This window comes from Methylobacterium sp. 391_Methyba4 (assembly GCF_029691625.1).
In the GTDB taxonomy this organism is placed as follows: Bacteria; Pseudomonadota; Alphaproteobacteria; order Rhizobiales; family Beijerinckiaceae; genus Methylobacterium; species Methylobacterium fujisawaense.
In genome coordinates this window covers 787,632-843,382 of record NZ_CP121475.1, presented here as the reverse complement: position 1 = coordinate 843,382, position 55,751 = coordinate 787,632, and the positions used below count along the sequence as shown (strand labels likewise).

The window sequence follows — 55,751 nt, the reverse complement described above, 5'->3', positions numbered from 1 at the left end:
TTGGCGTCGTCGGCCGCCTCCCAGTGGATGAACACGCCGACCAGGATGTACAGGTCGTCGGCCTCGTCCGCCGGGATGATGCCCTCGGCCACCGCGTCCTGCACGGCCTTGGCAACGCCGTGCTGGGCCGGGCCGAACATCTGGACGGCCTGACGGGCGTCGTTGATGGTGACCTTGTTGAACATCAGGGTGTTCGGCTTGCACGGCAGGTTCGGCGCGATGACCGCGAGCAGGCTGGTGAAGCCGTGCTTGTTGTTCACGAGGCCGTTGCAGAAAGCCGTCTCGGCGGGCGAGCCGCGCGGTCCGATGATGAGATCGATGTGGGCGACCTCGTTGCCCTCGCCGACGAGCGCTTCGCCGACCTGAACCTTGGTGATCTTCGCCATTCGGTGTCTCTCCCTGGATTCCGAAATAGAGCCGCGCGCCGGGCGGTGCCGCGGCCGGGAAGCCATCCTTGTTATCGGCGCCCGACCATGCCGGCCGAGCCGGATGAGCCGAGCCGGTTGGGCCGGACAGCGCGGCGGACCCTACAGCGGGGCCCAGCGGCTCACAACCCGCGCAAGGCTCTGACACGAAGGAATTTCCAACTGTCCGGTGCCGCGATCCCCGGATCGTGCGCCCCGGTCAGACCAGCCGTGCGCCGGCGGCCGCAAGGGCGTCCCAGAACAGCGTCGCGACCGTAAAATCGGCGCTCGTGCCAGGATTGATGGCCCGCGCCTTCAACGACGCGTCGAAGGCCAGCAGCGCGTCGACCGGCCGTGCGGCGAGGTCGATCCCGGCGCGAAGGGCCTCGGCCTCCCGGCGGATGCGTTCGGCCGCCGCGGCGCCGTGCTTGCGGGCGACATGGCTGTCGGGGACCGCCTGGAGAAAGGCGAGATGAATCGCGGTCGTACACCATGTGGGGTCGAGCCCCCCAGCGCGGGCCTCGGCCAGGGCCGCGAGCCCGATCGCCGGCACGTCCGCGAAGTCCGTCACGTAGGCGCGGGCGATCCGGTCCCGGTTGGCGGCCTCCGCCATTGCATCGTGCAGGGCGGCGGGCGCCGCGTGGGCGACGTCGTGGTGCTCGGCTTGGCCGAGGCCGCCCGGATTGGCGAGGCGGATGGCCGCGAAGACGGCGTCCGCATCCGTGGTGTTCAGCGTCTTGAGCGCCGTCGCGACGGTCAGGCCCCGCTCGGCCGCGACGGCCAGGGGGGCGCAGAGGAGCAGGATGCCGAGATTGGTGTTCTGGCCCACCGCCGCCATCGTGGCGGCGACGCCGTCGCGGATCCGCATGCCCACGCCGGCGCCCGCCCGGGCCAGGGCCGGCGCCGAGACATCGGCGCTGATGACGAAATCCGCCAGCACCATGCGATGGCCGGGCGCGTAGGCGTGGACATTGCCGGGCTTGAGGGCGTCGAGCTCCGCGAGGCAGGCGGCCCGGTAGAGCGTGCCGATCAGCGCCGCGTCGAGGCCGCTCATCCCGGTTCCGCTCGTGCCGGGTCCGCTCATGCCACCACGAGCCGGGGACGGCTGGCGCCGCGGGCCGCGGCGAGGAAGCCGCGCACCACCGCGGCGGCGATATCGGTCTCGCACACGGTCTGGAGGCCCGACCAGGCCGGCATGGAATTGACCTCCAGGACCGAGAACCCGCCCTCCCCGTCTTCGACGAGGTCGACGCCGGAATAATCGACGCCGACCGCGGCGGCGGCCGCCTCGGCCAACTCGGCGGCGGCGCGCGGCATCGCCCAGGGGAGCGGCCGGCCGCCCCGGTGGACGTTGGTGATCCAGCCGTCGCCCTCGCGGATCATGCCGGCGATGGCCCGTCCGTCGCAGACGAACACCCGGTAATCGCGCCACAATCCGTCCCGGCGGGGAACGTAGCGCTGGAGATAGTAGACCCGCGCCACTGCCTCCTCGTCGGGAAGGTCTTCCGGGCGCTCGATGAGGGCAAGTCCCTCGCCTTGTGACCCGAACAGCGGCTTCAGCACCAGGGGCGCACCCGGCCGTGCCTCGGCGGCGACCAGGGACGCCGCCGCCTCGCGCTTCGAGAAGACCCAGGTCTCCGGCGTCGGGAGCCCGGCCCGGTCGATGAGCAGCGACGTGGCGGCCTTGTCCACCGAGCGCTCGATCGCGGTCGGGGCGTTCCAGACGGTGACACCAGACGCGACAAGGGCGTGCAGCACCCCGAGCCGCATCGTCGTCGCCTCGAAGGTGCCGCCCGCAATGGTCCGCATCAGCACGCCGTCCGGCAGCGCGTCCGGGAAGCCCGGCACGCGCAGGGGCTCGCTGCCGCCCGTGACCACGGCGACGTCCGCCAGGGAGAACAGGACCGGCTCCACGCCGCTCGCGCGCAGGGCCGCCAGCAGGCGGTTCTTGTGCCAGGTGCCGTTATCGGCCGCGAGCCCGATGCGCATGGGGGTCCTGATCGTCACGCTGCCACCCGCCTGCGGGGGGGCCAGGAAGATGTCGCCGTCCGGATCCGGTTGGGGCTCCCTCTCCCGCAGGGGAGAGGGAGCCCGGCGTGCTTCACGCGAAGGACGCGTCGACCAGCGTCGGCTCCAGACGGCCGCCGCGGTAGGTGACGCCGGTGCGCACCGACGTGACGATCGCCTCGGCCGGCGAGAACAGGGCGCCGTCGATCTTGTAGAAGTCGCCGTTCACCCGGCCGAAGATGTCGGCGAAAGGCGCGCCATGGTCGCTCGACGTCGTCGAGGGCAGCTGTTCGGCGAGCTGCCTGGCATCGGCATCGTCGGCATCCACGAAGAGCTGCACGCGTCCGCCGTAAATGATCGCGTCGTTGGTGCGGCCCATCGCCTTGATGAAGTCCGGGTGCGGGGGCGACAGCGGCGCCGAGCCGATCCCGTCCACGATGGCGTGCAGGTCGAAGCCGACCGTGTGGGCCTTGTGGAGGGCCACCTCGAGGACGCGGGCCACGACCTGGGTGGAGCCGGCGAGGCTCTGGGTCGGCGCGAAGATGAAGGTCAGGTCCTCGGGCTTCAGGCCGGAGGCCTCGGCGACCTTGGCGACGACGCTCTCGGGCGGCCCGCCCGCCGCTTCCAGCACGAGGGCGGTCTTCGTGGCGGAGTCGCGGAAGCCGAGTTCCTGGTACAGGTCCTCGACGGCCGCCACCGCCCGGCCGGGCCCCGAGCCGAGGGCGAAGAAGCCGGAATCACCGGTCTCGTCCGCGAGGCTCCAGCCCGCATACTGGCTCCCCAGACAGGCGAGGACCGGGTCGGCGGCGTGGACCGTCACCGAATAGGGCCAGGAGGCGATCGGTCCGGTCGGCGCGATCGTGACGGTGCCGAGGCCGCCGAGGCAGATCTCGGCGATGCGCCGCCCGGCTTCGATCGACCCCCTCGCCTGCGCGCCGGCATCGACCATCCGGGCGCCGCCGGCCGCCTGCGTCACGGAGAGCCGCAGCGTCGCGGCATCCGCCACGAGCCGCTCGACGAGGGGCGCCGCGAGCGCGTTGATGCTGGGATAGGATTGGCTGGCACTCATGACAGGGCTTCCTCGGGGTGAGTTTTCTTCGCCGCGCAGACGGCCCGCAGGCGCGCCGTGTGCGTTTCCAACAGGGCGAGCACCTCCGCCCGGTCCGCGCCTTCGGCCAGCACCGTGCAGAGCGGCGCGTCGCGGCGGACCACCGAGCCGGGGCACGGACGGTCGCGCACGCAGTCCGGCCACTCGAGGTCCGGAACAGGCGCAAGCTCCCGGTCCGCGTAACAGATCTGCGCGGCCGCCGCATCCGCCGGATGCGGCCCGGGGTCCGGCATCGTGCCGAGGCTGGCCGCGATATGGGCGGGAAGCAGCGGAATCCCGCGCCGGTCGAGGATGTCCAGCGTCGCGCCGGGCCGGGGATTGATCTCGGTGAGCCACCACGCCGAACCCTCGACCAGCAGGTCGGCGCTGGCGAGCCCCCGCAAGCCGGTCGCGGCGACGATCCGCTCGGTGCCGGCGGCGATGGCGTCCACGAGCGAAACGGGGAGCGCCGGGGCTTCACCGGCACCGCGGGCCAGGGCCCCGGCATAGCGGAAGGGACGGATCGGCGACGGCGCGCACCATTGCTCGGTGACGGCGAGGATGCGGATCGTCCGGCCGTCGGCGAGGAAGTTCAGGGCGTGCGGCTGGCCCGGTACGCGTTGCTGGAAGTAGTGGCCCTGCGGTGCCGGCGACCGGGTCGCAGCCCGGATGTGGTTGCCGCCGCTGCCGCCCGCGCGCTTGAGCAGCCACGCCCGCGGATCCGGCGGCGGGTCGGTTGCCACCGCGGGATGCGGCACGCCGAGGCGTGTGCAGAGGGCCGCGAAGGCCAGGGGCGCCTTGAGGGTCGCGACGGTCTCGGCCGACGCGCCGATCAGCCGGTGCCGCGCGGCGAGGCGCCCGATCAAGTCCGGCGCGTCCTCGAAGCCACTGCCCAGAATGAGCCCGATCGGCCGGCCGGCGGCTCCGGCCAGATGATCGAGCGCGGCCACCGTCGCGTCCGCGGCCGGCGCGGTTCCGAAGCGGCCGGGCAGCGGCCGGTAGGCCTCGGCGGCGGCGAGCGTATCCGCGTCCCCGAACAGATCGGCTACGTAAGGACGAAGCCCGGCACGCCGCGCCGCCTCGGCCAGGGCGCGCCCGGCCTGGGCGGCGATCAGGACCGCATCCGCCATCCGGGGCCGGCTCGTATCGGACTAGCCGGCGATCTCCACCGCGAGCGCGTAGGCGTCGCGGAAATCGAGGCAGAGCGGCGTGTCGGAGGCGAGCATCCGGTCGAACAGGCGCCGCTGCGTCTGGTACTTCACGTTGCCGACTGCCAGCGCGCCGATGCCGACGCCCTTGCCGGTGGGCAGGGCGACGTCGACCGCGTTCACGTCGATCCCCGCGATGCCGGCAGGCGGCACGGCGTTGACGTCCGAGGCGACGAGCAGCTTCGGCGCCGACTTCAGGTCCTCCGCGGTGAGGATCGGGATGCCCGCCGGCCCGGCGGAGAGGATGACGTCGGCGTCGCGGATGGCGGCGCGGCGATCCTCGGGGGTCGTGCCGTCGACAGCGCCGACCTCGATGCCGAAGCGCCACTTCATCGTGAAGGCGATCTTCGAGACCCGCTCCTCGCCGTCGTGCCCGACCAGAACGGTGGTGGCGCCCTGCAGGGCGCCGATCACCGCGGCCACGTAGGCGACGACGCCGGCGCCGCCGAAGATCACGATGCGCTTACCCGTGAGGTCAGTGTTGAACTTCTGCCGCAGGGCGCGGGAGACCTGGGCCACCATGGCCGCGCCGGTGGTGAACGAGCCGGCCGGATCTGCGAAGACGTGGTTCACGAAGGGCGGCACGAAGGCCTTCTTGGCGCGGTCGACCATGTCGAGGGCGTCCTCGGCGTTCTTGCCGCCGATGAAGATGCCCGTTCGCGTCCCGTCGGCCGGCGACCGCGAGAAGATCGAATCCTGGGTCAGCGAGACCACGTCGGCGAGGCTGACCTCGGTGTAGGTCACCACCGTCTCGAACCCGGCATCCACGGCCATGTTCACGTCGAACGGGCTCATGTGCCGGAGCGGCGTCAGCATGTGGAGGATCGAGCGGGCCATGGAATCCTCATGCGGCGCGCGACAGATGCGCCTGTCCACCGTCCAAACCCGGAGCGGTGCCCCGGGTCAAGCCCGGGGTGGGCGGCTCACGCCGGACCGGTTACCGAAGCGCCACTGTTGCGGCCCCGGGCGATGACGAACCGGAGTGGACCGCCGCGGTCGAGGCCGGCCACCAGGGCGCGGGCCTCGGCCTCGGACGCCATCAGGGCGAAGCCCGTTGGCCCCCAGGAGGACTGCCCGTAGCCCGACACGCCCTGCGCGGCGATGCTCGCCAGCGCCTCCGCCACCGCGGCGCTGGCGTAGCGGCCCCCCTGATGGGGCGCGAAATGGTCGCCGATCAGCGTCTGGATTCGGGTGATCCCGGCACCGAAGCCCTGGGGCTCGGCCAGGGCGACCGCGGGCAGGACCTGCATCAGCGCGATCCGGCAGATCTCCGCCGCCTGGGCCTCGGGAAAGCGCGGCAGATCGCGGAACGCCTCGACCTCGCGCGTCCCGTGCACGCCCGCCATGCCCGGATCGAGGATCAGGACGATCCGCCAGGCCTCGGGATAGGGCAGACGCGCGATGACCGGAGGCGGGCCCCCGTCCGCACCGCGGCCGCCATCGACGATCAGGCCGCCTTCCGTGAAGGCGCGCAGGCCGACGCCGGACCGGTTGCCCCGGTCCAGGGTTGCCGCGAAGGCATCCGGCGCGAAGGGCTCGCCGCTGAGCCGTGCCATGGCTGCCGCCACCGCGAGGGCGAGCTGCGTGCCCGAGCCGAAACCGGCATGGGCCGGGATGACCCGCTCAACCGTCACCGCCACGTCCTCGCCGCGCCCGAGATGGGCGGCGGCGGCACGGACATAGCCGCGCACGCGGTCGGCTTCGGGTCCCTCCACGGAAGGCCGCGCTGCCCGACGGGCGCTCAGGGCGAGGGACGGCGCATCGATGGCGAGCCCGATGCTGCCGAACCGGCGGCCGAGACCGCCGTGCAGGTCCAGGAATCCGAAATGCAGCCGTGCCGGGGCCTCGACCCGCACGGCACCATCCGCTGCCACCTCGTTCCTTTCAGGGACCTCGCCCAACACACGTCCCTCGAATCCCGCAGGCCCGGCGCATGCGCGGCGCGCTTTTCACACGGGGCCCGGGGCCAGGCAACTTGGACAGGCCTGGATCGCACCGCCGTCACGGCAATTCCGGCGCTCGGTTCCGGTTCAGGTTCCGCGGTCGCTCGGCCTGTCCGCACAAGGTGTCCGCAGGATCGCGGGGCGGCACCGGCCCATCCGCGCAATCCACCTCGCGAACCACCTGGCGATGCGGATCGCCGCCGGACCCCCCTTGCCGCGGTGCGCGGATGAATGCAAACCTAGGGGTTGCGACGGCGCGCCGAGTTTGCCGCTGCCCGGACATGCCGGGCGGATGCGCCATTCCGATTCGGTGGGGAACCCTCATGCTGAGGTGCACCTGCTTCGTCCGGTCTTACGGCCGTCGCCCGCTCCGAAACCAAGCAAGAACGTTGCGAGAGGGAGCATGGCAGCCTGGGTGAAGGGTGGCGCGACGGACGCGGGCACCGCCGTCGAGGCGGCCGCATCCCTGCTCGCCAAGGCGCGCGCGCCGGTGATCGCCGGCCTCAGCGCCGACGTGGCTGCGATCCGCGCAGCCTATGATCTCGCGGGGCGCATCGGCGCCTCGGTCGATACCGCCGGCGCGGCCGGGACCTATGCCGAGCTCGGAGCGCTGAGCCGGGTCGGTGCCCTCACGACGACGCCTGCCGAGGCCGTCGGACGCGCCGACACGGTTCTCGTCGTCGGTGCCGCCCCCTGGCAGGCGCCGCTCATGAAACGCCTGATCGACGCCAAGCCGACCCGTGGGCGCGCCGCCGGATCCGACAGGGCCCTCCTGGCGGTGGGTGCGAACGCCGGTGCGGCGCTGGCCTGGCCCGCCGATGGCGGGCTGCCGGAGGCCGTGGCCGAGCTGCGGGCCTATGCCCGCGGGCATCTCGCCGGTGACGCCTTGCCGGGGCAGATCGCGTCCCGGCTCGCGGCCGCGCAGTACGGCGTGCTGCTCTACGATCCGGCCGAACTCGGCGAGTTCGGTGTCGAGATGCTCCAGGGCCTCGCCATGGAGCTGAGCGATACCACACGCTGCTTCACCCTGGCGGTCGGTGCGGCCGGGCAGGACCGGGCCGTCGTGCCGGTCTCGGCCTGGACGACCGGTCAGGCGCCGCGCAGCGGCTTCGGGCGCCGCGTCCCCGAGCATGATCCCTGGCGCTTCGACGCCGCCCGGCAGGTCGCTGCCGGCGAGGCCGACGCCGTTCTCTGGCTCGGTGCCGTCCCGGTGGAGCGCCCGGACTGGCTGTCCGCGGTGCCGTCCGTGGCTCTGGTCGCGGAAGGCGAGGCGCAGGCTGCCGAGGTGGTGATCTCTGTCGGCCAGCCTGGCCGCGACCACGGCGGCGTCCTGTGGAACGAGCAGCGCGCCGCCCTGACCTTCTGGCCGGCCACTGCGCCGTCGGATCTGCCGTCGGCCGCGTCGGTGCTGGCCGCCCTCAAGGAGCGTCTGGCCACGGTGCAGGCCGCGTCGAGGAGTGATTCCGCATGCTGAGCGTGATCCGGGGCGGGCGCGTCGTCGATCCGACCGCGTCCCGCGATTCTGTCGGTGACGTCTGGATCGAGGATGGCCGCATCATCGATCCGCCGGGCCGCGAGCCCGACGCCGTGATCGATGCGGCGGGCTGCGTGGTGATGGCCGGCGGCGTCGAGGTGCATTCGCACATCGCCGGCGGCAACGTGATCACCTCGCGGCTGCTCCTGCCCGACCTCTACGTCAGCGAGGCGGCCCCCGACGGCCATCCCTTCGCCCATGCGGGCGGGGCCGCGGCCTGGATCGGCTCGACCTACGCGCGGATGGGCTACACCACGGCCGTCGAGCCGGCGATGCCGCCGACCCACGCCCTGGGCACGCAGCTCGAGCTCGCCGACATCCCGCTGCTCGACCGCGGCGCCCTCACGGTGATGGGCAACGACGACCAGCTTCTGGAGATGCTGCGCGAGCGCCAGGGCGGCAACGCCGTGCGCGACCTCGTCGCCCTGTCAGTCGCCCAGTCCCGCGGCCTCGGGGTGAAGTGCATCAACGCGGGCGGCGCCTCCGCCTTCAAGGACGGGGCGCTGCGCCTGTCGCTGGACGACGAGATCCCCTGCTACGGGCTCTCGACCCGGCAGATCATGGGCTCGCTCCTCGACGCGGTCGAGGAGATCGGCGTCCCGCACCCGCTGCACGTCCACTGCAACAACCTGGGCCTGCCCGGAGCGGACGACAGCTTCATGGCGACCCTGGATGCAGCGGAGGGCCGGCGCATCCACTTCGCCCACGCGCAGTTCTACGCCTACGGCGCGGTCGATCCGGCCAATCCCGGCACCGGCGGTTTCCGCTCGGCCGCCGAGCGCATCGCGCAGGCGATCGCCGACAATCCGAACGCCACCCTCGACATCGGGCAGGTGGTGTTCGGCCAGACGGTGACGGTGTCCCTCGACATCCTCCGTCAGTTCGCAGGCCGGAAGGGCGCGAAGCCGAAGAAGTGGGTGCTGAACGCGGGCGACGCCGAAGGCGGCGGCGTGGTGCCGTTCCTGTACCGGCCCCGGGGCCCAACCAGCTCGCTGCAATGGGCGATCGGCCTGGAGATCATGCTGCTCTCCACCGACCCGGAGCGGACGATCCTGACGACCGACCACCCGAACGGTGGCCCGTTCACCCAGTACCCGCGCATCATCCACCTGCTGATGGACAAGTCGGAGCGTGACCGCGAGATCGCGACGCTGCCCAAGATCGTGGGCGAGCGCTCCGGCCTTCCGGGCCTGGAGCGCGAGTACACGCTCTCGGAAATCGCGCAGCTGACCCGGTCGGGTCCGGCCAAGCTGCTGGGGCTGGACGACCGCGGCCATCTGCGGGCCGGTGCCCGGGCGGACGTGGCGGTCTACCGGGACGACACCGACCGAACCGCGATGTTCACCGCCGCCAAGCTCGTCCTGAAGGACGGCGTGCCGATCGTCGAGGACGGCGAAGTGGTGGAATGGCGGGCCGGCCGGACGCTGTCGCTGACGGTCGAGTCCGACAAGGCCATGGCGAAGCGCGCCGACACCTACCTGACGGAGCGGTTCGGCGAAGGCCTCGACAGCTTCGCCGTGCCCGACGCGGCCTTCGGCGACGGTCCGGACAATTTCGAGGCGGTGCCATGCCGGGTGTGATCAGAGGGGCGAGCCGCGGGAAGAACGATGTCTGACCTCTCCCTCAACGGCATCCCGGTCATCGACACCTTCGCGGAGGCGTTCGATGTGGCCGGCACCGCCATCATCGTCACGAACGACACCGCCAAGTGGGCGATGATCGCCGCCACCACGATGACGGGCTTCGCCACCTCGGTGATCGGCTGCGGCGCCGAGGCGGGCATCGACGCCGAGCTGTCGCCGGAGGAGACTCCCGACGGGCGGCCGGGCGTGCGCATCCTGCTGTTCGGCTTCGAGCCGAACGGCCTTAAGGACCAGCTGATCAAGCGGGTCGGCCAGTGCATCCTCACCTGCCCGGGCACCGCCTGCTACGCCGGCGTCGACGGGCCGACCAAGATCAAGCTCGGCGGCGCGATCCGCTATTTCGGTGACGGCTTCGCGGTGGCCAAGCGCCTGCCCGACGCCACCGGCAAGGCCCGGCGCTACTGGCGCATCCCGGTGATGGACGGCGAGTTCCTCTGCGAGGACACGGTCCGGGCCGTGGACGGCGCGGTCGGTGGCGGCAACCTGCTGTTCCTCGGCCGCAACCACGCCGAGACGCTGAAGGTCGCCGAGATCGCCGTGGAGGCCGCCAAGGCGGTACCGGGCGCGATCCTGCCGTTCCCCGGCGGCATCGTCCGTTCCGGCTCCAAGGTCGGCGGCCGGACCAAGGGCATGATGGCCTCGACCAACGACGCCTACTGCCCAACCCTCAAGGGGCGCGCCGGCTCGGCGCTCCCGGCCGAGTGCGGCGTGGTGCTGGAAATCGTGATCGACGCCCTGACCTCGCAGGGCGTGTCCGACTCGATGCGCGCCGGCCTGCACGCGGCCACCGAGATCGGCGGCAAGCACGGGCTGATCGCGGTCACGGCCGGAAATTACGGCGGCAATCTCGGCCGCCACCACTACCATCTGCGCGACCTGATCGCGCGCGACGACGCCAAGACGGAGGGCTGAGCCGTGAGCACCCTCACCCTGCGTGCGGCTCCGCCGGAGCGCCTGGACTTCCTCAACATCAACCCCGCGGCTCTGAGCCGCCTGTCGCAGGGCGAAGCCGAGCGCCTGGAAGTCGGGACCACCCGGACCGGCGTGCGCCTCGGCGACTGCTTCGCCGTCTCGTTGGACGGCTCCGACACCCTGACCCTCGAGGGCGGCCACGAGCGTCTCGACCGGGTCGGCGCCTCCCTGTCGGCGGGCACGATCCGGGTCACCGGCGATGTCGGCCAGCGCCTCGGCGCCGGCATGGCGGGCGGCCGCGTCACCGTCACCGGCCATGCCGGGCCCTATGCGGCCTCCGGCGCCACCGGCGGCACGATCACCATCGAGGGCGATGCCGGAGATTACGCCGGCGGTGCGGTCTATGCCGCCAAGGCCGGGCTCGACGGTGCGACCCTGATCATTCGCGGCACGGCGGGTGCCCATCTCGGCGACCGGATGCGGCGCGGGACGATCGTGGCCGGACGCGCGGGGGCCTTCGCGGGATCGCGCATGATCGCCGGAACCCTGGCGGCCCTCGCGGTGGGCGATCACCCCGGTCTCGGCATGCGCCGCGGAACGCTTCTCCTGGGTGCGCACGGCCGGATGGCTTCGACCTTCGTGGAGACGGGGACGCACGATCTCGTGTTCCTCCGGCTCCTGGCGGAGGCGCTGCGCGGCCTCAGCGCCGAGCATGCCGACCTGCTCGCCAAGCCGCTGCGTCGCTACTCTGGCGACCTCGCCACCATCGCCAAGGGCGAGATCTGGGTCGCGGCCTGACGCCGCCTGGGCAAGGGGCGTGGACGCGTCCTATGCTCTCCGCCAAGCCGGCCCGATCGAGGCCGGCAACCCGGGGACACGCCCATGTTGCTGCTGCTGTCGATCTGCCTCGTCGCCCAACCCTCGACCTGCCGCGAGGACCGGATCGAGATGTCGTTCGAGAAAGCGAGCCCGTTCGTCTGCCTGCGCAACTCGCAGAGTGCGCTGGCGACCTGGCAGGCCGCGCATCCCGAATGGCACGTGGAACGCTGGCGCTGCGCCGCCAAGGGCAGCCTGCCGAAGGAGCTGTGACGGCACCTTGGCTCAGCGGCCGGACGGTGACATGCTCGGTCCCGCATTGACGGCGCGACGACCACGATGCGCTCGCTGAAGGTCCGCTTCGCTCTGTTGCTCGGGGGCACCGCCATCGTCGTGATGCTGGCGGCCGCGGCCGCGCTGGCGGCGATCGGGGCGGCGGAACGGACCGTCGACCGCACCCTCGAGGCCCAGCGTCGCCTGGAACTTCTGGCCGAGCTGTCGGGCCGCCTCACCCAGTTCGGCATGGCGGCCGTGGAGACCGTCGGCAATCCCGACGGCCAGCCCGAGGCGATGGCGATCGCCCGAGACAATGCCGACCGCGCCCTAACCACCGTGGATGAGGCGCTCGCCAAGAGCTTCCCGCCGAGCGACGACCCGGCCGACCGGATGCAGTACGCCGCCCGTACGCGCCCCATGGCCCAGCTGCGCGCGGCCCGCGCCGTCCTGGACCGGCAGGTGTCGCTGATCAGCCGCCAGACCGATCCGGAGCGGCGCCAGGACGCCATCAAGGGGGCGCTCAACGGCTTCGGGGCCATGACCGGCCAGCCCCTGTCCTTCCTGATCGAGGCCGAACGGCGCAGCATGGCCCTCGGCTCCGAGCAGGCCCGGGCGCTGTCAGAGCGCCTGCGTCTGGCCGCCGCTGCCGCGGTGGCGGCGGCTCTCGTGCTGCTGGCGATCCTCTACCGCGGCGTCACCCGGCCGACCCTGGCGCGGATCGAGGAGGTCCGCCGGGCCGCGAGCGCCATCGGCCACGGCGCCCTCGACACCCGGCTCTCCGTCGCCACGCGCGACGAACTCGGCCTGCTGATGACCAACGTCAACCGCATGGCCGCCCGTCTCGCCCGGCGGGAATCGCGGGTTGCGGCCGACCGGGCGGCGCTGGAGGATACCGTGGCGGCACGCACGGCCGATCTGCGGGCCGCCAACGCCCGCCTCGAAGCCGTCGACCAGTCCCGGCGCCGCTTCTTCGCCGATGTCAGCCACGAGCTGCGCACCCCCCTCACGGTCATCCTGGGCGAGTGCGACCTCGCCCTGCGCGGCGCATCCCGGGGCGCCGACCCGAATCCGGTTTTCGCGACGATCAAGAAGCGGGCGCAGCGTCTCAAGCTGCGGGTCGAGGACCTGCTGCGGGTTGCGCGCTCGGAATCCGGCGAGATCGAGTTCGACAAGCGCCGTCTGGGACTCGCTCAGCTCCTCGCGGAGGCGGTGGACAACATGAGCTCCGAAGCGGCCCGCCGTCGCGTCGGCCTCGGCCTCGATCCCGGCACCCGGGACGTCGAGTGCCTCGCCGACCGCGAATGGATCCGCCAGACCGTCGAGAGCCTCGTGGACAACGCCCTGCGTCATGCCGCCGGCCTCACCCGCGTCGAGGTTGCCCTGGCGGCGGGCCCGGGACCCGTCGGGCGGATCACCGTCACGGACGACGGTCCGGGCTTCAATGCATCCGAAGCCGACCTGTTCGAACGCTTCAGGCGTGGATCGGGGGCCGGTCCCGACGAGACCGGGTTCGGCATTGGCCTCGCCCTGGCGCGCTGGATCGTCGAGCAGCATGGCGGCACGATTCGGCTCGGTGCCGGGCCCGACGGGCGCGGCGCCCGCGTGACCCTGGACATCCCGGCCCTCGATCCGGCATGGGATGCGGGGCCGGTCGACGGCGCGACCGGCGGGCAGGTGAAGGAGTCGGCCGCATGACGCGGATCCTGATCGTCGAGGACGACATCGACATCCGCGGCCTTCTGGCTCGGGGCCTGGAAGCCGAGGGATTCGAAGTCGGGACGGCAGCCTGCGTGGACGAGGCGCTCAAGGCCGCCCACGATCCGGCCCCCGGCGCCGTGCTCCTCGACATCAACCTCCCGGACGGGTCGGGGCACGACGTCTGCCGCTCCCTGCGGGAGGGCGGCTTTCCCGGGGCGATCCTGTTCCTCTCCGCCCGGGACGAGATTCGTGACCGGGCCGAAGGGCTGGCGCTCGGCGCCGACGACTACATCATCAAACCCTTCGAGTTCGACGAGCTGGTCGCCCGCCTGCGGACCCATCTGATGCGGCGCGAGCAGGCGGAGGCACCGCGGTCGCGCATCACCGTCGGCAAGCTGATGCTGGACCTCGAGACCCGGCAGGCCAGCTGCGGCGAGGCCAGCGCCCGCCTCACCCCCCGCGAGGCCGACCTGCTCGGCATGTTGATGGAGAACATCGGCAAGCCGGTCTCCCGAGCCGATATCTTCGACCGGCTCTGGGCCAGCCAGGGTGGCCTCTCGCTCAACGTGGTCGACGTCTATATCGGCTATCTGCGCTCGAAGATGGCTGATTTCGTCCGCTACGGCGGTCCCGGCCTGGTCACGGTGCGTGGCAAGGGATTCATGCTCGAACTGCGCGGTCCCGACTTTCGACAGTGAGCCACTGTACTTTAGTCGCAGGGCGGCGCGTTTCGTGATGGTTTCCGGGCGTTTAGGAAGTCTCTCACGAAAAATTTGGGAGGATCCGGCAACTTAGTGCTTGAAGCCCGCGCCTGAATCGTCGATACCTCTCCCGCGCCAGAAATGAGAGCGCCATCAGTGTCTTAGGGTCCTCTTAGGATCCGCGTGACGCTCGGTGAAGATATCGCCTGAGGAGAAACACCATGAAGTGGGCTGCCCCGATCGTGTCCGAGATCTGCGTCGGCATGGAAGTGACGAGCTACGAGTCGGCTGAGATCGACACCTTCAACTGAGTTTTACGGACCGGGGATCTCGGGAGCCGCACATGCGCGTCGTGATCCTCGGTTCTGCGGCTGGCGGCGGCCTTCCTCAGTGGAATTGCCGCTGCCCCATCTGTTCGCTGGCACGGTCCGAACCGGACCGGGTACGCCCCCGGACCCAGTCGAGTATCGTGGTCTCCGCCGACGGGTCTGATTGGCTGCTCATCAATGCCTCGCCGGACATCCGGCAACAGCTCTTCGACAATGCGCAGATGCACCCGCGCGAGGGCCTACGCCATTCGCCGATCAAGGCGGTGCTGCTGACGAACGGGGATGTCGACCACGTTGCGGGTCTCCTGACCCTCCGCGAAGGCCAGCCCTACACGCTCTACGGCACCCGCGGCATCCTCGAATCGGTGAATGCCAACCGCGTGTTCGACGTGATGGCCGACGGCGTGGTCGCCCGCCAGCCGATCGGGATGGATCAGCGTTTCGAGCCCCTGCCCGGCCTGTCGGTCACCCTCTTCCCCGTTCCCGGCAAGGTGCCGCTCTGGCTCGAGGACGAGACCTTGGAGATCGGCGCCGAGACCGAGACCACGGTCGGCGCATTGATCGAGGCTGGTGGCCGGCGCCTCGCCTACATCCCCGGCTGTGCCCGGGTGACGGACGGGCTGCGCGCCCGCATCGCCGGCGTGGACGCGCTGCTGTTCGACGGCACCGTCCTGCACGACGACGACATGATCCGGGCGGGCGTCGGCACCAAGACCGGCTGGCGCATGGGCCATGTGCCGATGCGCGGTGAGAACGGCTCGATCGACGCCCTGGGTTCCGTCGAGATCGGGCGCCGCATCTTCGTGCACATCAACAACACCAATCCGGTCCTGGTCGAAGGCTCTCCGGAACGGGCGGATGTCGAGGCCGCCGGCTGGACCGTAGCCCATGACGGCCTGAGCCTGTCGCTTTGAGGCTGTGACGACAGTGGAGCGCACGTAGAATCCGGTCGACCCCTTCCGCATCCTCATCCTGAGGCGTCCGAGGAGGACTCCGTCGCGGCATCGCCGCGCCCCAGGCTGAGGTCGGGCCTTGAGTCTCCGTCGCATCGGGTGAGGTGCCTCGGCGACCGAGAGACCGGACGGGTTTCGTACGCGCCCTGTGTCGCAGGCGCTGGCCGCGCGAATGGGGCACGCGTCCGGGTCATCCGGTTGGGCCTGGAAGCCGCCGGCACTATATTGTCGTTGAAGCACGGCATTCGCCCCGTTGCCGAGGGCGGAACGACCGCACAGGAAACGCGACCCGAGGACGGACGCCGGAAACGCCATGAACGCAGTCTTCCCGACCCCCGACACCGCCGACAGCCAGCGTCTCCTGAGCCCCGCGGAGCTGGAAGCCGCCCTGCGCGACATCGGCGCGCGCCGCTACCACAACCTGCATCCGTTCCACCGCCTGCTCCATGACGGCAAGTTGTCGAAGGATCAGGTCCGGGCCTGGGCCTTGAACCGCTACTACTACCAGGCGATGATTCCGGTGAAGGATGCCGCCGTGCTGGCGCGCATGACCGACGCGTCGCTGCGGCGGATCTGGCGCCAGCGCATCGTCGACCATGACGGCGACCACGAGGGTGACGGCGGTATCGAGCGGTGGCTCAAGCTCGCCGAGGGCGTCGGCTTCGACCGCGACTACGTCCTGTCGACCCGCGGCATTCTCTCGGCCACGAAGTTCTCGGTCGAGGCCTATGTGCACTTCGTCACCGAGAAGACGCTCCTGGAGGCGATCGCCTCGTCGCTGACCGAGATGTTCTCGCCGACGATCATCTCGGAGCGTGTCGCCGGGATGCTGAAGAACTACGACTTCATCACCAAGGAGACCCTGGCGTATTTCGACAAGCGTCTCACCCAGGCGCCGCGGGATGCCGATTTCGCCCTGGACTACGTCAAGCAGCACGCGACCACGCCGGAGCTGCAGCGGAAGGCCATGGCGGCGCTGACGTTCAAGTGCAACGTCCTCTGGACGCAGCTCGACGCCCTGTACTTCGCCTACGTTTCCCCCGGGATGGTCCCCCCGGACGCGTGGCAACCGGGCGAGGGCCTCGTGAACGAGGCGTCTCCGGCCCGGGTGGGCGGGAACCGGAAGATGGCGGCCGGCGACCGTCCGCGGCTGCCGCGCGGCGTCCGGCTGCGCAACGACGAAACCCGCGGCAAGTGGGTTCTGCTCGCCCCCGAGCGCACCTTCGATCTCGACGACAACGCCGTCGCAGTGCTCAAGCTCGTGGACGGCGCGCGCAGCGTCGCCGACATCGCGGACGAGCTCGGAAAGACGTACGCGGCCGAGCCGCGGGCCATTGAGGCCGACATCCTGGTGATGCTCGACGGCCTCGCGGAGAAACGGGTTCTTGAGCGATGAATGCGCTGACGCCGAACCGGCCCGATGCGCCGGCCCCGGTGGGTCTGCTCGCTGAGCTGACCCATCGCTGCCCGCTGCGCTGCCCCTATTGCTCGAATCCGCTGGAACTCGACCGCCGGTCGGGCGAGCTCGACACGCAGACGTGGCAGCGCGTGCTCGGGGAGGCCGCGGCCCTCGGTGTCCTGCACGTGCACCTGTCCGGCGGCGAGCCGACGGCACGCAACGACATCGTCGAGATCACCAAGACCTGCGCCGATCTCGGCCTCTACTCGAACCTGATCACCTCCGGCGTCGGCGGGGCGCTCGCGAAGCTCCAGGCGCTCTACGATGTCGGGCTCGACCACGTGCAGCTCTCGGTGCAGGGCGTCGACGCGCAGAATGCCGAGAAGATCGGCGGCCTTAAGAACGCCCAGCCGCAGAAGTTCGAGTTCGCCGCCAAGGTTGTCGAACTCGGCCTGCCCCTGACGCTGAATTCGGTCATTCACCGCGGCAACATCCACGAGGTGGCGGGCTTCATCGACCTCGCGGTGAAGATGGGCGCCAAGCGGCTCGAGGTGGCGCACACGCAGTATTACGGATGGGCCTACGTCAACCGCGCGGCGCTGATGCCCGACAAGGCGCAGGTGGACGAGTCGATCCGGATCGTCGAGGCAGCCCGGGAGCGCCTGAAGGGCCAACTCGTCATCGACCTCGTCGTGCCGGACTATTATGCGAAATATCCCAAGGCCTGCGCGGGCGGCTGGGGCCGCAAGCTGATGAACGTGACGCCCCAGGGCAAGGTCCTCCCCTGCCACGCGGCGGAGACGATCCCGGGGCTGGAATTCTGGAACGTCAACGATCACTCGCTGGGCGAGATCTGGCGCGACTCGCCCGCCTTCACCGCCTATCGCGGCACCGATTGGATGAAGGAGCCTTGTCGCTCCTGCGACCGGCGCGAGAAGGACTGGGGCGGTTGCCGCTGTCAGGCCCTGGCCCTCGCCGGGGACGCGGCCGCCACCGATCCTGCCTGCTCGCTCTCCCCGCTCCACGCCAAGGTGCGGGCCCTTGCCGCGGAGGAAGCTGCGGAAAACCCGCCGGATTACATTTATCGGACGATCGGCAGCAACGTTCGGTCGCCGCTCAAGGAGGAAGTCCACTCGTGAGAGGTCTTGTCGTAAAGGGTCTTGCTACGACGTCCGTCGCGCTCGGGCTGGCCGTGCTGCCGGCCCTCGCCGAGGATGCGTCGAAGCCCGCCATCGTGACCCAGGCCAATGCGGTCGCTGCGCCGTCCGCCGCGGATCTGCTGTTCGACCAGCCGCATATGAAGAATGCGGCGCCAGGATCGACGCTGACCTATGATTATCTGCGCCGTTCGGGCATCGCGAAGGGGCCGTTCGGGGCGCCGCTGGAAGACACGGTCCAGCTGAAGGTCGAGCCCGGAAAGAGCGCGGAAGGCCGAGATATCAGCGTCGTGATGTTTTCCGGGCTGAACCGTGTGCCGGCCGGCCCGTTCGAGGACATGGCGGGCAACCCGATCGTCTCCCTGTTCCTGGAGAACCACCTGCGCGGCTTGGCCAAGGTGCTGGAGGCCAATCCGCGCTACCTCAAGCTCGCCATCCGCAAGGGTCTGCGTGAGAAGGCGACCGTGACGCCGACGAAGGTGACGGTCGGCGGCCGCGAAGTCGACGGCTGGCGCGTGGTAACGAAGCCCTTTCAGGGCGACTCCATGGCGCAGCGCATGCGCGGCCTGGACGACATGACCTATACCTTCGTCACTGCCCCGTCCGTCCCGGGTGAGATCGTCTCGATCGAGGCGTCGTCGAAGAGCACGGATGGCGGTGAGCTGCTTGAGGAGAAGCTGAACTATGATCAGAAGGCTGGCTGAACGGGGCGCCCTGGCTGCCCTCGCCCTGACGCTGTCGGGTCTGGCCGGCTGGGCCGCCGAGGAGAACGATTACCCGACCGACGCGCGGGTCGATTACGTGTTCGGCTGCATGGCCGCCAACGGCCAGACTCGCGAGAGCCTGCAGAAATGCTCCTGCTCGCTCGACCAGCTCGCCGCGATCCTGCCGTACGACAAGTACGTCCAGGCGAGCACCATCCTGTCGATGCGGCAGGGCATCGGCAACCGGGCGAACGAGTTCAAGTCGACCAAAATCTTCGACGACAAGGTGGCGGACCTGCGCCGCGCCCAAGCCGAAGCCGAGATTCGCTGCTATCACGGCTGAGTTGCGAGGCGAGGCCGGCGTTGCGCCGGCCTCGCGATTCGCGCACACCGGCTCCCGAACCGCGCTCGTGAACGGGACCCGCACCGTGACACCCTCCTCCAGCCTGTCCGCTCTGCTGCCTCCTTTGGGCGGCCGCACGCTGGTCATGGGCATCCTCAACGTCACGCCCGATTCCTTCTCGGACGGTGGGTTGTTCGCCGGGGAGGCCGAAGCCGTGGCCCAGGCCGAGCGCCTCGTCGCAGAGGGCGCGGCGATACTCGACATCGGTGGGGAATCCACCCGGCCCGGTCACGTCCCGGTTCCGGCCGACGAGGAGCAGGCGCGCGTCCTGCCGGTGATCCGGGCAATCGCGCCCCGTCTGCCGGTGCCGATCTCCATCGACACCTACAAGGCGTCCACGGCCCGCCTCGCGCTGGAGGCCGGTGCCCGGATCGTGAATGACGTCTGGGGGCTCCAGCGTGAGCCCGACATCGCTTCCGTGGCGGCGGCGCACGGCGCGCCCGTGATCATCATGCACAACCGGGAGACGATCGACCCGGATCTCGACATCGTGGCCGACATGCTCGCTTTCTTCGAGCGGTCCCTCACCATCGCCCATCGCGCCGGTCTCGCCGATTCCGAGATCGTGCTCGACCCGGGTGTCGGCTTCGGCAAGAGCTGGAACCAGCATCTCGAGGCGCTGCGGCGGCTGCCCGAGATCCGCGCCCTCGGGTTTCCGGTCCTGGTCGGTGTTTCCCGCAAGTCGCTTCTCGGACGCCTGCATGATCGCGAGACCCGGCCGGCGGACCGTCTCACCGGCTCCCTCGCGGCCCACGCCGTCGCCGCGACGCTCGGTGCCGACATCGTGCGCGTGCATGACGTTGCGGCCCATGTCGACGCGATGCGCGTCGTCGATGCCGTGATGCGGCCGGAGGCGCGCTGAGCATGGCCGGCGACCTGATCCGCGTCACTCGCATCGCGGTGTTCGGCCGACACGGCGTGCTGGCCGAAGAGGCCGTGCTGGGCCAGCGCTTCTACATTTCCCTCGAAGCGCAGCTCGACCTCGGCGCGGCGGGCCGCTCGGATGATGTGGCCGGCACGGTGAGCTACGCCGATCTCACCGCGGTGGCAGTCGCGATCGCCACCGAGCATCGATTCAACCTGATCGAAGCCCTGGCCGAAGCCATCGCCGCGGAGATCCTGGCGCGTTTCACGCTCATCGACGCCGTCACGGTCCGCGTCGACAAGCCGAGCGCTCCCGTTCCCGCCATTCTGGACAGTGTCAGCATCGAGATCATGCGTCGTCGCGGAGCCGGCCGATGAGGGCCTATCTGGGTATCGGCAGCAATGTCGGCGACATGGCCGCGATGCTCGACCGCGCGGTCGCGGGCCTCGCGGCGGATCCGGGCATCACCCTCGTCGCGCGGTCCTCCGACTACCGCACGCCGCCCTGGGGCAAGACCGATCAGCCTTGGTTCCTCAACGGGGCCGTGGCGGTGGAGACGAGTCTCGATCCGCATGGCCTGCTCGACGCCTGCCTCCGCGTGGAGCACGATCTCGGCCGGGTCCGCGAGGAGCGCTGGGGGCCGCGGGTGATCGACATCGACGTCCTGGCCTACGAGGGCGCCGCCGTCGACGACGCGCGTCTCGTCCTGCCGCACCGCTATGTCCGTGAACGGGCCTTCGTGCTGGTGCCGCTGGCCGAGATCGCACCCGACCTCGTGATCGGCGGCGAGCGCGTGGTGGATGCCTTGGCGAAGCTCGACCGGACCGGTATCGCGCGCGTCTGAGCCGACCCGGCCGGGTCGCCGTCGAGCGGCGACCCGCAACGGTGCGTCAGCGCTCGGCCGGCTCCGCGAGCTTGTTGTCATCCTCTTCGAGGAGCGGCACGTCGTAGGCGCGCAGGACCGCGTCGATATCGGCCTTACGCTTGCGCAGGACGGTGTTCAGCGAGCGCTTCCAATCGTTCTCGCCGATCCGCACGCCCATGGCGATCCGGTAGGCCATCGGCGGCCGCTCCGGCTCCTTGAGCAGGGGCACGACATTCATCGCGATGCCCGATTGCTTGGCGAGCCAGCCCGCCGCAGGCCCCCACAGCACGGCCGCGTCGATCTCCTTGGCGGCCAGCGCCGCGATGATCTCGGCGGCAACCGTCTGATGCTTGCGGGCCGGGTCGAGCTGATAGGGGGCGTAGGCCTTCATGGTCGAGACGAGGCCGAGATCTCCCATGCGGTTGACCGGCGGCGTCCCGGCGATCACGCCGATGCTCTTGCCTTTCAGGCGCGGATCGTCGAGGGCGGTCACGCCCTCGTACTCACCCTTGCGCGTGACCAGCGTATAGGCAGACCGATAATAGGGATTGGTGGTCTGGACGAGGTCGCTGCCGAAGGCCTGACCCATGATCAGATCGCAGAGGCCGGTCCCGAGCGTGTTGCGCACGAAGCCGGGACCCTGGGTCAGCCAGTAGTAGCGGACCTTGATCTTCAATTCGTCGGCGATGATCGCCGCGATCTTGTTCTCGAAGCCGTCCTCCTTGCGTTCGGAGAACGGCATGTTGCCCGGATCCCCGCAGACGCGCAGCACGTCCGTGGTGACCGTATCCGGCAGATGCTGGGCGAGAGCCCCCTGCGCCCCGGTGAATGTCAGGGCGCAGAGGACGGCGATCCGGGCAAGAGACGACATCAGCCGCCCATGCATTCCTTCTCGGCCTTCTTGGCCGTGTCGGGCTTGTCCTCATGATCCGACGGACGGATACGTCCGATCGCCCCGGCGGCGCGCGCCTTGAGGTAGACGTACAGGTCGTCCGAGTAGCACATGACGTTCTTGTTGTCGCCGAAGGCCGGCATCACCTTCTGCTCGGCGGAGTTCACCTCCTGCTTGCCGCCCGCCAGGATGCCGATGAACTCCTCGTAGGAGAGGTGCTTCAGCGAATCCTTCAGCGCCGGCGCGTAGGTCGAACCCATGCCGTCCGGACCGTGGCAGACGTGGCACTCGGCGTGATAGCGGCGGTAGCCCGAGTAGGTGTACCAGTCGAGCATCTTGCCGTCCTGGGTCACGTGGAACGTCGGGTGGCCGTCGGCATCGAAATACTTGCCGTCCTCGACCTTCGTCGCAGCATCCTGCTTCAGCAGCTTGGGATCCTGCTCGGCGGTCTTGTCGTTCGCGTTCAAGGAATTGGCGAGCTTGGGGTCGGCGGGCTTGGCATCCTCAGCATGTACGGCAACCGTCGAGACGGTCGCTAGGGCGAGGGCGGCGATAACCGGCCGCGTTACGATCTTGCTGAGGTTGAGCAACGCATGTGTCTCCCTGGATCGAGGCTCTTCGTCTCCCTCGAGCCGCAGCCTCTTGCGAGAAAGTCTAATCACAAGGATGCCGGCGCGGGAACCCGCGCCGGCATCGTTTTTCACGTCTAACCCTGCGGCCGATTAGTTCGGCAGGGCGAAGACCGTCAGCTGGCCGCCGAGGTTGGTGTACTGCGACAGAGCCGCGTAGCCACCCACCGCGCCGAGGCCGGCGTTCGGGTCGGTCAGGCCGGCCGCGAGGCCGATGCCAGCCCAGCCGCCGACGCCCGACAGGACGCCCACGTACTGCTTGCCCTTGTGCTGGTAGGTCATCACGTTACCGATGATGCCCGACGGGGTCTTGAACTTGAACAGCTCCTTGCCGGTCTTGTCGTCGACCGCCTTCAGGTAGCCCTCAAGCGTGCCGTAGAACACGACGTCGCCAGCGGTGGCCAGAGCACCGGACCACACCGAGAACTGCTCGGGGTTGGACCACTTGATCTTGCCGTTGACGCCATCCCACGCGATGAAGTTGCCCATGCCGCCGTGCGAGTTCGGGGCCGGGTACATCGAGAGGGTCGCACCGACGTAGGGCTGGCCCGGGGTGTAGGTCACCCGGAACGGCTCGTAGTCCATGCAGACGTGGTTGGTGGGCACGTAGAACAGGTTGGTCTTCGGCGAGAAGGCCGCAGGCTGCTGATCCTTGGTGCCCAGCGCCGCCGGGCAGATGCCCTTGGAGTTGGTGTCCTCACCGTTCTGCTCGGTCGAGTACTTCGACACGACCAGCGGACGGCCGTAGTTCTTCGAGCCCTTGTCCATGTCGACCTTGGACGCCCAGTTGACGGCCGGGTCGAACTTCTCGGCGACGAGCAGGGCGCCGGTCTCGCGGTTCAGCGTGTAGCCGAAGCCGTTACGGTCGAAGTGGGTCAGGAGCGGCTGGTCCTTGCCGTCAACCTTCTGATCCGTGAGGATCATCTCGTTGATGCCGTCGTAGTCCCACTCGTCGTGCGGGGTCATCTGGTAGACCCACTTGGCCATGCCGGTATCCGGGTTACGCGCCCAGATGGTCATGGACCACTTGTTGTCGCCCGGACGCTGCTTGGGGTTCCAGGTCGAGGGGTTGCCCGAGCCGTAGTACATCAGGTCGAGCTTCGGGTCGTACGAGAACCAGCCCCAGGTGCAGCCGCCGCCGGTCTTCCACTGATCGCCTTCCCAGGTCTTCAGCGAGGAGTCCTTGCCGATCGGCTTGCCGAGCGACGTGGTCTTCTCCGGGTCCACGATCATCTGATCGTCCGGGCCCTCGGAGTAGCCGCGCCACACCTTCTTGCCGGTCTTCAGGTCGTAGGCGGTGACGTGGCACTGCACGCCGAACTCGCCGCCGGAGATGCCGACGATGACCTTGTCCTTCACGGGCAGAACCGTGGCGGTGTTGGTCTCGCCCTTCTTCGGATCGCCGTTCACGACCGACCAGTTAACCTTGCCGGTCTTGGCGTCGAGCGACACGAGGGTGGTGTCGGCCTGGTGCAGGAGGATGGCGCCGTCGGCATAGGCCAGACCACGGTTGACCGTGTCACAGCACATGACCGGGATCACGGACGGATCCTGCTTCGGCTCGTACTTCCAGATGATCTTCGCCTCGTGGTCGAGGTCGAGGGCGTACACGATGTTCGGGAACGGCGTGTGCACGTACATGATGTTGCCGACGACGAGCGGCGAGCCCTCGTGGCCGCGCAGAACGCCGGTCGAGAACGTCCAGGCGACCTGGAGATCCTTGACGTTCTTGGCGTTGATCTGGTCGAGCTTCGAATAACGCGTATTCGCGTAATCAACCGTCTGAAGAACCTGTTCCGCCGGGTTGGCGATGCCCTTCATGACGCTTTCATTGGCCAGCGCCGGCGCGGCGACGGCCGCGACACCTGCGCCGAGCGCAAGGAGATGTACCGCTCTCATGGGTTCCTCCGACAAGTCTTGAGAGTATTTGCGACGCGCGGAGATAACGGCGTCACGCGGACTCCGACCTGACTGTTTGCGACAGGGATGGACGCCTCGGTAGCGGGCATAGTGGACTTCGAGGAGATCTACTGATCCCCTAGCCAGGAACCGCCATCCCTGAGGCGGCTCCCTCGAAACCGAGGCTTGAACGGACCTTAAGAGATTTTTGAGCGCCGTCAACTCGCCGTTCGAGGGCTGTGGTCACACGGTGAAAGCTTCTCTTCGCATGACAAAGGCATGGTCGATGTCATGCGTTTGCGAAAAGAAATGCTGCGATGCACAAGGAGCTTGCCGTTCTTTGAGGCAGAACTGACGGAGACGTCGGCGCCTCCCATGCGGATCTTGCAAACGAACAAGCTTTGCTGGGTGTCTGCATGCGCCGCCCGCTTGGTCTGGCCGCATGGCGGGTCGAAGCGAACGCGCGGGACGTCGGCGAGTCAACTGCACTGCAGAATGGTCCGACGCCCGTTCATTGCCGAATTTTCCCGGTTTGCCCGTCTGCGCCCAGTCGCCGCATCCGAATTTTTCGCGGATCCCGTCCGTCGCAGTCTGCGTCAGGCGCGACAAATTGCCGAATCGTCCCGGGTCCGGAACGATCGGTTTTCGGCCAGCCCGAGGCCGCCGGGCGCCTAACTCTCAGAAGTGCTGTGCTGGGCGGGGCGTCAGAGCGCGCCGACCGGTCCCGTGCTCTCGAACTCGGCGACGTCGCCGACCAGATCCGTCACGGAGATGTTGAGCCGGCGGCCGTTGGAGAGCCTGAGCTGGGCATCCGGCTCGAGCCATATCGGCCGGAGGCCTGCTGAACTGCCGTAGAGGTTGCCGTACGCGACGATGCCGCCTTCGCGCCGCTCGACCACGAGCCGGTAGCGGACGCGGGCCGGTTCACAGCCCTCCGCCGATACGAGACCGCGCCCCGTCAGCGTCTTCAGGATCTCGTTGGATTCGAACATACGCGGGGCGCAAGGGCGGGACTAAGCGGCAATCCGATTGCCATTTAATCCCGGCCCTTCTGCGAGTCACGCCCGAGCGCGTCATTTGTCCCGTTGCCGGCTCGGCGCTGTCATCCGGCCCGCTCGACGCCGTCCGGCGCGGTGTCACCCTGGGGCGGGCGCACCACGATGCGGCCGGCCTCGACGGAGAGCGCCAGACGTCCCTGCTTCAGAGCCAGGGCTTTGTCCCCGAACAGGGTCCGCCGCCAGCCCTGGAGGGCCGGAACCTCGGCGGTATCGTCATCGGCGATCGCCTCCAGGTCGTCGACCGTCGCGATGATCTTGGGCGCGACGCCCTCCGTCTCGCAGACCGCTTTGAGCAGCACCTTCAGCAACTCGACGATGGCCCCGTTGCCCCCGCTCCGCCGCACCCGCTCGGGCATCCGGACGGCGCTGGTGTCGCGAGCGAGGCCACGCTCCACGGCAGCGACGATGTCGGCCCCGGTCCGGGAACGCTCGAATCCCGCCGGGATCGTCCGAAGCCGGCCGAGCGCCTCGGCGTTCCGAGGCGCCGCGGATGCGATATCGATGACCGCTTCGTCCTTCAGGATCCGCCCGCGCGGAACGTTGCGCGCCTGCGCCTCGCTCTCGCGCCACGCGGCCACTTCCATCAGCACGGCGATTTCCCGCGGCTTGCGCATCCGCCCGGAGAGCCGCCGCCACGCCTGGGCGGGATCGGCACGGTACGTCTCGGGCGAGGTCAGCACCGCCATTTCCTCGTCGAGCCACGCGCCCCGGTCGGTGCGCAGCAGCTCGGCCACGAGGACCTCGTAGATCTTCACGAGGTGGGTGACGTCCGACAGCGCGTAGCTCAACTGCGCCTCGGAGAGCGGTCGCCGCGACCAGTCGGTGAACCGCGAAGACTTGTCGATCTTGGCCTTGGCGACGTCGTTGACGAGCTGCTCGTACGAGACGGAATCGCCGTAGCCGCAGACCATGGCGGCGACCTGCGTATCGAAGAACGGATGCGGCAGGATCCCGCCGATCAGCCAGATGATCTCCAGATCCTGACGGGCGGAGTGGAACACCTTGACCGTACGCTCGTCGGCCATGAGCGCGATGAAGGGTTCGAGGTCGATCCCCGGCGCCAGCGGATCGACCAGGACGCCTGTGCCGTCCGGGGCCGCCATCTGGATCAGGCAGAGTTTCGGATAGTACGTCGTCTCGCGCATGAACTCCGTGTCGACGGTCACGAAGGGTTGCTCGGCGAGACGTGTGCAGATCTGGCGCAGCGCGTCAGTGGTGGTGATCAGGTCCATGCATCGGCTATACGCAACCGCAGCCGACATGGGGAGACGCACCCGCTCGGGTCCCCATCTTTCGCGCGCGTTCCGTTACCGCCGCGCGACGTTCGTCACGCCGGAGACCCCACAGCCGCCTTTCGGTGCAGCCGCGTCTGCCGGCGGATCCGCAGGGCGTCGGCCCGTCGCTGCGCCTCCGCGCGCCCGAGCAGACGGTCGAGGATCCCGGTCTCGATACGCTCACCGGTCGCCCCATCGACGAGCCGGCGGATCCGGTCGACCCGGAACCCGCGATAGCCACCGGGTCGCGCGTCGATGCCGCCGAGCAGTGTCCGGCCCGGGCCGAGCCTGAGCTCGCGCGCGTCGAGGGAGCGGTTGCTCCAGGCGCCGGCCGCGTCCTCGTAGACGAGGTCGAAATGGCCTGCGAGGGGTAGGGTCCGCCATCCGGTGGGAGCGCTTCCAGGCGCGGGCGTCACGGATAGCTCCGGCGCGGAAAAAACGTTGTCGTTCATGGACATCATATGGGGATTCGAGGGTCCGCCCGGTAGGCCGCACGGCGATTGCGGCGCGGCTTTCGGAGCGGTCCTGCTTGCCGCGCGCTTGACTTGGGAGGCCTTGCGTGAATGGTGCCGGCCTTCCCTCAGAAGAAGCCCATCATGCACCGTTACCGTTCCCACACCTGCGGGGCGCTCCGCCCGTCCGACGTCGGGCAGAGTGTCCGCCTCTCCGGCTGGTGCCACCGCATCCGCGACCACGGGGGCGTGCTGTTCGTGGATCTGCGGGACCATTACGGCCTGACGCAGTGCGTGATCGATTCCGATTCCCCGGCCTTCAAGGCCGCCGAGGCGGTGCGCTCGGAATGGGTCGTGCGGATCGACGGCCGCGTCCGCACGCGCCCGGCCGGCACCGAGAATGCCGAGCTGCCGACCGGCGCGGTCGAGGTCTACATCGACGACCTCGAGGTGCTCGGCCCGGCGGGCGAGCTGCCCCTGCCGGTCTTCGGAGACCTCGAATACCCCGAGGAGACGCGGCTGCGGTACCGCTTCCTCGACCTGCGTCGGGAGAAGCTCCACGCCAACATCATGAAGCGTGGCGCGATCATCGATTCGCTCCGCCGCCGGATGCGCGACGGCGGCTTCTTCGAGTTCCAGACCCCGATCCTGACCGCCTCCTCGCCCGAGGGCGCCCGCGACTACCTCGTGCCGTCGCGGGTCCATCCCGGCAAGTTCTACGCCCTCCCGCAGGCGCCGCAGCAGTTCAAGCAGCTGACGATGATCGCGGGCTTCGACCGCTATTTCCAGATCGCGCCCTGCTTCCGCGACGAGGACGCCCGCGCCGACCGCTCGCCGGGCGAGTTCTACCAGCTCGACATCGAGATGAGCTTCGTCACCCAGGAGGACGTGTTCCAGGCGGTGGAGCCGGTCCTGCGCGGGGTGTTCGAGGAGTTCGCCGACGGCAAGCGCGTCACGAAGGAATTCCCGCGCATCACCTACGCGGATTCGATGCTGAAATACGGCGTCGACAAGCCGGACCTGCGCAACCCGCTGATCATCGCCGACGTCACCGACCTGTTCGCCCGCGATGACGTGGCGTTCAAGGCGTTCAAGGGCGTGATCGCCTCCGGCGGCGCGGTCCGGGCGATTCCGGCGACTGGCGCGGCGGCGCAGTCGCGCTCGTTCTTCGACAGGCTCAACGACTGGGCCCGCTCCGAGGGCGCGCCGGGCCTCGGCTACGTCGTGTTCGAGGAGGAGAACGGCCAGCTCTCCGGCAAGGGGCCGATCGCCAAGTTCATCCCGGCCGAGGTTCAGGCGCTGATCGCCGAGCGGGCGGGCGCGAAGGCCGGCGACGCGGTGTTCTTCTCCGCCGGTCCCGAGGCCAAGGCCGCCGGCCTTGCCGGCAAGGCGCGCATCCGCATCGGCGACGAGCTGGGCCTCTGCGACAAGGACCAGTACGCGTTCTGCTGGATCACCGACTTCCCGATGTACGAGTGGAGCGAGGAGGAGAAGCGGATCGACTTCTCCCACAACCCGTTCTCGATGCCGAACATCGACCGCGAGGAGTTCCTGGCGCTCGACCTCGACGCCCTCGCCAGCGAGGATGAGAACGGCGCGAACACCAAGCGGATCCTCGGGATCAAGGCGTTCCAGTACGACATCGTCTGCAACGGCGTTGAGCTGTCCTCGGGCGCGATCCGCAACCATCGCCCGGACGTGATGGAGAAGGCCTTCGCCATCGCCGGCTACGGCCACGAGGTGCTGGAGCAGAAGTTCGGCGGCATGCTGAATGCGCTCCGCATGGGCGCCCCGCCGCACGGCGGCATCGCGCCGGGTGTGGACCGCATCGTCATGCTCCTGTGCAACGAGCCGAACATCCGCGAGGTGGTGCTGTTCCCGATGAACCAGCGCGCCGAGGACCTGATGATGGGTGCGCCCTCCGAGGCGACCCCGAAGCAGCTGCGCGAGCTGCACATCCGCCTCAACCTGCCCGAGAAGAAGGCCTGAGGTCCGCTTAGACCGGCCGCGGACCGGCCGCGCGGTGCCGAGCCTCGTCGCGATCGTCGTCGCCCACGACAGCGCCGCGGTGCTGCCCGGCTGCCTCGCCGCGCTCGCCGGTCAGCACGTCCCGGCGATCGTGGTCGACAATGCCAGCCGCGACGCCTCCGCGGCGGTCGCGGAAGCTGCCGGCGCGCAGGTGATCCGCAACGCCCGCAACGAGGGTTACGGCCGCGCCAACAACCGGGGCGTCCGGGCCGCCGAGACGGCGGAGCACATCCTGATCGTCAACCCGGACGTGGTCCTGCGTCCGGGGGCGGTGGATGCCCTGCTGGAGGCCGCCCGGATGTGGCCCGATGCGGGCCTTCTGGCCCCGCGCCTCGTCGAATCCGATGGGCGCTTCTTCTTCCAGGCACGCTCGCTGCTGGCGCCCTATCTCGTCAATCCCGGCGGCCGGCCCGCGCTGCCCCAGGGCGATGCCTGCGCACCGTTCCTCTCCGGGGCCTGCCTGATGATGCCGCGCGCCCTGTTCCTCGATCTCGGCGGCTTCGACGAGAACATCTTCCTGTTCTACGAGGACGATGATCTCTGCCGGCGCGTCGCCGATCGCGGCCGAGCGCTGATCCACGTCCACGGTGCCGAAGCGCTGCACGGTCGCGGCCGGTCGTCGGCGCCGGAGCCGGGCCGCATGTTCCGATCGCGCTGGCATCAGGCTTGGTCGCGCGCCTATGTCAGCCGCAAGTACGGCCTTCCCGACCCGAGCCGCGCCACCCTGATGACCAACGTCCCGAAGGCGCTGCTGTCGGCGCTGGTTCTGCGCCGGTCGGGCTTGGAGCGCTACGGCGGCTCGGCCGCGGGCGCCCTCGCCTTCCTGCGCGGCCGCGACGCCCTGGCCCAAGAGGGCCTGACCGAATGAGCGCCTCGACGATCGCGGCCGCACTCGAAGCCCAGCGCAACGGCTTCACCGGCCTGCGGCTGATGCTGGCCCTGGCGGTCGTCGTGTCCCACGCGTTCAGCGTCGCGACCGGAGCGGCCGGCGACGAGCCTCTCGCCCGTCTGACCGGCTACACGCTCGGGGAGCACGCGGTGAACGGCTTCTTCGCCGTGTCGGGTTTCCTCGTCACCATGAGCTGCGACCGCCGCGGCATCCGCGACTACGCCATCGCGCGGACCCTGCGGATCCTGCCGGGACTCGTGGCGGCGACGCTGGTCGTATCGCTGGGGCTCGGCGCGGCCATGACCCGCCTGCCCGTCTCCGCGTATCTGGGCGACCCCGGCCTGTGGTCGTTCATCCGTGGGACGCTGACGACCTTCAAGAGCAACGCCGCCCTCCCCGGCGTCTTCGAGAGCAACCCGTACCGGGCGCCCCTCGGAACGGTCTGGACGCTGAAATACGAGGTGCTGTGCTATCTCGGCGTTCTCGTCGCCGCCCTGTGCGGTCTGCTCCGGCGGCGCTGGTCGGCCCTGATCATTGTCGTGGGCCTGGCGCTGGCGCTGGTCGTCATGGGCGCCCTGCGGGGCCTCGACCTGCCCAAGGGCACCGAGACGGCACTGCGCCTGCCGATGATCTTCGCGGCCGGGGCCGGGCTCTATCTGTGGCGCGCCCGCCTGCGGGTCTCGGCCGCCGCCCTCGCCTGCCTGGCCTTCGGCGCGTTCGTCCTCGCGCGGACACCGGCCTATCCGGCCCTGCTGTTCCTGGCCGAGGCTTACGGCGTGGTCTGGCTCGCCCTCGGCCCGTTGGCGCGTGGACCGTTCGATCCGCCGGCCGACCTGTCCTACGGGATCTATCTCTACGGCTGGCCGATCCAGCAGAGCCTGCATGCCCTGTGGCCGGACGTCTCGGGAGCCGCATTGCTGGCCCCCGCCCTCGCCCTGACCGTACCGGTCGCCGCCGTGTCCTGGTACGGAATCGAGCGGCCGGCCCTGGCGCTCAAGGTGCGGGCGCTGGGGCGGCGTCGCCTCGGCACGATCGAGCCCGCCGGATCGTGAGCGCCGACGGGCCCCTCTCGCCGCTGAAGGCGCTGGCCCTCGCGGCGCGGATGCTGGAGGCCAACGGCTTCACGGTCGTCGCCCGGAACGAACGCGGCGACAGCCTGTATCTGAAGCGGCCCGATGGCCCGTGGCACCTGCGCGTGTCGAACCACCCGCGCACCGCCAAGCAACGGTCCCGCCGCACCGATATTCTCGCAAGCCTCATCATCGACGGACCGCGCTCCCCGGAGCGACTTCGGATTCTCGTCGCAGAGGCCGTGCGCAACTTCCAGGGCGCTCTTGCCAGGAAGGGCGATCAGGCCTCCGCGGACGGGTCCCGGAAATAAGGCTCCACCGTACCCTTCAGCTTCACGGTCATCGGGTTGCCGGCCCGGTCGAGGGTCTTGCCGGCCGAGAGCCGGACCCAGCCCTCGCTCACGCAATATTCCTCGACGTTGGTCTTCTCGACCCCTTTGAATCGGACACCGACTCCGCGCTCCAGCGCCTTCTCGTCGTAGAACGGGCTGTTGGGGTTGGCGGCGAGGCGGTCGGGAGGCGTGTCGGTCATCGTCCAGGTCTCGGGTCGTCGTCGATTTGGGCCCCGCCGGTACGGGAATCCGCGCTGACGCGCAACGCCGCGAGCAGATCCGCGATCCGGCCGCTCTGCAGCAGCGGCACCAGCCGGGTGACCGTGTCGTGCGGCCGATCCCACCACGCCGCCGCCACGAGCGCCGCCACCGTGGCCGCGTCGAACCGGTGCCGCACCACCCGCGCCGGGTTGCCCGCCACGATGGCGTAGGGCGGCACGTCGCGCGTCACGACGGCCCGTGCCGCCACCACGGCCCCGTGCCCGACCGTGACGCCGGACAGGATCATGCAGCCGGACCCGAGCCAGACATCGTGCCCGATCACCACGTCGCCCCGGGAGGCATGGTAATCTTCGGGCGCGTGGGCATCCGGGAACAGCCCGCGCATAGCTGCGAACGGGTAGGTCGACGCCCAGTCGAGCCGATGGTCGCCCCCGAGAAGGATCTCGACCTTGTCGGCGATGGAACAATACCGGCCGATCGTCAGCCGCCGCCCGCTCTCCGGGAAGCGGACTTTTGGACGCCCATACGAATAGGCGCCTATGGAGAAGCCGTAGGTCCTCGCCAGTTTGGCGAGGTGGAGCCGCGTCTCGTTGTGCGGGTTGCGCCCCCTGCGCAGCCGGTGCAACAGACCGGTCAAGACGCGAGCCCGTGCGAGGCGCGACCGCGTCGTCCTCGGTGAAAAAGGTGAGCGGGAGCGTGGGCGATGGCCGATAACATGTCCGAGGACCTCAAGGCCGGGGCGCTCGTCTACCACCGCCTGCCCAAGCCCGGGAAGCTGGAGATCCAGGCAACCAAGCCGCTGGGCAACCAGCGCGACCTCGCCCTGGCCTATTCTCCGGGCGTCGCCGCCGCCTGCATGGCGATCCACGACGATCCCCAGGAGGCCGCGACCCTCACGATCCGCCAGAACCTCGTGGCGGTGCTCTCCAACGGCACGGCCGTGCTGGGCCTGGGCGATATCGGTCCGCTCGCCTCGAAGCCCGTGATGGAGGGCAAGGCCGTCCTGTTCAAGAAATTCGCCGGCATCGACGTCTTCGACATCGAAGTCGACCAGAAGGACGTGTCCAAGCTCGTCGATGTGGTCTGTGCCCTTGAGCCCACCTTCGGCGGCATCAACCTCGAGGACATCAAGGCTCCCGAGTGCTTCGAGGTCGAGGAGCAGTGCCGGGCCCGGATGAACATCCCGGTCTTCCACGACGACCAGCACGGCACCGCGATCATCGTGGCGGCCGCCGTCCTCAACGGCCTGGAACTCGCCGGCAAGAACCTGTCGGACGTCCGGATCGTCACCTCCGGCGCGGGCGCGGCGGCCCTGGCCTGCCTGAACCTGCTCGTCTCGCTCGGCGCGACCCGCGAGAACATCACGGTCACCGACATCAAGGGTGTGGTCTACAAGGGCCGCCCGGAGCTGATGGACCGCTGGAAGGACATCTACGCCCAGGAGACCGACAAGCGGACGCTCGCCGAGGTGATCCCGGGAGCGGACGTGTTCATCGGCCTTTCGGCCGGCGGCGTGCTGAAGCCCGAATACCTGAAGGAGATGGCCGAGAAGCCGCTGATCATGGCGCTCGCCAACCCCTATCCGGAAATCATGCCGGATCTGGCCGAGAAAGAGCGGCCGGACGCGATGATCTGCACCGGCCGGTCGGATTTCCCGAACCAGGTCAACAACGTCCTCTGCTTCCCCTACATCTTCCGCGGCGCGCTGGATGTCGGCGCCCACAAGATCAACGAGGAGATGAAGAAGGCCGCCGTGAAGGCGATCGCGGGTCTGGCCCACGAGACCACCTCCGATGTGGTCGCCCGCGCCTATGGCGGCGAGGCCCGGCCGTTCGGGCCGAAATCCCTGATCCCGAGCCCCTTCGACCCGCGGCTGATCCTGCGCATCGCCCCGGCGGTCGCCAAGGCGGCGATGGATTCGGGCGTGGCCGGCCGGCCGCTCGCGGATTTCGATGCCTATGTCGACAGCCTCGACCGGTTCGTGCACCGGTCCGGCCTGATCATGAAGCCGCTCTTTTCGAAGGCGAAGGTCGAGCCCAAGCGCGTGATCTACGCCGAGGGCGAGGACGAGCGGGTGCTCCGCGCCGTCCAGGCGATCGTCGAGGACAAGGTCGCGCGGCCGATCCTGGTCGGCCGTCCGCGGGTGGTCGAGACCCGGCTGAAGCGCTTCGGCCTGTCGATCGAGCACGGCCGCGACTTCGAGCTGATCGATCCCGAGGACGATCCCCGCTACCGCGCCTACGTGCAGACCTATCTCGAGGTCGCGGGCCGGCGCGGCATCACGCCGGACGCGGCCCGCACGCTGGTGCGCACCAACAACACCGTGATCGGCGCCATCGCGGTGCGCCGGGGCGAGGCCGACGCGCTGATCTGCGGCCTGGAGGGCCGGTTCGAGACCCGGCTGCGCATCATCCGCGATGTGATCGGGCTCGCGCCGGGCGTGGAGCAATGCGCGGCGATGAGCCTCGTGGTGACCCATAACGGCGCCTACTTCCTGGCCGACACCCATGTCCGCCAGAATCCCACCGCCGAGGAGATCGCCGACGTGGCGCAGGCCTGCGCCAGCCATGTCAGCCGCTTCGGGATGACCCCGAAGATCGCGCTCCTGAGCCATTCCGATTTCGGCCAGTCGGATTCGCCCTCCGCGATGAAGATGCGCGACGCCCTCGCGCTTCTGCAGCGGCGCGACCCGGAGCTTCAGGTCGACGGCGAGATGCAGGCGGATTCGGCGCTGAGCGAGATGGTCCGGGAGCGCGTGCTTCCGGGGTCGCGGCTGAAGGGCGCGGCCAATGTGCTGATCTTCCCGAATCTCGACGCGGCCAACATCGCGTTTCAATTCGCCAAGGTGCTGGCGGATGCCCTGCCGGTCGGCCCCCTGCTGATCGGGCCGGCCAAGCCCGCCCACATCCTGACGCCCTCGGTGACCGCGCGCGGCATCGTCAACGTCACGGCTGCGGCCGTCGTCGAGGCTCAGGCGGACGAGGCCGTTTCGGCCAGGGTCGAAGAGAGCGGCGTCGGCATGATCTCCGAATGAGGAACGCCGGTCGACGGCCGCGAGCGTGGCCGTCGATTTGCTTACCGCTCCCGCGGTTACGAAACCATCGGGAGAAGACGCTATGTGCGCGGGCGACGATCCAACCTGCCACGCCTTCGAGGAGCATCGCCGCCGGTTCCGGCGGGATCTGGAACCGGAACGGCGCGCGTTCCTGAAGAGCAGCTTCGCGGCGACCGGCGCCGCCGCGGCCTTCGCGGCGGGCGGCCCCTCGCTGGTGAGCCCGGCCCTGGCCCAGGCGAGCGGGGCCAAGATCGCCGCCACCGCGCATTATCACCTGCCGGCGAATGCCGAGACCGTCCATTGGGGCTTCTTCAGCCGCAGCCTCAAGCCGAAGGTCGAGATCGGCTCAGGGGACTTCGTCACCATCGAGACGCTCACCCATCAGGCGAGCGACGATGCCGAGCGGATGATCCAGGGCGATCCGGGCGCCGAGAGCGTCTATCTCTGGACCAAGGATAAGATGGGCGTCTCGCCCCGTGGTGCCGGCGCCCTCGACGCGAAGATCGGCCCCGGCGGCGGTCAGGGCGTTCATATCTGCACCGGCCCGGTGGCGATGCGCGGCGCCGAGCCCGGCGACGTGTTGGAAGTGCGGATCCTCGACGTGGCGCCCCGCCCCTGCGCCAATCCCAAATACAAGGGTCTCGCCTTCGGCAGCAACGCGGCAGCCTGGTGGGGCTATCATTACAACGACCTGATCACCGGCGATAAACCGCGCGAGGTCGTCACGATCTACGAGGTCGACGCCACCGGCGAGCGCGACTGGGCCCGGGCGGTCTACAGCTTCCGCTGGCCCGGGGTCACCGATCCGTTCGGCGTCTCCCACCCGACCATCGACTATCCCGGCCTGCCGGTCGATCATTCCAAGACGCAGAAGACCTACGAGGTTCTCAAGGGCATCCGGGTACCGATCCGTCCGCACTTCGGCACCATGGGCGTCGCGCCGGCCGAGGCCGACCGGGTCAACACGATCCCGCCGAGCTATACCGGCGGCAACATCGACAATTGGCGGATCGGCAAGGGCGCGACGCTGTACTTTCCTGTGGCGGTGCCGGGCGCCCTGTTCTCAGTGGGGGACCCCCATGCCAGCCAGGGCGATTCCGAATTGTGCGGCACCGCGATCGAGTGCTCGCTCACCGGCACCTTTCAGTTCATCCTGCACAAGAAGGCCGACCTGCCCGGAACGCCGCTCGAAGCGCTCGATTTCCCGATGATCGAAACCCGGGAAGACTGGGTGCTGTCGGGCTTCAGCTACCCGAACTACCTGCGCGATCTCGGCCCGGACGCACAGACTGCGATCTTTCAGAAATCCTCCATCGACCTCGCCATGCGCGACGCCTTCCGGAAGATGCGCCAGTTCCTGATGCACGCGAAGGGGCTCACCGAGGACGAGGCCATCTCGCTGATGTCGGTGGCGGTCGATTTCGGGATCACGCAGGTCGTGGACGGCAATTGGGGCGTCCACGCCGTGGTCAAGAAGGCGATCTTCTCCGATCGGGTCGCCTGAGATGCGGCGACGCCCCGATCACGGACGGCGTCGCGCTTCTCCAGGTCATCTCCGGGCGATCATGCGCGCGGAGAGGCCGATGTCGATCGAGCCTGCGCAGGGAAACCGGCTCATGCGGCCTTCGCGGTTCCGGCCATGGTCATCAGACCGGTGATGACCCGATAAGTCTCGGACCATGCCTGTCGGATCTCCGGCGTGAAGTCCGAGCCCAGACCCTGTTCCAGGGTCCACAGCAGCGCGGCGCCGACGGGCTCGTAATGAGCCTGCAGGGCGCCGTAGCCGACGTGCCGATCCCCGAGGTCGCGCACCGTCGCGACCAAAGCTTCCGGCTTATCCAGGTTCGCCACCGTCAGGGCCAGCATGGCCATCAGCTTCCGCTTCTGCGCGCTCATATCGTTCGGGAAGAGCGAGCGGACCTGGGGGGCGGTCTCGAAGAGGCGCCCGTAGAACAAGTCCGAGGCGGTGTCGCCCAGCGATTGCACCTTCGCGAAGCTGTCCTGCACCAGCCTGACCTGCGCGGCCTAAACGGCGTAGGACACGCGGACGCTGGCCAGGAATCGTCCGACCTCGGCGGTCAGGTGCTCGGACTGATTCGACAGGACGGAGGCCGCATCGAGAACCTGACTCGCGGCCTGTCCGGTGCTCTCCGCCGCCTGAGCGACGCCGGTGATGTTGCTGGTGACCTCCCCGGTTCCGACGGCGGCTTGCCCGACGTTGCGCACGATCTCCTGGGTCGCCGCGCCCTGCTCTTCCACGGCCGCCGCGATCGAGGTCGCCACGCCGTTGATCTCTTGGATCCGGGCGGTAATCGCCCCGATGGCTTCGACCGCCTGACCGGTGGACGCCTGGACCGCCGCGATCTGGCCGGAGATTTCCGCCGTGGCCTTGGCCGTCTGCTCAGCCAGTGCCTTGACCTCGGAGGCCACGACCGCGAAGCCCCGACCGGCGGTGCCGGCGCGGGCGGCCTCGATCGTGGCGTTGAGGGCCAGCAGATTGGTCTGCTCGGCGATCGATGAGATGAGCCCCACGACGTCGCCGATTTTGTCCACGGCGCTGCTCAACTCTCGCACGCGCGCCGCGGTCCGATCGGCCTCGGCCGCAGCCACCTGCGCGAGCTCCGCCGAACCATCGGCCTGACGCCCGATCTCCTGCACGGATGCACCCAGTTCCTCGGCGGCGACCGCGACGGTGTTGACGTTCTTGGACGCCCGCTCGGCGGCGGCCGCGACCGTTGCCGATTGTCCGGCCGTCTGCGTGGCGGTCGCGGTCATCGTCTGCGCCGTCACCTGCAGTGCGGAGGCTGACGTCCCGACCTGGCCGATCATGCCGCCGACCGCCTGCTCGAAGCGCTGGGCCATCTGGCGCAGGCTCTCCCGCCGCTGGTCATCGGCATCCAGGCGCGCCCGCTCGGCCTCGACCTCCAATTCGCGGGTGCGGGTCAGGTTGTCCCGGAACGCTTGCACGGCCGCCATGATCGGGGCGAACTCGTTCCGATACGCGGCCACGGGAAGATCGACCGTCGTTTCGCCGGCAGTCAGCGACCGCATCGCGCCGGCGACGATCCGGAGTGGCCGCAGCACGCCGCCGACCAGGGCAATGAGTCCCAGGACGACGAGCAGCGCGGCCGCCAGGAGGGCCGCGGCATTGCGCAGAACACCGTGGCGCGCCAAGTCCGAAAGGGTCTCGGCGCGGGCGACCATCTCGTCCAGGGCCGAATCGGCGAGATTGACGATGGTCATCTGCTCGGTGGTGTTCCGTCGCCGCACTTGCTGGAACGTGTAGGGCGCGGGCCGCTGCTGGCTCAGGGCATCGAAGATCGTTTTGGCCCCGGCGGCGGCCTCCCCCTCGAAATTGTTGTGCTTGGCCTTCTCGAACGCCGCGCGCGCGGTCTCCGACAGGTCGGCGGCAGCCTCGCTCGTGTTCAGCCAGGCCGTCCGGACCTGAGCCCGCTCCTCGGCCGCGGCCACCGTCTCGGGAAGCGACCAGGAGGTTCCGGCGGCCAACGATGTCTGGACCCGCAGGGCGACGTTCCCGATCGCGACGCGGGTCGTCCAGGCGGACCGCTTGAGGACGAGATAGCGCTGCAGAATCGCGTCGGATCGCGGGATCGCCGCATCCACGGCGTCCGTGGTCGCCGTCAGCGCGTCGAGAAGTTCCTGAAAGGCGGTGAGGACCATTGGCAGCAGCGTGGGGTCTCGCTGCGCCTTCGGGACACGCAGGGCGGCATCCACGCGGGGACGGAGCGCGTTCACGGCCTCCTGAGCCGCATGGAGACGGTTGAGCGTTGCAGTCACGGCGGGCACGTTCTGGTCCCGCAGCAGGTCCAGGACGACCTTGAGGTTTGTGATCATCGCCTCGCGGTTCGTGGCGATGGCGGCGAGGCTGTCACTGTCGGCGACGTCCTCACCGCCGAGGGTAAGAGAGGAGCCCCGTTCGAGCCGTACTGGAAGAATCGTCTTGAGCAGGTGCCGGCTCGCGCGGGACAGACTGACGGCTTCCCGGGCCTGCTGCGCCGTCAGGTGTGCAGAGACCAGATTATCTCCCGAATAGCCCAGAAGCATAACGGCCATTACAATTATGATTGTGAGCATTATTGCTCTGATTGAAAATTTGCCGAGCAAATTCATGCCGATTTATTCCAAGATCGTTTTGGGAGAAATTTATTACAGCCTCTTAGCGGGAAACTCTGCCGATTGCACGCGCTAAAAATGAATCATTGTTGGTTTGACGAGGTCGTATTGATAATTACAACTGTTATTGAGCGGCCTTATGAGCAATTCTGGCCTATTCGAAATTGAAAACGAAAAAATGAAATCTCAAGAGATGCGATATCTAGCGAAATGCTTCGCTGTGTCGTGCTCGTTCTCAGGGGGAATGCCCATCGTGTCCGAGAATCGGCCTGCGCCGGTCTGCCTGTCTTCGGAACTGCTGCCTGCGAGGCCTGGGTCGCGGTGAGGCGTATCGCGCGTTCGCGACGAGGGCGCGCAGGAACGCGACGCGCCGCATTCCCGAGGGCGAAGAATCCGCCGCGTTGCTCACCCGACCTGCGGCGGCGGACTCGTAGGTGCGCTGTCGCTCCGTCCGGTCTCGGCCCGGATCAGATCAGATGGATCCGCCCGTAATCTCGACGCGCCCGTCGAGCCCGATAATGCGTCCGAGACCGCGAACGCGGTTCAACAGGCGGTCGCCGCTCAAGGCCTCCCAGGCATGGGGCAGCCGCAGCACCACGCGGCCGTCTTCGACGGCCAGCGGTGCCCGCCCGAGGGCACCGTCCATGCCGGCGGAGATCGGGAAGGCGACGCGGAGCAACGCGCCCAGCAGACGGGCCCGTTCGAACAGGCGCGGACCGGCCACACTCCGGAGCATCGGGTTCGCCTTTTCCGGGGCGAGCCCGGTATGCCGAAGGGAAACCGCCAGGGCGAGATAGGCCCGCCCCGGATGGTCGACACCGACGAACGCCGCGTTCTGGATCACCGCGATGCTCTGCTCGTCGCGATAATCGGGATGTGCCCGCCAGCCGACATCCGACAGCAGGCAGCCCGCATGGCGCAGACGGCGCTCGTCGGCGGTCTCGTGACCGTCGAGGGTCGCGACGAACTGGTCCGTCCAGGCGATCAACTCTTCCCCGTGGCGGGGCGAGCGCGCCCGGAGAACATTGAACTCCGACGCCGAGGCCAGAAGCGGGTCGAGCAGCCGGGTGTCGCGGTCGAGCTGCTCGAACAGCAGGCCCTCGCGGACCCCCGATGCCGAGATCGCCACCTCCCGCGGGCGTCCGACCCGGATGATCTCCTCCAACACGACGGCGCCGTAGGCGAGCAGCGGGCGCCGTGCTTCCGAGATCGCGTCGACGTCCTGCAGCAGCGCCACATCCGTCTGCTCGACGACCTGCAGGAAACTCAGCTCGTCGCTCGGCTCCACCGCGTAGCCATGCATCACGTGGACGGGGTAGCCGCGGGCCGCCTGGTGAAGCCGCGCGATCGCCCGCCAGGTGCCGCCGACCGCGTAGAAGGTCCGCCCGCGCAGGGTCTCGAGCTGCGGCGCGGCCTTGCGCATATACTCGCGGACGATCTTCGATGCTTTCTTGAGCGAGCCGCCGGACAGATCCTGGAGGGCTAGGCCGCCGAGGGGCATGGTCACCCCTTGACCGACCACGGTCCCGCGAACGTCCACGAGTTCGAGGGAGCCGCCGCCCATGTCGCCTACGACCCCGTTCGGCGCGTGGAAGCCCGAGACGACGCCGAGCGCCGACAATTCTGCCTCGCGCCGTCCGGAGAGCAGCTGGATCTCCTGGCCGCAGGCCGCCTCCGCGGCGCGCAGGAAATCCGGACCGTTCTCGGCGTCCCGGGCCGCCGCCGTGGCGAGCACGAACACTTGGCCCACGCGCATCGTCTCGCACAGCACCCGAAACCGCGCGAGGGCGGCGAGCGCCCGGGTCACCGCCTCCTCGTTCAGCCGACCGGTCGTCAGGACGTTGCGGCCCAGACCGCACAGCACTTTCTCGTTGTAGAGCGGCGTCGGTGCCCGCGTCAGGCCGTCATAGGCGACGAGCCGCACCGAATTGGAGCCGATATCGATGATTGCCACCGGCTGATGCGCGGCGCTGCCGATCGTCTCCGCATCATGCGCGAGGGTGAGGTTGGCACGAGGGCTGCCCAAGCGTCCGAGTCCTTCATGAGCCCGGTGCGCCTGCCGGCGCGCCGTGCGGGAGGTTTAGCCCAGTGTCGCTGCGCGGCGAAACTCAGCTGCGCTGCGCGCGCCGGCTCAGGGCGCGCGGGCTCGACTTCTTCGAGGCCTTGCCGCGTCCCGAGAGGCTGGGGTTGGTCATGAAGTACTTGTGGGCATTGAACGGCTCCTCGCCATCGGCCGGCTGGATCCGCTCGCAGCCGCCCGAAGCCAGCAGGCGCCAGCTCTGACGGTTGTCGAGCAGGTTGGCCAGCATGATCTGATCGAGCACCTGCTGATGCACCGTCGGATTGGTGATCGGCAGCAGCGCCTCCACGCGGCGGTCGAGGTTCCGGCTCATCAGGTCGGCGGAGGAGATGTAGACCGTGGCCTTCGGGTGCGGCAGCCCGACGCCGTTGCCGAAGGCGTAGATGCGTCCGTGCTCCAGGAAGCGCCCGACGATCGACTTCACCCGGATCGTCTCCGACAGGCCCGGGATGCCGGGCCGCAGGCAGCAGATGCCGCGGACCACGCAGTCGATCTGAACCCCGGCTTCCGAGGCGTCGTAGAGCGCGTCGATGATCTGGCTGTCGACCAGCGAGTTGCACTTGATCCAGATCGCCGCCGGGCGACCCGCCTTCGCGTGGGCGACCTCCGCGTCGATGTGCTCGAGGAGGCGATTCTTCAGCGTCAATGGCGAGACCGCCATCCGCTCCAGCTCCGCGGGCTCGGCGTAGCCGGTGATGAAGTTGAAGATGCGCGACACGTCCCGCGCGATGGCGGGGTCCGCCGTGAAGAAGGACAGGTCCGTGTAGACCCGTGCGGTGATCGGGTGGTAGTTGCCGGTGCCGACGTGGCAGTAGGTGACCAGCTTGTCGCCCTCCCGACGGACCACCAGCGACAGCTTGGCGTGGGTCTTCAGCTCCACGAAGCCGAAGACCACCTGCGCGCCGGCCTTCTCAAGGTTGCGCGCCCAGCGAATATTCGCTTCCTCGTCGAAGCGCGCCTTCAGTTCCACCAGCGCGGTGACGGACTTGCCCAGCTCCGCGGCTTCGGCGAGCGCCGCGACGATCGGCGAGTTGGACGAGGTCCGATAGAGCGTCTGCTTGATCGCGACCACGTTCGGGTCACGGGCGGCCTGCGCGAGGAACTGCACCACCGAATCGAAGGATTCGTAGGGGTGGTGGACGATGAAATCCTTCTGGCGGATCGCCGCGAAGACATCGCCGCCGCTCTCGCGGATGCGCTCCGGGAATCGGGGATTGTAGGGCTTGAACTTCAGGTCAGGCCGGTCGATCCCGACCACCTGGGACAGCTCGTTCAGGGCGAGCATGCCCTCCACGATGAAGATCGCGTCCGCGGCGATCTCCAGCTCGTCGGCGACGAAGCTGCGCAGATCCTCCGACATGCCCGCCTCGACCTCGAGCCGGATCACGACGCCCCGGCGCCGCTGCTTCAGGGCCGTCTCGAAATGCAGGACGAGGTCCTCCGCCTCCTCCTCGATCTCCAGATCGGAATCGCGGACGACGCGGAACGCGCCGCTGCCCTTGACGAGGTAGCCCGGGAAGAGCCGCCCGGTGAACATCCCGATCACCTGCTCGATCGTGATCAGCCGCGCCGCGGTCTCGCTGTCGCTCACCGGCAGGCGGACGAAGCGGTCGATGACGCCGGGCAGGCGGATGAGGGCGCGCAGCAGCCGGCCGTCCTTGGGACGCACCAGCATCAGCGCGATGGTGGTGCCGAGATTCGGGATGAACGGGAACGGGTGGGCCGGATCGATCGCGAGCGGCGTCAGGACCGGGAAGACGTGGTTGAGGAAATACTCCTCCAGCCACGCCGCCTGATCGGCCGAGAGGGCGGCGGGCTCGACGATGTCGATGTCGGCGGCGTGCAGCTCCGCGCGCAGTTCACGCCAGCGGGCCTGCTGGTCGGCGGCGAGGCGCGAGACCTCCACGCCGATCCGGGCCAGCTGCTCGGACGGCGACAGGCCGTCCTGCGACGGGACCGTGATCCCGGCCCGCACCTGATCGATCAGGCCGGCCACGCGGACCATGAAGAACTCGTCGAGGTTGTTGGCCGAGATCGACAGGAAGCGGAGGCGCTCCAGCAGCGGATGATTCGGGTTGGACGCCTCCTCCAGAACGCGCCGGTTGAACTGCAGCCAGGACAGCTCGCGGTTCACGAAGCGCTCCGGCGAGTGGCGGAGGGACCGCCCGGCCTCCAGCACCGGCTCGCGGGCCGCGCCGGCAACGGGCTCCGCCGGAGCCGCGGCTGCCGGCCACTCGTCACTGGCGTCGGCGGCGGCTGCCGGTGCGGCCCCGGCGGCGATCGAGTCGGTCTGCGTGCGCCGGGTCGCGGGCGCGCGCCGCGTCGTCGGATTGGCCGCCGCGCGCCGACGGGGCTCGGCTGCCTCGTCGGCGGCGTCGCGGTCCACGGGCTTCTGCGTCGATTCCATCCCCGATCCCTGTCTCTACGCGTCGCTCCTCGCGGCGGCGGAGCGTGTATCACCCTAGACCGGCGGCCTTCACGACAGTTTCGTGACGGCCGCCGCATTCCGCGTTCAGCCGGCCGGATCGGGCTCGTCGTCCAGTCCCATGCGCCGCAGGACGGCCAGCGCGAGCGGCCGGCTGATCCGGCGTCCGCGCCCGAGGGCGTCGCGGTCGAGCTCGGCGACGACGTCCCGGGCGCGGCCCAGCGACCGGTCGATGCGCAGGGCCAGCGAATCGATCACCCCGAGATCGACCACCAGCTGACGGTCCACGAACAGCTTGACCAGGACTGCCCGCAGCAGGGCGTCGTCCGGCGCCTCGATGGCGATGCGCGGCGCCAGCCGGAGCCGCGAGCGCAGGTCCGGCGTGGCGAGGCCGAGGGCGTCGATCCCGGTGCCGCTCGTCAGCAGGATCGGGCAGGCGCGCTCCCGCGCCCGGTTGAGCAGATGGAACAGCGCCGCCTCGTCGAGCCGTTCCGTCCGGTCGATATCCTCGATGACCAGAGCGCCGTTCGAGATGAGGTGCTGGATCGCGTCAGCCCCCAGCTCGGCGGCCGGGAGGGTCCAGGCATGGGCGCGCTCTGCCCAGATCGCCGCGAGATGGCTCTTGCCGCTGCCCGAGGGACCGGTGAGGACCAAGACACTGTCCGGCCAGTCCGGCCAAGCCTCGATCAGCGCGTAGGCGGCCTCGTTGGCGGGTCCCACGAGGAAATCCTCGCGCCCATAGCGTGGGTCGAGGGGCAGGTCGAAGGCCAATTGTCGGGGTGGTGCGTTCTCGCGCATGTGTCGCCCAGGATCACCCCCCGCCCGTGGAGGTCAAGGCCGCAGCGTCTTTGCCGTCGTGCTCGATCAAGATCGGCTGTCCAGCATGGTAGAGGCGGCTCTCCAGATAGCGGGCCAGGGCGAAGCGGACGAGCACGCCGATGGAGGCCGCGATCGGGACAGCGAGCAGCAGCCCGACGAAGCCGAACAGCGTGCCGAAGGCGAGCAGGGCGAACATCAGCCAGACCGGGTGAAGCCCGGTGGAATCGCCGACGAGCTTCGGCGAGATGACGTTGCCTTCGAGAAACTGCCCGACGAGGAACACGCCCACGGTCAGGCCGAGATACAGCCAGTCCCCGGATGGCCAGAACTGGACCAGGGCGACGCCGACGGAGAGCAGGAAGCCGGTGAGCGTGCCGACATAGGGAATGAAGGTGAGAAACCCCGCGATCAGGCCGATCAGCACGCCGAAGTTGAGGCCGACCAGCCAGAGGCCGATCGCGTAGAAGCTGCCCAGGATGAGGCAGACCAGGGTCTGGCCGCGCACATAGCCGGTGACGGCGCCGTCGATCTGGCGCGCGAGGTCGCGCACCGTCGCGCGGTGCCGGGGCGGCACCCAGCCGTCGATGGCCGCGACCATCCGGTCCCAATCCACCAGGATGTAGAACGCGACGACCGGCGTCACCACCAGAAGCGAGGCGATCGAAATCAGGGCCTGGCTGCCCGACCAGAGGGATTTCAGAAATGCCAGGAGCCACGTCCCCGCCTGGGTCGCCAGCGTTCCGACGGAGGATTGCAGCTCCGTGAGGACATTCGCGCCGCCGACGCGTTCCAGCAGTGACCCGGAGCGCTCCGCGATGATGGCCTGGAGCCGCGACACCATTCCGGGCAGCGCATTGACCAGGGCGACGACCTGATTGGCCGTGAGCGGGATCAGGATCAGCAGCGTCACCACGAGGACGACGACGAACAACGCCAGGATCAGCAGGCTCGCGGCCAGCCGGCCGAGGCCGAGGCGCTCCAACCGGTCGGCCAGGGGATCGAGGAGATAGGCCAGGGTGATGCCGGCCACGAAGGGCAGCATCACTTCCCGGAGGAGGTAGATGATCAATCCCAGAGCGACCACGGCGGCCAGCCCGATCACAGCCCGTGCGCGCACGTCGACGCTCCCCCAGACACCACGCCCGCGGGCAGAGTGGGTATGCGGCGCGTGCCGATCAAGGCGCCGCCGCAGCCGACTCGCGTGGCGCGCGCGAAGCCGCTAGAGCGGGGCCAGAATGGAACGAGGTGGCGCGGGCATGACGGCCAAGGACGGCAACGAGCCGAAGACGGGGCTCACCTACGCGGCGGCGGGCGTCGACATCGATGCCGGCAACGCCATGGTCGAGACGATCAAGCCGCTGGTGCGCTCGACCCGGCGCCCGGGCGCCGACGCCGAGATCGGGGGCTTCGGCGGCCTGTTCGACCTGAAGGCTGCGGGCTTCCGCGATCCGATCCTGGTGGCGGCCAATGACGGCGTCGGCACCAAGGTCAAGATCGCCATCGAGACCGGGCGCCACGACACGATCGGCATCGATCTCGTGGCGATGTGCGTGAACGACATCATCGTCCAGGGCGCCGAGCCGCTGTTCTTCCTCGACTACTACGCCACCGGCAAGCTGGTCCCGGGCGTCGGCGCCGACATCGTGCGCGGCATCGCCGAAGGCTGCCGGCAGGCGGGCTGCGCGCTGATCGGCGGCGAGACCGCCGAGATGCCGGGCCTCTACGACGGATCCGACTACGACCTCGCGGGCTTCTCGGTGGGAGCCGCCGAGCGCGGCACGCTTCTGCCGCGTCCGGGGATCCGGCCCGGCGACGTTGTGCTCGGCCTGCCCTCCTCCGGGGTGCATTCCAACGGCTTCTCGCTGGTCCGCCGGATCGTCGCGAAAAGCGGCCTCGGCTGGGACGCGCCGGCCCCGTTCGCCCCCGGGCGCAGCCTCGGCGAGGCGCTGCTGGAGCCGACCCGGATCTACGTGAAGCCCCTGCTGGCGGCGCTCGGCGCCACGGACGGGATCCGGGCGCTCGCTCACATCACGGGGGGCGGATTCCCGGACAACCTGCCCCGCGTCCTGCCGGACGATGTCGGCATCGCCATCGACCTCGACGCGGTCACCCCGCCGCCGGTCTTCGGCTGGCTCGCCCGCGAGGGCGGCGTCGCCGAGGCGGAGATGCTGCGCACCTTCAATTGCGGAATCGGCATGGTGGTGATCGCCGCCGCCGATGCGGTGGACGACGTCGACGAGGCCCTGACCCGGGCCGGCGAGACGCCCGTGCGCCTCGGCCGGATCACGGCGCGCGGCTCCGAGCCCGTGACCTTCAGCGGAAACCTCGCCCTCTGATGGCGACCGCCCGCAAGACCCGCGTCGCCATCCTCATCTCGGGGCGCGGCTCCAACATGGTCGCGCTGCTGGAGGCGGCGCAGGATCCCGCCTTCCCGGCTGAGATCGTGCTCGTCGTGTCGAACCGCCCGGAAGCCGCCGGCCTCGCCCGCGCGGCGGAGGCGGGCATCCCGACGCAGGCCATCGACCACAAGGCCTTCGCCGACCGCGCCGGCTTCGATGCCGCCCTCGACGCCGCCCTGCGAGGGGCCGAGGTCGACCTCGTGTGCCTCGCGGGCTTCATGCGGATCCTGACGACGGATTTCGTGGCGTCCTGGTCCGGCCGGATGCTCAACATCCACCCGTCGCTCCTGCCCCTGTTCAAGGGCACGCACACGCACCGGCAGGCGCTCGACGCCGGCGTGCGCCTGCACGGCTGCACCGTGCATTTCGTCGTGCCGGAACTGGATGCGGGTCCGATCGTCGCTCAGGCCGCGATCCCGGTCCGCCAGGACGACGATCCCGACAGCCTCGCCGACCGGGTGATCGTGCAGGAACGCCGTCTCTACCCGGCCGTGCTCGCCCTGGTGGCCGGCGGCCGCGCCCGCCTGGACGGCGACCACGTGGTGATCGCCGACGAGGCGCCCGACGGCGTTCTGTTCAGCCTTTAGCGGGCGGCCCATCGACCCTGCGAGCGGAGCCCGGCGATCCGGCATCGCCCGCTCGCCGACGTTCCGATGCGCTGGGCTGCTTCGCTGCGCTCTTAGAGGCGACGTCTACCGAAGCAGCCCTGTCTGCGTCCTCAGACGGGGCGCTGCAGCTTGCAGCTGTCCAGCGCCGAGAGGGCCTTCGCGCGGGCGGAATCGTTGAAGTAGCCCGTGGTCCGGTAGGCCTCGATCTCGGCGGCATCGAGACTGCGCAGGGTCTGCTTGGCGTAGCAGCCGCAGGGGCGCTCCAAGGACGCCTCGGGGGCGCTGGCCATGCGGGCCTGGACGATCGTGCAGGCGTGGCGCACGCGGCCTTCGAGATTGGCCTTGCTGGCGGTCTTGAGGGCCGGATCCGGCTCGTACTGCTGGAACGGGGCCGAGGATCCGCCCGCGAGGGCGGCGGTCGCGCCGAGGGCGAACAGGCCGGTCGCGATCAGCAGGGGCAGGCGGCGCATCGTCATGGTCGGGGTCGTCCGAGGGCTGAGGTTGGCTAAGCTCGGCTGTTGGACGCTTCCGGACTCCGTCCCGTCAAGGACGGCCCGGTCACACACGGCGGCATTCCCGATGCCGTCGGGTGCGGTGCGTGACGATGGCGGGTCGGTGTGCCCAACCCGCCACCGCCCGTCGCCTCAGGCGGCGATATCGGAATCCTTGAAGAACTGCGCGATCTCGATCTTGGCGTTCTCGGCGCTGTCGGAGCCGTGCACGGTGTTCTCGCCGACGGACTCGGCGAACTTCTTGCGGATCGTACCCTCCGCGGCCTGGGCCGGGTTGGTCGCGCCCATGACCTCACGGTACTTGGCCACCGCGTTCTCGCCCTCGAGAACCTGGACCACCACCGGGCCGGAGGTCATGAAGGTCACGAGTTCGCCGAAGAACGGGCGCTCCTTGTGCACCTCGTAGAACTTCTCGGCCTGCTCCTTGGTCATGCGGATGCGACGCTGGCCGACGATGCGGAGGCCCGCCTCCTCGATCACGGCGTTGACCGCGCCGGTCAGGTTCCGCCGCGTCGCGTCGGGCTTCAGGATCGAGAAGGTGCGCTCGGTGGCCATGGTGCGTCCGGTCTGTCTGTGGAAAAGGTTTGCGGCACGCCGGGAGGCCGGACGCGCCGCGGCAGCGAAAATTTCGCTTCGGCGCCGGGCTTATAGCGGGCGCCCCCCCGTGTCTCAAGCGGCGTCCCGGAACCGGCCGGTCCAAGCGCGGCCGTGGCTCTGCCGCAACACGGCCGAAAAATCGCCCGATTGCGACGGCCTAGTCGCGCACCAACCGACTTCGTCCACCCCTCGGGCGTCCGCGACGCCCCAATCCCGGAGACGAACCATGCGACTCGCTCTCAGCGCCAGCCTGCTTCTCGCCGGCCTCACCGCCGCCGCCGCCGACACCGCGAAGGATCCGTCCGGCACCTGGCTCACCGGCGACGGCCGCGCCAAGATCCGGATCGATCGCTGCGGGCCCGGTCAGAAGCTCGTCTGCGGCAAGGTCGTCTGGCTCAAGACGCCGACCTTCGACAACGGCGCTCCCCGCACCGATCTCAAGAATCCCGACCCGAAGAAGCGCGCGCGGCCGGTGATCGGCCTGCAGCTCATCGAAGGCCTCAAGCCGGACGACGAGAAATACACCGGCGAACTCTACAACATCGAAGAAGGCAAGATCTATACTGTCAGCCTGGAGCGCGAGAGCGAGGCCGAACTCAACGTCTCGGGCTGCATGCTCAAGATCCTGTGCGGATCCCAGACCTGGACCCGCGTGCCGGACGTGAACCAGCAGGCGGCGAACAAGAACTGAGCGCCTGTCAGATCGCTGCGAGGCCGCGCTGCACCGCCGGCCTCGCCAGGATGCTCTCGAGCCATCGCGCCACGTTCGGCAGGGTGTTGATGTCGACGCCCTGCTTAAAGTTCAGCTTCGCCCAGGTGAAGGTCGCGATGTCGGCGATGGAATAGTCGTCGGCCAGGAAAGCGCGGCCCTCGAGGCGTCGTTCCAGCACGCCGTACAGACGCTTCGCCTCTGCGGTGAACCGGTCGATCGCGTAGGGCAGCTTCTCGGGCGCGTAGATCTTGAAGTGGTGCGTCTGCCCGAGCATCGGCCCGAAGCCCGCCACCTGCCAGAACAGCCACTCGTCGACGAGGACGCGGGCGCGCTCGTCGGCTGGATAGAACTGCCCGGTTTTCCGGCCGAGATACTGCAGGATCGCGCCTGATTCGAAGACCGAGATCGGCTGTCCACCGGGACCCTCCGGATCGACAATGGCTGGGATCTTGTTGTTGGGTGAGATCGCCAGGAAATCGGGAGCGAACTGCTCGTTCTTGGCGATGTCTACGGGAACGATGCGGTAGGGGAGCCCGCACTCCTCCAGCATGATCGGGATCTTCCAGCCGTTCGGCGTACTCCAGGTATGGACGTCGATCGGCCGCCCGGACACCGCTGCCATGCTCTGTCTGCTCCTGGACCCAATCGTCGGCGGTGCGATGGTCCTCCGCCTTTTCCGGACAACCCCGACAGTGAAGACGATTTCCCGGCCACGCTCAAGGGCATCCCGAGAGCGGGCGTGAGGATTCGACACGGCGTGGCGGCAGCTGTTGGCGGCTGCGGCGCCGGGCTTGCCGTCTCCCGGGGCGAGCGGCGAGACTGCGTCTCGGGCGTCGCAACGACGCCCGAGGGGGAATATCCGATGATCGATCGTCTCGTCAGGATCGCGATCCTGTCCGTGCCGCTGCTCGCCGCCCAGCCTGTCCTCGCCAAGGAGCCGGCCGCCAAGGAGTCGACAGCCAAGGCGCCGCCGGCCTCCGAGGCGCCCTCGGCGGCGCCGGCCTCGCCCGCAGCGAAGCAGCCGAGCGCCGGCCAGTCCGCCGCCCGCGACCGGCAGAAGACCTGCGGCGCCGAGTGGCGCGCCCTGACCGACGCTCAGAAGGCCGCGCAGGGGCCGAAATGGCCGCAGTACTGGAGCAAGTGCAACAAGCGGCTGAAGGGCGGCGATAAAGCCTGAGCCGGTCGCGAACCGCAGCGCTTCTCGATTGTTCAGACATCCGCGGCGGGGCGGCGGGAAAGGCGAGGACATGATGGACCTTCATCCGTCCCCACGGGCGGCGGACGGCGCATCGCGCCGGGTCCGGCATGGCTGAGGCCCCGGTCGCGCCCGCCGCGGATCCGTCGGCCGGGTCGCTTCTCGACCGCGCGGTGGCGTTCCTCGATGCCTGGGTGCCCAAGCCGGCGGCCTGGGCCTTTGCCCTGCGCATCTGGATCGCCATGATGCTGGCGCTGGCGATGGCCTTCTGGCTCCAGCTCGACAGCGCCTCGTCCGCCGCCACCTGCGTGGCGATCCTCGCCCAGCCCAAGCGCGGGCAGGCCATTTCCAAGGCGGTCTACCGCCTTCTCGGCACGCTCATCGGGGCCGCGGTGTCGATCGTCTTCATGGCCCTGTTCGGGCAGGACCGGGTGCTGCTGCTCCTCGGCTTCACCGTCTGGCTCGGCCTCTGCGTTTTCGTCGCCCAGTACCTGCAGGACACACGGGCCTACGGCGCCATGCTGTCCGGCTACACCGTGGCGATCGTCGCGCTGGGCCAGATCGACGACCCGCAGGGCACCTTCGACGCCGCCGTGTCCCGCGTCGCCGTGATCGTTCTCGGCATCGTCGTGATCACCTTCATCAACGACGCACTCGCCTCCCCGAGCACGTGGCGGGCGCTGCTGCCCCAACTCCGCAAGGGCTGGGACGACACGCGGAGCTATGCCCGGGAGACGCTGGAATCCGGCGATCTCGGCGCGACGCGGACCGCCGCGCTGATCCGCACCATCGCGCCGATGCGGGCCGATGCCAGCGCCATCGCGGGCGAACTCGACGACGGCCGTTTCCGTGCGGCCGGCGCGCGCAGCTGCATCGCCGCCTTGTACGCGATGGCGGCCGCGATCCGCAGCGTGGCGGCTGCGGCCGCGTGCCTGCGCCATCCGAGCCCGGCGGTCGCGGAGGCGATGGCGATCTGCCGAAGGGTGGCCGACGCGCCCGATCCCGATGCCCTCGATCGCGACGACGAGCGCCTGCGCGACCTGGTCGATTCCGCGATCCGGGACGGGAACCGGCCCCTCGACGAGGTGGTGGTTCTCCAGCGCGCCCTCGACTTCGTCTGTGCGGCGACCTTCGCGCAGGACGGCATCCGCGCGGTGGCGGACGGCCACGAGCCCCTGCGCGACGCCCGGCTGCCGACCCATCGCGACTTCCCGGTCGCCCTCCGCGGCGCCCTGCGGGTCGCCCTGAGCTTCGCCGTGACGGCCGCCGCCTTCGTGGCGCTCGGCCTGCCGCAAGCCTCCTTCGCGCTGGTCCAAGTGGCCGCCACCGCGGCCCTGTCCTCCGTGACGCCGGATCCGAAGAAATTCGCCAACGGGGTCGTCATCGGGATGACGCTCGCGGCGACCCTTGCGGGCATCGCCCGCTTCGCGCTCCTGAACGGTGTCCAGGGGTTCCCGATGCTGGCGATCGTCATGGCGCCGGTGATTTTCCTCGGCTGCTTCCTGTCGCTGAACCCGAAGACCTTCGGCATCGGCTTCATCCTGATCGTGTTCTTTCCAGTCCTGCTCGGCCCCTCGAATCCGCAGACCTACGACGCCCTGACCTTCCTGCTGAACGCGTTCCTCGTGGTCGCGGCGGCCGTGATCCTGTCGATCGTCGTCCGCCTGGTCCTGCCGGTCACGCCCGCGCAGCAGCGGGGCTTCGCCCTCGATTCGGCCCGGCGGGCGCTCGCCGACGCGCTAATCGGCCAGGGAGGCGATGCCACCACCCGCACCAGCCTGAATGCCGACCGGCTGTTCCAGTTCGCCGGCTACAGCTCGGGGAGCGGCGCCGTGCGGCGGGCGAACCTGCATCACGCCTTTGCCCTCGCCCGTCTGGAGGCCGCCGCCGCCCGGGCCCACGCGGAGCTGCGCCGCCTCTGGTCCATCGAGGCCCTGCGTGGCGCGATCCCGCGGGCACGGGACGCGTTGGCTTCGGGCGACGATCGCGGGCTCGAGACCGCGGCGCGTGACCTGATCCGGGCCGCCGCCGGCCAGGGCCGGGCCGTGCGGCTCACCACCGCCCGCGCGGCCAGCGATCTCGTCACCGCATCACGGACCATCACCCGCCACCGGCGATTCCTCCATCGCCTCGACATCGCGCTCTTCTGACGGGCGACTTCTTCCGGGGTTACCATGCACGAGGACATCCATGTCGGCGGGGTGCTGGTCACGGCCTTCGTCGCCTATGCCCTGGCGGCGTTCGTGATCCTGATCATCCTGCGCTTCGCCTTCGCGCGCCTCCGCTTCAGCCGCTACGTCGCCAACGCCCCGCTCGCCGAGGCCGGCCTCTACGTCTGTGTTCTCGCCCTCCTGATAGCGTTCATCTGATGCCCGACACGACCGCCGACGAGGACGATCCGAAGCCCGCCGCCCGCGACGATGCGCCGGGGCGGCGCGATCCGTTGCCCGCGATCCCGCGCCGGGGCCGAGCCGCCAAGATCTTCCGGCTGGCGGCCACCGGCGTGATCCTGCTCGCCGCGATCCTGGCGGCGGCCTTCGTCTGGGAATTCTACGTGGCGGCGCCCTGGACGCGCGACGGCACGGTCCGGGTGCAGGTCGCCAACATCGCGCCGCAGGTTGCCGGGCAAATCGTCGAGGTCCGCGTCCAGGACAACCAGACCGTGCGCAAGGGCGACGTTCTCTACGTCATCGACCCGATCGACTTCGAGGTCGCGGTCGCGTCGGCGGATGCCGAGGTCAAGAACCGCGAGGCCGACCTGCAGGTGAAGAACGCCCAGTCGGCCCGGCGGCAGGCGCTCTCGACGGTGTCGACCTCCGTCGAAGAGAAGCAGCAATTTGCCGGCGCGGCCAAGATCGCCGAGGCGGCGCTGGAGAGCGCCCAGGCGCAATTGCGGCAGGCCAAGGTCAACCTGGAGCGCACCCGGGTGACATCCACCGTCAACGGGCGGGTGACGAACCTGCTGATGCGCGTCGGCGACTATGCCCGGACTGGCACCGCGAACATCAACGTGGTCGACACCGATTCCTTCTGGATCGACGGCTATTTCGAAGAGACCAAGATGTCCAACATCCGGGTCGGCGACACCGCCGACGTGAAGCTGATGGGCTTCGATCCGCATCTCACCGGGACGGTTCACAGCATCACGCTGGGCATCTCCACGGCCAATGCCGCGGCGAGCACGCAGGGGCTGCCGGACGTCAACCCGGTCTATACCTGGGTGCGCCTCGCCCAGCGGGTCCCGGTCCGCATCCGCATCGACCATGTTCCGCCGGGCGTCCCGCTCATCGCCGGCATGACCGCGACCGTGTTCGTCAACGGCGGCCGCGGCCCGGCGCCCAACTGGTTCATGGACCTGCGCGACCGGGTCTCCGCCCTGACGACGCCGGCAGCCGGACCCACCGCGGCGGCCGATCAGAGGTGAATCGCCGCGCCGCTGCGATCCCGATGGCCGGTGATGCGGTTTCCCGGAGACACCACCGCGTGGGAGACTCCGATGAACCGATGGCTTGGACTCGCCTGCCTCCTGCTGACCGCAGGGCCCGCCGCGGCCGCGCCCCTGAAAGCGGCGGTGTTCGACTTCCAGTTCTCGAACCTGTCCCCGGTGCCGACCGATGCAGCGGACGCCGCGCGCCTCGAGCGGGTGAGCGCCGAACTGCGCGCTCTGCTGGAGAGAAAGGGCCTGTACATCGTGATCTCGACCGATCCGGTCCGGGCGGCGGTCGCCAAGAGTGCGGACCTGCGGCGCTGCAACGGCTGTGCGGATGACTTCGCCCGCGAACTCGGCGCCGACGTCGCCATCACCGGCGAGGTGCAGAAGGTCTCGAACCTAATCCTCAACCTGAACGTCTACGTGAAGCCCCTCACCGGCGACGCGCCCGAGCGGGCCTACAGCGTCGACCTGCGCGGTAACACAGACGAGTCCTTCGACCGCGGTATTCGCTTTCTCGTCGAGAACACTATGGGTGCCGGCAAGTAACGCGCCCCCCAGCCGATATTTCGCAGCGCCGAAGGATCGATCCAAGTGATTGATGGGCTTGGCGCTGCACTGCGATCCCCCGGCGATGTCGTGCGAGGTGCCGCTGTGCCGGCAAAATGGCTATTGACGGCTCGGCAAGACGGGCGCAGTCTCCACCTGTGCTTGGCGAAAGCCGGCACCGACCGGACGGAAACCTTGACGGTGTCAGGTTTCGTAAGACGTCCGGTTGCCGGAAGCTGGAGGAGACAGGGATGACTCCACCGCAGCGGAAAGCCGCCTAGACGGTTCAGGGACAGGTTCGGCCCGGAACTCAGCGGCAGCACACGGACAGCCGGACGGACGCGGCTCCAGGGGCGCAGAAGCGGCCAATTATGGCGCGCCTTCGAACACGCAAAATGCCCCACTTTGAGCCGTTCCGCCGCGGTTTCCCCAAGACAGAAGCTGTTGGTCCATTGCCTGCCCGGCCTCGCCGTGGCGGGATTTCGTCGTCGCCCCGAGGGCGGCCGGCTCACCGCCTGTCTGCGCGGAGCTGAGCCCACCGGTGGTCTCGTCCGCCGGTCAGGCCGGAACCGCGTAGCTGAGCCCGGAAGGCAGGCCTGCCGTCACGACGCGATCTTGCACCGACGGTGGTTCGAGCGCCCGGGCGCGCCGTCCGCGCTCCGGGTCAATCGGCCTGCGATGTCGCCGCGCCGATGGCTCGGCCCACACGCGATATCCCAGAGCTGGCCTACTTCGCGCCGCTCGGGCCATCGGGTGTCAATCGATCCCGAGCTTCGCCTTGAGCAACGCGTTCACCGCCGCGGGATTTGCCTTGCCGCCCGTGGCCTTCATGGTCTGGCCGACGAACCAGCCCAGCAGAGTCGGCTTCTCCTTGGCCTGGGCGACCTTGTCGGGATTGGCCGCGATGATCTGATCCACCGCCGCCTCGATGGCGCCCGTGTCGGTCACCTGCTTCATGCCGCGGCTCTCGACGATGGCGCGCGGGTCGCCGCCCTCGGTCCAGACGATCTCGAACAGGTCCTTGGCGATCTTGCCGGAGATCACGCCCTCGCCAATCAGGTCGATGATCGCGCCGAGCTGGTCCGCCGAGACCGGCGTCGATTCGATGGATAGGCCCTCCTTGTTGAGGCGCCCGAACAGCTCGTTGATCACCCAATTGGCCGCGGCCTTGCCGTCCCGGCCCTTGGCCACCGCCTCGTAGTAGTCGGCGGAGGCACGCTCGGCGACCAGCACGCCGGCGTCGTAGGGCGAGAGGCCGAATGCGGAGACGAACCGCGCTTTCTTGGCATCCGGCAGCTCGGGCAGCCCCTCGGCCAGGGCGTCGACATAGGCCTGGTCGAATTCGAGCGGCAGCAGGTCCGGATCGGGGAAGTAGCGATAATCGTGCGCCTCTTCCTTGGAGCGCATCGAGCGCGTCTCGCCCTTGGTCGGGTCGAACAGGCGCGTCTCCTGGTCGATCTTTCCACCGTCCTCGAGGATGGCGATCTGGCGCCGCGCCTCGGTCTCGATCGCCTGCCCGATGAAGCGGATCGAGTTGACGTTCTTGATCTCGCAGCGCGTGCCCAGCGGCTCGCCGGGGCGGCGCAC

At 69.3% G+C, this 55,751-nt stretch carries 55 protein-coding genes (2 of these 55 cut by a window edge); 30 read left to right on the top strand and 25 right to left on the bottom strand.

Translation table 11 applies throughout. The annotated features are described in order from the left end of the window. The 7 genes from fae to P9K36_RS04005 form a co-directional block, all read right to left on the bottom strand. On the bottom strand, positions 1-386 hold the 5' portion of the coding sequence (fae, locus tag P9K36_RS04035) for a 5,6,7,8-tetrahydromethanopterin hydro-lyase (protein ID WP_043353182.1). The gene continues 127 nt to the left of window position 1, outside the view; 386 of the gene's 513 nt are visible here — the first part of the coding sequence; its start codon is at positions 384-386; its stop codon lies off the left edge, out of view. Positions 387-624: 238 nt separating this feature from the next. Then, positions 625-1,458, bottom strand: a complete 834-nt coding sequence (locus tag P9K36_RS04030; protein ID WP_111474227.1) for a triphosphoribosyl-dephospho-CoA synthase — start codon at positions 1,456-1,458, stop codon at positions 625-627. Between the two features lie 26 nt (positions 1,459-1,484). After that, a complete protein-coding gene (locus P9K36_RS04025; RefSeq protein WP_043383731.1) occupies positions 1,485-2,393 on the bottom strand; it encodes a RimK family alpha-L-glutamate ligase in 909 nt (302 codons plus the stop codon). Between the two features lie 112 nt (positions 2,394-2,505). Further along, entirely contained in the window at positions 2,506-3,480 is a 975-nt protein-coding gene (gene mch, locus P9K36_RS04020) for a methenyltetrahydromethanopterin cyclohydrolase (protein WP_043357116.1), read from the bottom strand. Further along, positions 3,477-4,628, bottom strand: a complete 1,152-nt coding sequence (locus P9K36_RS04015) for an ATP-grasp domain-containing protein (protein WP_043755630.1) — start codon at positions 4,626-4,628, stop codon at positions 3,477-3,479. Before P9K36_RS04015 ends, mch begins: the two co-directional genes overlap by 4 nt. Positions 4,629-4,649: 21 nt before the next feature. Beyond that, entirely contained in the window at positions 4,650-5,543 is an 894-nt protein-coding gene (locus P9K36_RS04010; protein WP_043357114.1) for an NAD(P)-dependent methylenetetrahydromethanopterin dehydrogenase, read from the bottom strand. An 86-nt stretch (positions 5,544-5,629) separates the two neighbouring features. Then, a complete protein-coding gene (locus tag P9K36_RS04005; protein ID WP_043755628.1) occupies positions 5,630-6,607 on the bottom strand; it encodes a beta-ribofuranosylaminobenzene 5'-phosphate synthase family protein in 978 nt (325 codons plus the stop codon). Between the two features lie 445 nt (positions 6,608-7,052). On the opposite strand from P9K36_RS04005, the gene P9K36_RS04000 reads away from it, so the two are divergent. The 16 genes from P9K36_RS04000 to folK all read left to right on the top strand — a co-directional run bounded on the left by P9K36_RS04000 (position 7,053) and on the right by folK (position 20,883). Then, on the top strand, positions 7,053-8,123 hold the full coding sequence (locus P9K36_RS04000; RefSeq protein ID WP_043755625.1) for a formyl transferase: 1,071 nt from the start codon (positions 7,053-7,055) through the stop codon (positions 8,121-8,123). Further along, positions 8,117-9,763: a formylmethanofuran dehydrogenase subunit A gene (locus P9K36_RS03995; RefSeq protein ID WP_053608692.1), complete on the top strand. Its 1,647-nt coding sequence runs from the start codon at positions 8,117-8,119 to the stop codon at positions 9,761-9,763. Before P9K36_RS04000 ends, P9K36_RS03995 begins: the two co-directional genes overlap by 7 nt. A gap of 27 nt (positions 9,764-9,790) precedes the next feature. Next, positions 9,791-10,738, top strand: a complete 948-nt coding sequence (gene fhcD / locus P9K36_RS03990; RefSeq protein ID WP_043357106.1) for a formylmethanofuran--tetrahydromethanopterin N-formyltransferase — start codon at positions 9,791-9,793, stop codon at positions 10,736-10,738. 3 nt (positions 10,739-10,741) lie between these two features. After that, the gene (locus P9K36_RS03985) at positions 10,742-11,536 is read left to right on the top strand and encodes a formylmethanofuran dehydrogenase subunit C (protein WP_278306582.1); all 795 of its coding nucleotides are present in this window, start codon (positions 10,742-10,744) and stop codon (positions 11,534-11,536) included. 84 nt (positions 11,537-11,620) lie between these two features. Next, positions 11,621-11,827 (top strand): hypothetical protein, encoded by a 207-nt coding sequence (locus P9K36_RS03980; protein ID WP_043755620.1) that lies wholly within the window; start codon positions 11,621-11,623, stop codon positions 11,825-11,827. 66 nt (positions 11,828-11,893) lie between these two features. Next, positions 11,894-13,525: an ATP-binding protein gene (locus P9K36_RS03975; RefSeq protein ID WP_182591993.1), complete on the top strand. Its 1,632-nt coding sequence runs from the start codon at positions 11,894-11,896 to the stop codon at positions 13,523-13,525. Further along, positions 13,522-14,226 (top strand): response regulator transcription factor, encoded by a 705-nt coding sequence (locus tag P9K36_RS03970; protein ID WP_043357098.1) that lies wholly within the window; start codon positions 13,522-13,524, stop codon positions 14,224-14,226. Before P9K36_RS03975 ends, P9K36_RS03970 begins: the two co-directional genes overlap by 4 nt. Before the next feature lie 224 nt (positions 14,227-14,450). Further along, positions 14,451-14,540: a pyrroloquinoline quinone precursor peptide PqqA gene (gene pqqA, locus P9K36_RS03965; protein WP_012317526.1), complete on the top strand. Its 90-nt coding sequence runs from the start codon at positions 14,451-14,453 to the stop codon at positions 14,538-14,540. 32 nt (positions 14,541-14,572) lie between these two features. After that, a complete protein-coding gene (gene pqqB, locus P9K36_RS03960; protein WP_278306581.1) occupies positions 14,573-15,472 on the top strand; it encodes a pyrroloquinoline quinone biosynthesis protein PqqB in 900 nt (299 codons plus the stop codon). 352 nt (positions 15,473-15,824) lie between these two features. Beyond that, entirely contained in the window at positions 15,825-16,907 is a 1,083-nt protein-coding gene (gene pqqC / locus P9K36_RS03955; protein ID WP_043755616.1) for a pyrroloquinoline-quinone synthase PqqC, read from the top strand. Further along, complete coding sequence (gene pqqE, locus P9K36_RS03950) at positions 16,904-18,049, top strand: pyrroloquinoline quinone biosynthesis protein PqqE (protein ID WP_043356145.1); 1,146 nt, start codon at positions 16,904-16,906, stop codon at positions 18,047-18,049. The genes pqqC and pqqE overlap by 4 nt, the downstream gene beginning before the upstream one ends. Then, positions 18,046-18,771 carry a hypothetical protein gene (locus P9K36_RS03945; RefSeq protein ID WP_043755615.1) on the top strand — a complete coding sequence of 242 codons (726 nt, stop codon included), beginning with the start codon at positions 18,046-18,048 and terminating at the stop codon, positions 18,769-18,771. Before pqqE ends, P9K36_RS03945 begins: the two co-directional genes overlap by 4 nt. Then, positions 18,752-19,114: a hypothetical protein gene (locus P9K36_RS03940; protein ID WP_043383718.1), complete on the top strand. Its 363-nt coding sequence runs from the start codon at positions 18,752-18,754 to the stop codon at positions 19,112-19,114. Before P9K36_RS03945 ends, P9K36_RS03940 begins: the two co-directional genes overlap by 20 nt. Before the next feature lie 85 nt (positions 19,115-19,199). Further along, positions 19,200-20,036, top strand: coding sequence for a dihydropteroate synthase (gene folP / locus P9K36_RS03935; RefSeq protein WP_043760747.1), 837 nt, complete (start codon positions 19,200-19,202; stop codon positions 20,034-20,036). 2 nt (positions 20,037-20,038) lie between these two features. Beyond that, the gene (gene folB / locus P9K36_RS03930) at positions 20,039-20,416 is read left to right on the top strand and encodes a dihydroneopterin aldolase (protein ID WP_043383712.1); all 378 of its coding nucleotides are present in this window, start codon (positions 20,039-20,041) and stop codon (positions 20,414-20,416) included. Beyond that, positions 20,413-20,883, top strand: coding sequence for a 2-amino-4-hydroxy-6-hydroxymethyldihydropteridine diphosphokinase (folK, locus tag P9K36_RS03925; protein ID WP_043356679.1), 471 nt, complete (start codon positions 20,413-20,415; stop codon positions 20,881-20,883). Before folB ends, folK begins: the two co-directional genes overlap by 4 nt. A 46-nt stretch (positions 20,884-20,929) precedes the next feature. Here folK and xoxJ read toward each other — a convergent pair whose 3' ends face one another. The 6 genes from xoxJ to P9K36_RS03895 all read right to left on the bottom strand — a co-directional run bounded on the left by xoxJ (position 20,930) and on the right by P9K36_RS03895 (position 27,117). Continuing rightward, on the bottom strand, positions 20,930-21,775 hold the full coding sequence (gene xoxJ / locus P9K36_RS03920; protein ID WP_236961582.1) for a rare earth element methanol dehydrogenase accessory protein XoxJ: 846 nt from the start codon (positions 21,773-21,775) through the stop codon (positions 20,930-20,932). Beyond that, positions 21,775-22,386, bottom strand: coding sequence for a c-type cytochrome, methanol metabolism-related (locus P9K36_RS03915; protein WP_043383711.1), 612 nt, complete (start codon positions 22,384-22,386; stop codon positions 21,775-21,777). Before P9K36_RS03915 ends, xoxJ begins: the two co-directional genes overlap by 1 nt. A 132-nt stretch (positions 22,387-22,518) precedes the next feature. After that, positions 22,519-24,324 (bottom strand): lanthanide-dependent methanol dehydrogenase XoxF1, encoded by a 1,806-nt coding sequence (gene xoxF1 / locus P9K36_RS03910; RefSeq protein ID WP_043356691.1) that lies wholly within the window; start codon positions 24,322-24,324, stop codon positions 22,519-22,521. 704 nt (positions 24,325-25,028) lie between these two features. Continuing rightward, complete coding sequence (locus P9K36_RS03905; protein ID WP_043356694.1) at positions 25,029-25,316, bottom strand: hypothetical protein; 288 nt, start codon at positions 25,314-25,316, stop codon at positions 25,029-25,031. Positions 25,317-25,426: 110 nt separating this feature from the next. Next, a complete protein-coding gene (rnd, locus tag P9K36_RS03900; RefSeq protein WP_043755608.1) occupies positions 25,427-26,614 on the bottom strand; it encodes a ribonuclease D in 1,188 nt (395 codons plus the stop codon). 95 nt (positions 26,615-26,709) lie between these two features. Further along, positions 26,710-27,117: a hypothetical protein gene (locus P9K36_RS03895; protein ID WP_278306580.1), complete on the bottom strand. Its 408-nt coding sequence runs from the start codon at positions 27,115-27,117 to the stop codon at positions 26,710-26,712. A gap of 135 nt (positions 27,118-27,252) precedes the next feature. Here P9K36_RS03895 and aspS point away from each other — a divergent pair, with 135 nt between their 5' ends. Genes aspS through P9K36_RS03875 form a run of 4 tightly spaced genes read left to right on the top strand, consistent with a single transcriptional unit; the run spans position 27,253 to position 31,406 of the window. Next, on the top strand, positions 27,253-29,097 hold the full coding sequence (aspS, locus tag P9K36_RS03890) for an aspartate--tRNA ligase (RefSeq protein ID WP_043760740.1): 1,845 nt from the start codon (positions 27,253-27,255) through the stop codon (positions 29,095-29,097). A 34-nt stretch (positions 29,098-29,131) separates the two neighbouring features. Continuing rightward, the gene (locus P9K36_RS03885) at positions 29,132-30,004 is read left to right on the top strand and encodes a glycosyltransferase family 2 protein (RefSeq protein ID WP_278306579.1); all 873 of its coding nucleotides are present in this window, start codon (positions 29,132-29,134) and stop codon (positions 30,002-30,004) included. Continuing rightward, a complete protein-coding gene (locus P9K36_RS03880) occupies positions 30,001-31,077 on the top strand; it encodes an acyltransferase (protein WP_043755604.1) in 1,077 nt (358 codons plus the stop codon). The genes P9K36_RS03885 and P9K36_RS03880 overlap by 4 nt, the downstream gene beginning before the upstream one ends. Next, complete coding sequence (locus P9K36_RS03875) at positions 31,074-31,406, top strand: type II toxin-antitoxin system HicA family toxin (RefSeq protein ID WP_043755601.1); 333 nt, start codon at positions 31,074-31,076, stop codon at positions 31,404-31,406. The genes P9K36_RS03880 and P9K36_RS03875 overlap by 4 nt, the downstream gene beginning before the upstream one ends. Here P9K36_RS03875 and P9K36_RS03870 read toward each other — a convergent pair. Then, a complete protein-coding gene (locus P9K36_RS03870) occupies positions 31,376-31,627 on the bottom strand; it encodes a DUF3297 family protein (protein WP_043353490.1) in 252 nt (83 codons plus the stop codon). The genes P9K36_RS03875 and P9K36_RS03870 overlap by 31 nt on opposite strands. After that, entirely contained in the window at positions 31,624-32,274 is a 651-nt protein-coding gene (locus P9K36_RS03865; RefSeq protein WP_278307258.1) for a CatB-related O-acetyltransferase, read from the bottom strand. Before P9K36_RS03865 ends, P9K36_RS03870 begins: the two co-directional genes overlap by 4 nt. Positions 32,275-32,352: 78 nt before the next feature. Here P9K36_RS03865 and P9K36_RS03860 point away from each other — a divergent pair, with 78 nt between their 5' ends. Then, entirely contained in the window at positions 32,353-34,683 is a 2,331-nt protein-coding gene (locus tag P9K36_RS03860) for an NADP-dependent malic enzyme (RefSeq protein WP_043383701.1), read from the top strand. Between the two features lie 82 nt (positions 34,684-34,765). After that, positions 34,766-36,208: an acetamidase/formamidase family protein gene (locus P9K36_RS03855; RefSeq protein WP_043350875.1), complete on the top strand. Its 1,443-nt coding sequence runs from the start codon at positions 34,766-34,768 to the stop codon at positions 36,206-36,208. Between the two features lie 110 nt (positions 36,209-36,318). On the opposite strand, the gene P9K36_RS03850 is transcribed toward P9K36_RS03855, so the two are convergent. The 6 genes from P9K36_RS03850 to P9K36_RS03825 form a co-directional block, all read right to left on the bottom strand. Further along, positions 36,319-36,711, bottom strand: a complete 393-nt coding sequence (locus P9K36_RS03850; protein ID WP_278306578.1) for a globin family protein — start codon at positions 36,709-36,711, stop codon at positions 36,319-36,321. Positions 36,712-36,729: 18 nt separating this feature from the next. Next, complete coding sequence (locus P9K36_RS03845) at positions 36,730-38,835, bottom strand: methyl-accepting chemotaxis protein (RefSeq protein WP_278306577.1); 2,106 nt, start codon at positions 38,833-38,835, stop codon at positions 36,730-36,732. A 475-nt stretch (positions 38,836-39,310) separates the two neighbouring features. Next, a complete protein-coding gene (ppx, locus tag P9K36_RS03840) occupies positions 39,311-40,864 on the bottom strand; it encodes an exopolyphosphatase (RefSeq protein ID WP_043755598.1) in 1,554 nt (517 codons plus the stop codon). A gap of 82 nt (positions 40,865-40,946) precedes the next feature. Further along, positions 40,947-43,325 (bottom strand): RNA degradosome polyphosphate kinase, encoded by a 2,379-nt coding sequence (locus tag P9K36_RS03835; protein ID WP_043383697.1) that lies wholly within the window; start codon positions 43,323-43,325, stop codon positions 40,947-40,949. A 105-nt stretch (positions 43,326-43,430) separates the two neighbouring features. Next, on the bottom strand, positions 43,431-44,141 hold the full coding sequence (locus tag P9K36_RS03830; RefSeq protein ID WP_043350885.1) for a hypothetical protein: 711 nt from the start codon (positions 44,139-44,141) through the stop codon (positions 43,431-43,433). A 13-nt stretch (positions 44,142-44,154) separates the two neighbouring features. Next, complete coding sequence (locus tag P9K36_RS03825) at positions 44,155-45,279, bottom strand: AI-2E family transporter (protein ID WP_043383693.1); 1,125 nt, start codon at positions 45,277-45,279, stop codon at positions 44,155-44,157. Between the two features lie 139 nt (positions 45,280-45,418). Here P9K36_RS03825 and purM point away from each other — a divergent pair, with 139 nt between their 5' ends. Then, positions 45,419-46,498: a phosphoribosylformylglycinamidine cyclo-ligase gene (gene purM, locus P9K36_RS03820; RefSeq protein WP_278306576.1), complete on the top strand. Its 1,080-nt coding sequence runs from the start codon at positions 45,419-45,421 to the stop codon at positions 46,496-46,498. Further along, positions 46,498-47,148: a phosphoribosylglycinamide formyltransferase gene (gene purN, locus P9K36_RS03815; RefSeq protein ID WP_278306575.1), complete on the top strand. Its 651-nt coding sequence runs from the start codon at positions 46,498-46,500 to the stop codon at positions 47,146-47,148. The genes purM and purN overlap by 1 nt, the downstream gene beginning before the upstream one ends. 131 nt (positions 47,149-47,279) lie before the next feature. On the opposite strand, the gene P9K36_RS03810 is transcribed toward purN, so the two are convergent. Both P9K36_RS03810 and ndk read right to left on the bottom strand, forming a co-directional pair. Then, positions 47,280-47,645 (bottom strand): hypothetical protein, encoded by a 366-nt coding sequence (locus tag P9K36_RS03810; protein WP_278306574.1) that lies wholly within the window; start codon positions 47,643-47,645, stop codon positions 47,280-47,282. 168 nt (positions 47,646-47,813) lie between these two features. Beyond that, positions 47,814-48,236: a nucleoside-diphosphate kinase gene (ndk, locus tag P9K36_RS03805; protein ID WP_043073092.1), complete on the bottom strand. Its 423-nt coding sequence runs from the start codon at positions 48,234-48,236 to the stop codon at positions 47,814-47,816. Between the two features lie 268 nt (positions 48,237-48,504). Between ndk and P9K36_RS03800 the strand changes: the two genes are divergently transcribed. After that, entirely contained in the window at positions 48,505-48,969 is a 465-nt protein-coding gene (locus P9K36_RS03800) for a DUF2147 domain-containing protein (protein WP_043347075.1), read from the top strand. 7 nt (positions 48,970-48,976) lie between these two features. Here the strand turns inward: P9K36_RS03800 and P9K36_RS03795 are convergent, their stop codons facing one another. Beyond that, entirely contained in the window at positions 48,977-49,612 is a 636-nt protein-coding gene (locus tag P9K36_RS03795; protein ID WP_043347074.1) for a glutathione S-transferase N-terminal domain-containing protein, read from the bottom strand. Positions 49,613-49,852: 240 nt separating this feature from the next. Here P9K36_RS03795 and P9K36_RS03790 point away from each other — a divergent pair, with 240 nt between their 5' ends. The 5 genes from P9K36_RS03790 to P9K36_RS03770 all read left to right on the top strand — a co-directional run bounded on the left by P9K36_RS03790 (position 49,853) and on the right by P9K36_RS03770 (position 54,164). After that, entirely contained in the window at positions 49,853-50,167 is a 315-nt protein-coding gene (locus P9K36_RS03790; RefSeq protein WP_043347072.1) for a hypothetical protein, read from the top strand. Between the two features lie 128 nt (positions 50,168-50,295). Continuing rightward, positions 50,296-52,335 (top strand): FUSC family protein, encoded by a 2,040-nt coding sequence (locus P9K36_RS03785; RefSeq protein ID WP_278306573.1) that lies wholly within the window; start codon positions 50,296-50,298, stop codon positions 52,333-52,335. Positions 52,336-52,359: 24 nt separating this feature from the next. Next, on the top strand, positions 52,360-52,554 hold the full coding sequence (locus P9K36_RS03780; protein ID WP_043347071.1) for a DUF1656 domain-containing protein: 195 nt from the start codon (positions 52,360-52,362) through the stop codon (positions 52,552-52,554). Next, entirely contained in the window at positions 52,554-53,609 is a 1,056-nt protein-coding gene (locus P9K36_RS03775; RefSeq protein WP_043755589.1) for an HlyD family secretion protein, read from the top strand. The genes P9K36_RS03780 and P9K36_RS03775 overlap by 1 nt, the downstream gene beginning before the upstream one ends. 72 nt (positions 53,610-53,681) lie before the next feature. After that, positions 53,682-54,164, top strand: a complete 483-nt coding sequence (locus P9K36_RS03770; RefSeq protein ID WP_278306572.1) for a DUF3280 domain-containing protein — start codon at positions 53,682-53,684, stop codon at positions 54,162-54,164. Between the two features lie 756 nt (positions 54,165-54,920). Here P9K36_RS03770 and gatB read toward each other — a convergent pair. Further along, positions 54,921-55,751, bottom strand: partial view of an Asp-tRNA(Asn)/Glu-tRNA(Gln) amidotransferase subunit GatB gene (gene gatB / locus P9K36_RS03765; protein ID WP_182592006.1) — the 3' portion only. 642 nt of this gene lie beyond the right edge of the window; 831 of the gene's 1,473 nt are visible here — the last part of the coding sequence; the start codon falls outside the window, past its right edge; the stop codon is at positions 54,921-54,923.

What these genes read in the sequence shown, in the direction of transcription:
- P9K36_RS03835 (WP_043383697.1), bottom strand. Translation starts at nt 43,325, where the DNA reads ATGGAATCGACGCAGAAGCCCGTGGACCGCGACGCCGCCGACGAGGCA.
- xoxJ (WP_236961582.1), bottom strand. Translation starts at nt 21,775, where the DNA reads ATGTCGTCTCTTGCCCGGATCGCCGTCCTCTGCGCCCTGACATTCACC.
- P9K36_RS03780 (WP_043347071.1), top strand. Translation starts at nt 52,360, where the DNA reads ATGCACGAGGACATCCATGTCGGCGGGGTGCTGGTCACGGCCTTCGTC.
- P9K36_RS03860 (WP_043383701.1), top strand. Translation starts at nt 32,353, where the DNA reads ATGGCCGATAACATGTCCGAGGACCTCAAGGCCGGGGCGCTCGTCTAC.
- P9K36_RS03830 (WP_043350885.1), bottom strand. Translation starts at nt 44,141, where the DNA reads ATGCGCGAGAACGCACCACCCCGACAATTGGCCTTCGACCTGCCCCTC.
- purN (WP_278306575.1), top strand. Translation starts at nt 46,498, where the DNA reads ATGGCGACCGCCCGCAAGACCCGCGTCGCCATCCTCATCTCGGGGCGC.
- P9K36_RS04000 (WP_043755625.1), top strand. Translation starts at nt 7,053, where the DNA reads ATGGCAGCCTGGGTGAAGGGTGGCGCGACGGACGCGGGCACCGCCGTC.
- folB (WP_043383712.1), top strand. Translation starts at nt 20,039, where the DNA reads ATGGCCGGCGACCTGATCCGCGTCACTCGCATCGCGGTGTTCGGCCGA.
- P9K36_RS03980 (WP_043755620.1), top strand. Translation starts at nt 11,621, where the DNA reads ATGTTGCTGCTGCTGTCGATCTGCCTCGTCGCCCAACCCTCGACCTGC.
- pqqC (WP_043755616.1), top strand. Translation starts at nt 15,825, where the DNA reads ATGAACGCAGTCTTCCCGACCCCCGACACCGCCGACAGCCAGCGTCTC.
- folK (WP_043356679.1), top strand. Translation starts at nt 20,413, where the DNA reads ATGAGGGCCTATCTGGGTATCGGCAGCAATGTCGGCGACATGGCCGCG.
- rnd (WP_043755608.1), bottom strand. Translation starts at nt 26,614, where the DNA reads ATGGACCTGATCACCACCACTGACGCGCTGCGCCAGATCTGCACACGT.
- P9K36_RS03870 (WP_043353490.1), bottom strand. Translation starts at nt 31,627, where the DNA reads ATGACCGACACGCCTCCCGACCGCCTCGCCGCCAACCCCAACAGCCCG.
- P9K36_RS03895 (WP_278306580.1), bottom strand. Translation starts at nt 27,117, where the DNA reads ATGATGTCCATGAACGACAACGTTTTTTCCGCGCCGGAGCTATCCGTG.
- xoxF1 (WP_043356691.1), bottom strand. Translation starts at nt 24,324, where the DNA reads ATGAGAGCGGTACATCTCCTTGCGCTCGGCGCAGGTGTCGCGGCCGTC.
- pqqB (WP_278306581.1), top strand. Translation starts at nt 14,573, where the DNA reads ATGCGCGTCGTGATCCTCGGTTCTGCGGCTGGCGGCGGCCTTCCTCAG.
- P9K36_RS03845 (WP_278306577.1), bottom strand. Translation starts at nt 38,835, where the DNA reads ATGAATTTGCTCGGCAAATTTTCAATCAGAGCAATAATGCTCACAATC.
- mch (WP_043357116.1), bottom strand. Translation starts at nt 3,480, where the DNA reads ATGAGTGCCAGCCAATCCTATCCCAGCATCAACGCGCTCGCGGCGCCC.
- P9K36_RS04025 (WP_043383731.1), bottom strand. Translation starts at nt 2,393, where the DNA reads ATGCGCATCGGGCTCGCGGCCGATAACGGCACCTGGCACAAGAACCGC.
- ndk (WP_043073092.1), bottom strand. Translation starts at nt 48,236, where the DNA reads ATGGCCACCGAGCGCACCTTCTCGATCCTGAAGCCCGACGCGACGCGG.
- P9K36_RS03975 (WP_182591993.1), top strand. Translation starts at nt 11,894, where the DNA reads ATGCGCTCGCTGAAGGTCCGCTTCGCTCTGTTGCTCGGGGGCACCGCC.
- P9K36_RS04030 (WP_111474227.1), bottom strand. Translation starts at nt 1,458, where the DNA reads ATGAGCGGCCTCGACGCGGCGCTGATCGGCACGCTCTACCGGGCCGCC.
- P9K36_RS04015 (WP_043755630.1), bottom strand. Translation starts at nt 4,628, where the DNA reads ATGGCGGATGCGGTCCTGATCGCCGCCCAGGCCGGGCGCGCCCTGGCC.
- P9K36_RS03995 (WP_053608692.1), top strand. Translation starts at nt 8,117, where the DNA reads ATGCTGAGCGTGATCCGGGGCGGGCGCGTCGTCGATCCGACCGCGTCC.
- fhcD (WP_043357106.1), top strand. Translation starts at nt 9,791, where the DNA reads ATGTCTGACCTCTCCCTCAACGGCATCCCGGTCATCGACACCTTCGCG.
- P9K36_RS03940 (WP_043383718.1), top strand. Translation starts at nt 18,752, where the DNA reads ATGATCAGAAGGCTGGCTGAACGGGGCGCCCTGGCTGCCCTCGCCCTG.
- P9K36_RS03810 (WP_278306574.1), bottom strand. Translation starts at nt 47,645, where the DNA reads ATGACGATGCGCCGCCTGCCCCTGCTGATCGCGACCGGCCTGTTCGCC.
- P9K36_RS03795 (WP_043347074.1), bottom strand. Translation starts at nt 49,612, where the DNA reads ATGGCAGCGGTGTCCGGGCGGCCGATCGACGTCCATACCTGGAGTACG.
- aspS (WP_043760740.1), top strand. Translation starts at nt 27,253, where the DNA reads ATGCACCGTTACCGTTCCCACACCTGCGGGGCGCTCCGCCCGTCCGAC.
- P9K36_RS03775 (WP_043755589.1), top strand. Translation starts at nt 52,554, where the DNA reads ATGCCCGACACGACCGCCGACGAGGACGATCCGAAGCCCGCCGCCCGC.
- P9K36_RS03790 (WP_043347072.1), top strand. Translation starts at nt 49,853, where the DNA reads ATGATCGATCGTCTCGTCAGGATCGCGATCCTGTCCGTGCCGCTGCTC.
- P9K36_RS03800 (WP_043347075.1), top strand. Translation starts at nt 48,505, where the DNA reads ATGCGACTCGCTCTCAGCGCCAGCCTGCTTCTCGCCGGCCTCACCGCC.
- purM (WP_278306576.1), top strand. Translation starts at nt 45,419, where the DNA reads ATGACGGCCAAGGACGGCAACGAGCCGAAGACGGGGCTCACCTACGCG.
- P9K36_RS03770 (WP_278306572.1), top strand. Translation starts at nt 53,682, where the DNA reads ATGAACCGATGGCTTGGACTCGCCTGCCTCCTGCTGACCGCAGGGCCC.
- pqqE (WP_043356145.1), top strand. Translation starts at nt 16,904, where the DNA reads ATGAATGCGCTGACGCCGAACCGGCCCGATGCGCCGGCCCCGGTGGGT.
- P9K36_RS04010 (WP_043357114.1), bottom strand. Translation starts at nt 5,543, where the DNA reads ATGGCCCGCTCGATCCTCCACATGCTGACGCCGCTCCGGCACATGAGC.
- P9K36_RS03880 (WP_043755604.1), top strand. Translation starts at nt 30,001, where the DNA reads ATGAGCGCCTCGACGATCGCGGCCGCACTCGAAGCCCAGCGCAACGGC.
- P9K36_RS03970 (WP_043357098.1), top strand. Translation starts at nt 13,522, where the DNA reads ATGACGCGGATCCTGATCGTCGAGGACGACATCGACATCCGCGGCCTT.
- P9K36_RS03905 (WP_043356694.1), bottom strand. Translation starts at nt 25,316, where the DNA reads ATGTTCGAATCCAACGAGATCCTGAAGACGCTGACGGGGCGCGGTCTC.
- P9K36_RS03785 (WP_278306573.1), top strand. Translation starts at nt 50,296, where the DNA reads ATGGCTGAGGCCCCGGTCGCGCCCGCCGCGGATCCGTCGGCCGGGTCG.
- pqqA (WP_012317526.1), top strand. Translation starts at nt 14,451, where the DNA reads ATGAAGTGGGCTGCCCCGATCGTGTCCGAGATCTGCGTCGGCATGGAA.
- P9K36_RS03855 (WP_043350875.1), top strand. Translation starts at nt 34,766, where the DNA reads ATGTGCGCGGGCGACGATCCAACCTGCCACGCCTTCGAGGAGCATCGC.